This window comes from Nonomuraea sp. NPDC001699 (genome assembly GCF_053596455.1).
Genome location: NZ_JBSFGF010000029.1, coordinates 1 through 55,191 on the forward strand (window position 1 = coordinate 1; position 55,191 = coordinate 55,191).

Here is a 55,191-nt window from a genome sequence, read left to right on the forward strand (position 1 = left end):
GCGCTGCAGAACGCCGCCTCCATCGCGGCGCTCTTCCTGACCACCGAGGCCGTCATCGCGGAGAAGCCCGAGAAGACCCCTGCTGCTCCGGCCGGTATGCCCGGCGGCGGCGACATGGACTTCTGACCCTTCCGACCACCCGCGCGGCGCGGAGGCCCGGCCTCTACGCGCCCGCGGAAAGGCTTGGCATGCGCACCACCACCCATCGATCTTGAGGACGGCGACGTGACCCTCCCGACCACGATCCTCGGCCGCACCGGCCTGCGCGTGAGCCGCCTCGGCTACGGAGCCATGGAACTGCGCGGCCCCGGCGCCTGGGGCCCGCAGGTGACCGACGACGCCGCCCGTACCGTGCTGAACGAGGCCCTCGACTCCGGGGTCGACCTCATCGACACCTCACCCGACTACGGCGACGCCGAGGAGCACATCGGCCGCTGGATCGCGCATCGCCGCGACGAGTTCGTCCTGGCGAGCAAGTGCGGTTGCCCGCCTCCGGGCGGCGACCCGGCGCACGTCTACACGAGGGCGAACGTCCGCGCGGGGGTCGAGCGGAGCCTGCGCCGGATGCGCACCGACCATCTCGACATCCTGATGGTGCACCTCAGCCCGAGCGTCGCCGTGATGGAGGCCGAGGACACCGTCGCCGAGATGCGGGCGCTCCAGGACGAGGGCAAGATCCGCTTCACCGGCATGTCGGGGGAGTTGCCCCACCTTCCCGACCACATCGCGACGGGGGCGTTCGACGTGTTCCTGCTGCCGTACTCGGCACTCGACCGTTCCCATGAGCGGCTGGTCGGGGCCGCCGCGGCGACAGGGGCCGGGACGGTGGCCCGCGGCTCGGTGGCCCGCTCGCTCGCGCCGCCGCCCGCGGCCGTGCCCGAGCCGGTGCGCCGGCCGTTGGCCGAGCGTCACGCCCGGCTCGCCGCCGCCCGCCTGGACGAAGTGGCGGACGGCGCACCGGTGACCGAGATCCTGCTCCGGTTCATCCTCGGGCATCCGGACCTGCACTCGGTGATCGTCGGCTCGGCCCGCCCGGAACACCTGCGGGCCAACATCACCGCCGCCCGCAAGGGCCCCCTCCCCCCGGACGTGCACGCCGCCGTACTCGACCGCCTCGGCCCGGCGTAGGGGGCGTTCGGACGGTGACGAGCCGGCCGCCTGCCTGCCGGCTCCTCACCCGGGCATGTCCCGGCCGGGGCGGCGAGGTCAGCCGCGCTTGGCGGACGGCCAGCCGTGGCCCCAGCCGCCCTGGACCATGGTCTGGAACGCCCAGCCTTCCTCGGTGCGCACCAGCAGGTCGGCGTAGTGCATGTGGTGCTCCTGACCCTTGATCGTCATCGTCGCCTCGGTCTCCACGACGACCAGGTTGGGGCTGAGGAAGCGCGGGGTGCGCGTCGAGCGCAGGCCGAGCCCGGCGGTGCCGCCCCCCATCGACTCCTTCATCGCCTCGACGTACTCGTCCCGGGTCCATTGGCGGACGCTGGCGTGGCCGTCCGGCACGTCGGTGGCCACGTTCATGGGGAAGACCGCCAGGTCGGCCAACTTCTCGATCTCGCCCTGCTCGGCGCGTGCGTCGTAGTCGGCGAACCAGTTCTCGACGCTCTTCAGTTCCTCGGCGCTCGGCTGGTGCATGCTGCCCCTCCACTCGTAACGTACGACGTACCGTACACCATACGGGATCGTGGTGCGCACGTCACCCCATCGGCAGTTCGTCAAGGATGCCTGGGTGCCGGGCCGAATCGGATCGGCCCGGCACCTTCACACTGCTGTTCCGCCTAGCCCTGGGGCTCTTCCGCCGGGCAGCGGTTGCCCTTGACGGGTACGGTCGGCGAGATCAGGTAGTTGTCCATGGCGACCGTGGTGCACTCGGTCATGCCATAGACGCCGTGGCCCCAGCCCTCGTAGGTGAGCAGGGTGGCCTTGGAGCCGAGCTGCCGGGCCACGTTGGCCGACCACTCGTACGGCGTCTCCGGGTCGTGCCTGGTGTTGGCCACCAGCAGCTGCGTGGTGCCCCGGTACCGCAGCGGGTGCTGGGGGTTGTTGACCGGGTGGCCCTGGCAGATCGGCATGTCGCCCATCGGCATCGGGTTGTACCGCATGTCCGGGGCGACCGCGTTGGAGGCGCGCATCACCTCGGCGTACTGGTCGTAGCCCCGCAGGGACAGGTTCCAGTCCTGGCACAGGATCGCTGTGGGCAGCTCGGCGTACTGGCCGTTCACGGGCCAGTTGCCGGGAGGGCCGGGCATGTCGTCCGGCACCGGGCCGCCGTCCAGCGCGCGCAGCACCGCGGCCTCCTGCCGCCAGGAGGGCGCCTCGTTGAGCACGACGCCCAGCCACATCAGGTTGTGCGCGCTCACCGGACGGCCGTCGCCCGGCCACAGCAGCTCGCCCCGGTCCGCCTTCTCCAGCAGGCCCTTCCACAGCGCCCGGATGTCGCGACCGTTCAGGACGCACTCGCTGTCGCGTTCGCACCAGGCGATGAACTCCTGGAAGCTGTCCTGGACGGCGGCCGCCTCGGTGACCTGGAACGCCTTGACGTCCAGGCTGTGGTCCATGTTGCTGTCCAGCACCATGGCGCGGATGCGGCCGGGGAACAGCTCGGCGTACATCTGCTGGGCGAGCGTGCCGTAGGAGACGCCGTAGGAGGTCAGCTTGTCGTCGCCGAGCGCGGCACGGATGGCGTCCATGTCGCGGGCCACGTTGGCCGAGTCGAGGCGGTCGTACAGCGGGCCGGTGAGCTTGCGGCAGTCGGCGCGAAGCCTCGCGTCGTAGGCGACCCACTTGAGGTAGTCGGCCTGGCTGGTCATGACCGGGTTCGGCATCTGGTTGTACACCGAGGCCGAGCAGGTCACCGAGCCGCTGCGGGCGACGCCGCGGGGGTCGTAGCCGACGATGTCGAACCGTCGCTGGATCTCCTGGCTGAAGCCGGAGGGGCGAAGGATGTCGTTCACGCCGGAGTTGCCGGGCCCGCCGGGGTTGCTCAGCAGGGAACCGATCCGGGCGGCCGGGTCGGTGGCCTTGCGGCGGGCCAGGGCCAGGTCGACGGTGGGGCCGTCGGGCCTGGACCAGTCGATGGGCACGGCCAGCGTGCCGCACTCGACGGTTGGTTCCTCCTCGCACGGCCCCCAGGTGATGCCGCGCTTGCCGACGGCATCCGTGACGTCCTGCCCGGTCACCACCGCGCCGGCCGTCCCCGCCATCGGGACGGTTAACAGCGTCGTCACCATCATGAGGGCGGTGGCGAGCAGGGGAGTTCTTCTCAGCACATTGCTCCTATCGTCGATCGGCACGTTGATCGGCAGGGCTGCTCGCACGGCACACGATCGGGTCCTGGGCTCGCCGTACCGGACGGCCGCGCGGGGACAGGATCAGACCCCCGTCGAAGGTCCCCGGACCGTGAAGCACCCCTTCACGCCTCAGCGGCCCATGGCGGGGCCGCCGTCGCGCCTTTCCTTGATCATCAGTACGGAATCTAACAGGCGAAGGCCGCGCCGGTGGACATTACGCCAGAACTTGGACAAATGTGAGCGCCGCCATAGTGGCCGGGCTCCGGGCGAACCCCGTACGCCCTGCCTTTCCCGTCGGCCTCGACGGCCGTGGCCAGACGCGTTTTCGACGCCGTCGAGCCGCCCGCGATCACACGCCGAGGTGGACGTAGGGTGCCCAGAACAGCGGGCTGCCGAAACGGGGTGTCCCGCGCAGCCGGGTGACGGCCCGGTGCAGCGCCATCGCGGGATCGGCCGCGCCCGCGGCGAGGACGGCGTACACGTCCGCGGCCACCTCGGCGGCCGAGGCGTCGTACATCGACCAGAGGGTGCCGATCACGTTGCGGTAGCCGGCGAGCTGGAACGCCGCCGCCAGGTGGATGGCCTCGTCGGTGAGCGCGGTGTCGCCCTGAGCGGTCTCGCAGGCCGACAGGAAGGCGAGGTCGCCGCCGTCCACGCCGACGCCGGTCAGGTCGAGCACGGTCAGGTCGGCGTCGTGCAGCACGAGGCGGCTGGCGGACGGTTCGGCGTCGTCCTGGTCGCCGTGGCAGGCGAAGTGGACCCACGGGTAGGCCGGGATGGCGTCCAGGACGGCGCGGCGGGTGGCGGCCGGACCCTCGAACACGACGGCCCGCGGTCCCAGGGCGTCGCGGACGGCACGCACCTCCGCGGGGACCTGCGGCAGGTCCGCGTACCCCCCGCCGGGGCGCGCGGTCGCGGCCAGCGCGGCCACCAGCACCGGCGCGGACGGCGGCGCCGCCGGTGTGGACCTGGCCCGCAGCAGGGCCTGGAGGGTGGGCGTGTAGGAGGACACGACGTGGTCGCCCACCCAGGGCCCGCCGTCACGGTGGCGTCCGGCGGCGTGCAGCGGCAGGGCCGCCAGCGGGCCGGTCGGGCACCACCACAGCCTGGGCGGGTCGCCGCCCGGGGCCGCGAGCAGGCCGAGCTCGTGGAGCACCGGGCGGGTGACGGCCTCCCACAGCCATTCGAGGGTGGCCAGCACGGTCTGGTTCGCGGAGATGCGCGCCGCCCTGCCGCCGTGCGCCGCGCCGAGCGTGCGGCGCAACCCCTCGGCCCGCCCGGCGGCCTCCTGGTGGCTCAGCCGCGGCAGCGGCAGCACGCGCAGCCCGCCGGAGGTGAGGAGCAACGCGTCGCAGCGCCGCCGGTCCACGTTGACCATGACGACCGGCCCGCGGTCGGCCGCCGCGCTCAGGGCCGCGAAGTCGGGGGGCCGCAGGAACGACGCGAAACCGGGCAACTGCCTGATCTGATCGCACAGCTCGGCGAAACGGGCCGTGGCCTCGCGCCGCAGGTCGGCCTCGGCCCGCCGGGCGGGACGTCCGGCCGAGCCCAGCTCGTCCGGCTGGAGCGGCTCGCCGGCCGGCGGCCTGTCCAGGACGGCGCTCACCTCGTCGAACTCGGCGGCCGGCCCGGGATGGCGGGCACGCAGCTCGCTGCGGTCGCTCCTGGTTTGCAGGAGCTGGGCCCACAACACGCTGCGGCCCTGTTCGAGCAGCTGGACGGCGGACCTCGGCGAGTCGGCCACCAGCGCGGCGGCGGCCGCCTCCGTGGCGAGCCCGGTCGCCTGCCTGAGCTGGTTCTCCTGGGAGCCGCGGTCGAGGCCGCGCCAGGCCGCGAGCGGCAGCAGCTCCTGCACGCACACCCGGTACTGCTCCAGCGCCTCGGCCGGGCGGTCGTGGTGCAGGTTGTAGCCGGCGTAGATGCGGGTGTTCGCCAGGCGGGACAGGACGTCGCCCGAGGTGACGCCGGCCGAGAGCCTGAGCGCGGCCATGGCGCGGTCGCGGTCGCGACGGCGGTGGCGGCGTTCGTACCTGATGTTCACGGCCAGGCCGAGCTGGGCGGCGCGGGCGGCCAGGAGGGGGTCGTCGGGTGCGGTGGCGGCCACGGACAGCTCAAGGTGGCGGATCGCGGCGCGCAGGTCGCGCATCCGGTCCGTACGCCAGAAGCGCAGCAGGCTGCCGTGGCCCACCACGTGCTGCTGGCTGGCCCACGACGGGTCGTCCTCGGGCGTGGCGGCGAGCCCCACGCGCCCCAGGCGGACGATCTCCTCCAGGTCGCCGGGGTTGTCGTCGTCGTAGCGGCTGACGTACAGCAGCGACAGGCCCTTCGTGAGGACCGGCCGGTAGGAGTGGCCCGGCGGGAGCGCCTCCAGGGCCTCGCGGCCGGCCTCGATCGCGGCGTCGAGGTCGTCGGGCCGTCCGCGCGCGTCGGCGCGGCGGCGCAGCACGCCCGCCTTGTGGTAGAGCATCGGCGCCCGATGCCGGTGGTCGCCGGTGGGAGCGGCCAGGGCCTGCTCGATCGTCTCGACCGCCTCGTCGAGGTCCTCCAGGTCGCCGCGGTGGTCGGCGCGCTTCCACAGGCCGCCGCTGAGCGCGTGGAGCGCGGGCCCTCGCAGCGGGGAGTGCGGCGGCAGCGCGCCCAGCGCGGAGCGGGCGACGTCGACGCACCGGTCGAGGTCGCCGACGTCGCCGCTCATCGTGTAGCGCTGCGACAGCGCGACGGCGAGCTGCACCTGGCAGGCCGGCCGTTGCGGATGGCCTTCGGGGAGGTCGGCGAGCGCCGCGGTGACGGTCGTGACGGCGGCCTCGACGTCGGCCCGCCCGCCGGTGCGCTGGCCGCGCAGCCGCAGCGCCTCGGCCAGGCCGAGCACGGCGTTCACCCGCACGGCTCCGCGCACCGGCAGCCGCAGCGTCTCCTGCCCCGCCGCGATCGCCTCGTCCAGGGCGGCCGGGGACCCGGTCCACTCGGCGTGCGCCGCCAGCGCGTGCGACAGCCCGCTCAGGACGAAGGCCCGGTTCGGGTGGCCGTCCGGCAACTCCGGCAGGGCGCGCCGGAAGGCGGTGATCGCCTCGCCGACCGCGCGGGTGTCGCCGGTCAGCCGGAAGCGCTGGGACAGGGCCTGGCCGAGCGCGAAGTACGCGGTGAAGCGCTGCTCGCCGGGCAGGGCCGCGCGCCCGGCCCGGCGGGCCAGGTCGAGGGCGGCATCGACGCCGGCACCGACGCCGCCCGACTGCGCGGCGCGCTCCTGCAGGACCAGGCTGAGCTCCGACTCGAACAGGGCGCGGTGGGGGTGGTTCGCGGGCATGGTGGCGAGCGCCGCCCGGTAGGCGTCGGCGGCCGTGTCCAGGTGGGCCGGGTCGCCGTCCCGCCGGTGGAGGCGGGTGAAGGCCATGCCGCGGACGTGCTCGACGAGCCTGCGGTCGGAGTGGCCGGGCGGGATGAGCCGGCCGGCGTCGGCGACGTGCGCCAGGGCCTCGTCGAGGACGGCCGGTTCGCCGGTCACGTCGTGGAGGGCGCACCGGGTGAGGGCGAGCTGCACGTGCACGTGGCCGGTGATCGGGCCGTCGTTTCCGAGCTGGTCGGTGAGGATGTCGGTGGCGCGGTCGAGGTCGTCGCGGTCGCCGCGGACCGCGTAACGGGCGTACAGGGCTCCGGTGAGGGTGAAGCGCAGCGGGAGGAGCCGGTCCTCGTCGTGGCCGGGCGCGGCCAGGACCCGGTCGGCCTGGGCGATGGCCGCGTCCAGCTCCTCCCGGCCCGCGGCGATGGCCCGCATCACCCTGGCCTCGGTCCGGCTCACCTCGTCCCGCAGGTCCTCGCCCGTCGGCAGGTCGGCCTGGTCGCCGGTGACCGAGAAACGGGCGGTGGCCGCCGAGTGCAGCTCCTCGCGCAGCTCCTGGTCGCCCGGCCGGTCCTGGAGGAGGGCGCGGACGCGGGCGATGAGCTCGTCGACGTCCTCCAGCCGCGGCCCCCGGGCGATGCGGTTCCACAGCAGGTTGCGGAGAACCCGGTCGGCGAGCCCCTCGATCGCCGACAGGCCCGGCCGCGGGTCGCCGAGCGTCCGGAGCAGGACGCTGATCGCGTCGTCCCGGTGGCCGGGCAGCTTGGTACGGCTGAACCGGGCGTACAGCATCAGACCGTGTTGGAGCAGGACGATACGGCGGCCGGGCAGATCCTCGGGCAGCGTGCCGGCCAGGGCGGGCAGGCCGGTGAGCAGCGTGTCGAGGTCCTCGGGGCGTTCCAGCAGGGCGTACCGGTTGCCGATGACCGTCAACCGCCCGATCTCGTACCCCCAGCGCTGCGGGCCGGTCGCCGGGAGCTGCGCGAGCGCGTTGTCCATCGTCTCCACCGCCGCCTCGGCGAGCGCGGGGTCGTCGGCCTCCGTCGCCCGCCCGCTCATCGCCAGGGACAGCCTGCTCAGATCGGCCGCCCGGTCCAGGTCGGTGTCGCCGTCCGGGCGGCCCAGGGTGACGGCCCGGCGGCACAGCTCCAGCGCCTCGGCCAGGTCCCCGGGCCCTCCTCCGCCCATCAGACGGCGTCTGGCGACGGCCAGCCCCAGCTTCGACAGCGCCACGGCCGAGCCGGGTTCGAGCTCCACCGCCTGGCGGTACCAGGCGATCGCGGCGTCCACGTCAGCCGGGGCGCCGGTGACGTCCCAGGTCGCGACCAGCGCGTCGGCCGCGACGACCAGCTCCTTGAGGCGTTCCCGGGGGACCGCGGAGGGGTTCTCCAGCGCCGCCCCGCACACGGCGACGGCCCGGTCCAGGTCCTCCCGCGCGCCGGTGCGGGAGTGGCGCATGAGCAGCGCCCTGGCGTACGCCGCGCCGCCTTCACCGGCGTACAGATCGACGGCCCGGTCGAGGGCATCGCGGTCGTCCTCGCGCTCGTAGCGGGCCAGCAGCTCGGCCGCGTCGGAGTCCATGTCCTCCCAGAGCGGGCGGGGCCGTCAAGGGATACCGGGGACGCCCGTCGTCGTGGACGATGTGGGGCATGACCGAGGACGAGGCGCGGGCGTTCCTGTGCGCCGAACTTCCCTCCCTGCGCCAGGAGGCCGCCGCCGGCGGCTGGACGGCGGCCCTGGCCGATGCGCTGACCGTGCTCGACGAGGGCGGCACCGCCCTCGACGTGCTGGCCCTGCTCGATCCCGCCCCGGCGGACGACGCCGACGAGGAGGTGCGCGGTGACCTCCAGCCGTACCTGCTGTTCGGCGCCGCCGGGCCCGAGCTGCACGGCGTGTACGTCTGCCCCGACGGCTGGTGCGGCCGCCGGGCCGGCCGCGACGCCAGGAACCGGCCCCCCGTCTGCGACCTGCGCCGCCGGCCCATGCGCTTCACGGAGTCGTGACCGCCGTGCTCGACGGGCTGCTCACCGAGGTGGGCAAGAAGGCCACCGAACGCTGGCTGTCCCCGGCCTGGCCGCTCGGCCTGTGCTTCGCGGCGGCCTCCTGGTGCGCGATCACCCTCGGCCACGCCCACGCGCTGGACCTGGGCCTGCTCGTCCGCCGCACCCGCGACGGCCTGACCCGGATCGGCGTCGACCCGGTGGCGCTGGTGACCGTGGGCGTGCTCGCCGTGGCGGCCGCCGTCGCGGCCGCGGGGCTGGCCCGGCTCGCGGTCGGGGCGGTGGAGCGGTTGTGGCTGCTGGAACGGCGCGGGCGCAGGCTCACCTGGCCGGGGCGGCGGCTCGCGCTGCTGGAGGAGCGGGTGCGGGCGGAGTACCACGGACTGCGGGTGTCCCTGGTGTGGCCCCGGTTGTGGGCGCTGCTGGAGGACCACCAGCGGGTGCCCGTACGGGAGGCCCGCGCGGCACTCGACACCGCCGCGCTCACCGCCGGTTGGGGGCTGCTGTACGCGCTCCTGGGCTGCCTGTGGTGGCCGGGGGCGGTGGTGGCGGCCGGCCTGCTGACCGCCGGCCGGTCGGCGGCGCGACGCCACGCCCACGCGTACGCGACCCTGGTGGAGAGCCTGGTGGACGTCCGCCAGCGCGAACTGGCCACGGCGCTGGGCGTGGAGCTGCCGCACGGCGTGATCACGGAGGTGGAGGCCGGCCAGATCAACGCCCGGCTGAACAAGGGCGGCCCCGACCTCCCGGCCCGCCGCCGCCCGGGGCGTGCCACTACTTGATCGCGGCCAGGTCCAGGACGTACATCTCGTTCTTGATCGGGTAGGTCATCAGCCGGTCGAGGCCGCCGTCGGGGTAGGCCATGCCTCCTTGCGCGTCCGGCCGCACGCCGAGGTCGGCGGAGGTGCCGGTGTCGGCGTCGTACAGCGTCAGGACGGACTGGTTCCCCGGTGCCATCAGGTCGACCTTGAAGAAGCGCTCCAGGGGCGCGTCGTCGCCCTGCTGGAAGTTGCGCGGCAGCTCACGCTCGTGGGAGCCGTCCCGGTCGCGGACGAACCTGCGCAGGATCGTCTGCACCCGCGTCGTGTCCGGGCACCGGCGAGCACCGCACCTGATCTCCTTGCCGGAGCGGTCGCGGGGGCGTTCGACCTTGACGGTCTCGTAGCGCACGGCCACGCCCGCGCACCGCTCGACGCCGCACCTGACCTCCTCGTCGGCCTTGACGACGGCGTCGCGCCGCTCACCGGTCTCGACGTTGAGCAGGTCGCGGAAGACCGCCTTCCCCCGGTGGCGGCCCACCCACGGCCATCGCAGGACGTGGTACCCCTCGGTGCCCTCCACCCGCTGTGGCGAGCCCCCGCTCAGGGGCACCCGGTAGACCCCGCCCTTCTCGTAGGCGAAGACCACGTCCGAGCCCGTCACCGCCAGCCCGTTGATGTGCCCCTGCTTCATGACGTCTCCGAGAGGGACGTCGGTCACCGGCCGGGGCCGGCCGCCGGTGGCGGGGACCGTCCAGATCCGGGCGACCCGCGGGCCGCCCGCCTCCTTGTAGGACGCCCACCAGACGATGTCGCCGCCACCCGCGGCGACGCCGTCGGCGAAGATCGCCGATCCCTTCGTCGGGGGGATCTCGGCGATCCGCCTGGCCCGGCCGGTGCCCAGGTCGAAGGCCCACAGGAACTGACGCCTCCCGTCGCTGACGCCCGTCATGACCAGCAGCGTCCGATCGTCGAGGAGCAACTGCGGGTAGTACGCGCGCCCGTCGGGCAATCTGACCGGGATCTTGTGCACCGCCTGCGGCCACACCTTCTCGACGGGCGGCGGAATCCGGTCCGCGGGCCGGCTGGCCGTGCCGGTCGCGCCGACCGCGCCGACTGCGGGCGCCGGCTCGGCCGACGCGCCCATGGCGCTCACCGCCACGCCCACCCCGCCCGCCACCAGGACCACGGCCGCGGCCGCGTGCATGGCGGCGGATCGCGCCCTCCGTCGGCGATGGCGCGTCTTGACCGTCGCGAGCAGCCCGGCCGGCGCCTGCGGGGCACGCTGCGCCGCCCCGGACAGGACGCGGTTCAGCTTGTCTTCCAGATCGGTCATCGCATGCTCCTGTGGGACGCCGGCGCGGGGGAGAGGGCGGAACGCAGCTTGTCCAGGCCGCGGAAGGCCTGGCTGCGCACGGTTCCGGGGGAGATGCCGAGCACTTTGGCGATCTCGCTGTCGGCGAGCTGTTCGTAGTAGCGCAACACCAGCACGGCGCGCTGTCTGCGGGGCAGCCCGGCCAGCTCTTCCCAGAGGCCCTGGTCCTCGTCGGGAGGGAGGAGATCGTGGTGCCCCCGCTCCGGCGGCTCTCCGATGAGCTGCTCACGCCTGTGCCGCCGCCAGACGCTGATGTGCAGCCGCGCCATCGTGGTCCGGACGTAGCTGTGCGGGCTGTCCTTGCGTCTCACCCTCGGCCAGGCGCCGCACAGCCGTACCAGAGCCTCCTGGACCAGGTCGGCCGCGTCATGAGGGTTTCCGGTCAGGACGTACCCGTAGCGGAGCAGCGCGTCCGTCTGCTCCGCCACGAAGTCGTCGAAGCCGGGTTCGTCATCCACGTGCAGTCCCTTCGGTAGTCACATCCCAGACGGCCGAAGGGATCAAGATGTTGCATCGCCGGGCGGGAGTTTTCCTCGGGGTCCCGGAGGCGTCGACGGAGGGCGCGGGAAAGCCCCCCGGACATGCCGATGACGCACGCGCCCCCGGTCCGACCCTCAGGGCCGGGGGCGCGTGCGTCTCACGGGATCAGGCGTAGAGGAAGTAGTACAGGTACCGGTCCTCCCACTGGCATGAATAGTCGTCCCACCATTCCTGGGTGACGCCGTAGGTTCCGGTCCGCTCGCACTCCGCGTGCTCCCTGAAGACGCCGGCCAGTCTGTCGGCGTGCGCCGGGGCGGCCCCGATCGTCAGCGTCACTCCAAGGGCCATGACGGCTGAGACGAGAACAGCGCGTGCCTTTCGCATTCGTCCTCCTGCGGCTGGGGAGATCATGACGCAGGACATTATCACCCACCGCGCCGGAGGGATTGTCCCGACGGAATCGGCCGAGGGCGGCCATGAAACTTTCATCGGCGTTGCCATGGAACGACGCACAGAGTTGGGGCTGCTGTCAATTGCGGCGCCGGACGGCCGTGAAAGGCCTCGTCGGTGCGTATCGGACCGCCTGGGCGCGGCATGGATGCTCTGGGGCCGTCTCCGCGCCTTACGCCCCTAAAGTACGATTTATGCCGCTTTTTCGTTTGAAGGGAAACGAAACCAAGAAAACTTTGACCATCGTCGCGGACGTGTCATATCGTCTCCCCGCCCATATCGATGTGAGCCGCGACACTTGAGCACGACGTTGTTCTCGCAGGCACCACCGTCGGCGTGCTGATCACGGCTGCCCCGGACGAGACGCGCACGGCCACCGGGAAGCGGCGACCATCCGACCAACCGGAGTCGCACCATGCAAGCTCGCATCCGCACGGCCTGGCTCGTCGGCCTGATGATGACCGTGCTGGCCGCCGTCGGTGTGCCGGCGGCCTTCGCGCCGCCGGCTCAAGCCGCGCAGACGATCACCAACATCGCGTACGCGCCCGCACAACCGGCCGGCAGCAAGGGGCACCTTCTGGACCTCTACCTGCCGTCCGCCGGCCTCACCCCCCGGCCGCTGCTGATCTGGCACACCGGCTCGGCGTGGAGCAGCGACGACGGCAAGGCCGGCGCGGACGCCATCGCGGCGATCTACAACCCGCTGGGCTTCGCCGTGGCCGGCGTCAGCGTCCGGTCCAGCTCCCAAGGGATCTTCCCGGCCCAGGTCCACGACATCAAGGCGGCCATCCGCTGGCTGCGCGCGAACGCCGCCACGTACCAGCTCGACCCCAACCGCTTCGCGATCATGGGCGACTCCTCGGGCGGCTGGCTGACGGAGATGGCCACCCTGTCCGGCGGCGTGTCGGCGCTTGAGGGCACCGTCGGCACGACCGGCGTCTCCAGCGCGGTGCAGGTGGGGGTCGCGTTCTTCAGCCCGACCAACTTCCTGCAGATGAACTCCCAGAACCTGCCGACCGGCGGGCTCGACCACGACTCGCCCGCCTCCCCGGAGTCCCTCCTGGTCGGCTGCCCGATCCAGACCTGCCCGGCCACCGTGGCCCAGGCCAATCCGATGACGTACGTCGACAGCAACGACCCGCCGTTGATGTTCATGCACGGCCAGGCCGACTTCCTGGTGCCGCACGGGCAGAGCGTGCTGCTCTACAACAGGATCAAGGCCCAGTGCGGTGACGCCACGTTCATCTCGGTGCCCGGCGCGGACCACATGGTCCCCCAGATCATGGACCCCGCTCATTTCGGCTCGCAGACCGTCTCCACCACCAAGAACTGCACCGAGACCGTCGGCACCGGCACGCTGAACCCCACCTGGGCCAACTTCGCGACCTTCCTGCGCGGCGGGCTCAAGATGGGCACCTCCTGCGAGGTCACCTACCTCACCGAGGTCTGGAACGGCGCCTTCAACGGCACCGTGGTCGTCAAGAACACCGGCACGACCCCCATCAGCGGCTGGACCCTGAACTGGACCTGGGCGGGCAACCAGCAGATCACGTACGCCTGGAACTCCACGACGACCCAGACCGGCACGCAGGTGACCGCCCGCGACGACGGCAGCAACACCTACATCGGCCCCGGCTCCAGTCAGAGCCTCGGCTTCTCGGCGACCGTCACCGGGACGAACGCCATTCCCGCCCAGTTCAAACTCAACGACATCCCCTGCACGCGGGTGCCCTGAGACGACGCGCGCCGGGGCGGAGCCGATTGACGACGGCCCGGCGCGCCCTCTCCTGAGGGCGCGGATTCCGGAATTGCATTCGAGAATCCATGGAGTGAAGCGGAAATGCGCATTTCCTGAATGCGCCACGTTCCGTCGATCCGCGGTCACGGAAGGTCGCGGACCAAGTCATTGCTTTATCCGACGGGCCGCCCCTATCCTTACCCCGGACGGCCCGCCGGCCCATTTCAGTTGTTTTCCTATCCGGCCGTGGCCGTGTGATTCCCGGAGCCGAATTGAATCGGATAAGCCGCCTTCCCCTGCTGGAGGCCGTTGTCCGGGATTCGTCGATGAGTAAGGGGACGTGTGCGTACATCCAACATGTTTGTCAGGAGCTTAGGCGTTTATGTGCCTGACAGCGTGAGCGTCGAGCAGGCGGTTCGCGAGGGCTGGTACCCGGCCGCGGAGGCCGAGGAATTCCGGCAGATCGGCGCGGCGGTGGCCGGGGACATGCCGGCGCCGGAGATGGCGCGGCTCGCGGTCCTGGACGCGTACGACCGCTGGGGCGAGTCGTCCCCGCGCGATCTGGACCTGCTGCTCTACCCGTCGGTCTGGCACCAGGGACCGAACGGCTGGCAGCCTCAGCACTACCTGCAGATGCACCTGCTCGGCGGAGGCGTGCCGGCGCACGAGATCCGGAGCGGCTGCGTAGGGATGATCAGCTCGCTCGAACTGGCGGCGAGCTACCTCCAGGCCGACGCGGGCCGGGACACGGCCGTGGTCGTCTCCTCCGACAATCACGGCACACCGCTGGTGGACCGCTGGCGGATGACCCCCGGGGCGCTGATCGGCGACGCCGCGGCGGCGATGGTGCTCGGCAAGGACTACGGCATGGCCGAGCTCCTGTCGGTGAACGTGACGGTGATCCCGGAGGCCGACGCGGTCAACGACGGCGCCTACCCCCTGTTCCCCCCGGACGCCACCGTCGGCATCGGGCTGAGCTTCGGCGACCGGCACGAGGAGTTCCGCCAGCGGCTGCTCAAGGCGCAGGGGACCGGGATCCACCTGACGATCCAGAAGACGATGATGCAGCAGGTCGAGCAGACCCTGGAGGAGGCCGGGATCGGGCTCTCCGACATCACGAAGGTGGCCTTCCCGCACGGCCGCCGCGAGGACCTGGACGGGCAGATGTCCTGGCTGGGCATCGATGAGGACCAGACGACCTGGGACTACGGGCGGCGCGTCGGCCACTGCGGCGCGGTGGACCAGTTCATCGCCTTCGAGCACCTGCTCGCGACCGGCGGGCTCGTCGCCGGCGACCACCTGCTCATGGTCGGGTTCGGCTCCGGGACGTCGGTCGCCGCGGCCGCGTTCAGGATCCTGTCCACCTCTCCCGTCACGCGAGGAGCGCGCGCATGAGCGACATCACGCAGAGGCTGGTCGACTTCATTCAGGAGCACCTCGTCCTGGACGGCGACGACGTCAAGGTCGACGAGACGACCCCGCTCCTCGTGTCCGGTCTCCTGGACTCCCTGCGCACGGCGCGCCTGCTGAACTTCCTCCGCAAGGACCTCGGCGTCACGATCAGCGCGGCCAGGCTCGACCCCGAGAACTTCAGGGACGTCGCGACCATCGTGACGATGGTCAGAGAACTCCGATCCGCATAACCGGGACGAGGACGAAGTCATGCGGTACGCGGACACGTACATCAGCGGCGTGGGAGCCTACCTTCCCCGGACCGCCGTCAGCGTCGAGAAGGCCGTCGCCAAGGGCTGGTACCCGGCCGAAGAGGCCGAGCTGCACAACCTGGCGGGGACGGTGGTGGCCGGGGACGTGCCGGCGCCGGAGATGGCCCTGCACGCGGCGCGCAGCGCGATCAAGCGCAGCGGCCGGGCCCCCGCCGACCTGGACCTCCTGCTGTACGCCTCGACCTGGCACCAGGGACCGGACGGCTGGCCCCCGCACTCCTACCTGCAACGTCACCTCGTCGGCGGGGACGTCCTGGCCACCGAGATCCGGCAGGGCTGCAACGGCATGTTCATCGCCCTGGAGCTCGCGGCCGGCCACCTGGACGCCGCCCCCGGCCGGCAGGCGGCCCTGCTGGTCGCCGCCGACAACTACGGCACTCCGCTGATGGACCGGTGGCGGATGGGCCCCGGATACATCGGCGGGGACGCCGGCAGCGCGCTCGTGCTCTCCAAGGACGGCGGCTTCGCGCGCCTGAAGTCGGTGTGCACGACGACGGTGGCCGAGGCCGAGGAACTGCACCGGGGCAGCGAGCCCCTGTTCCCCCCGGGGGTCACGGTCGGGCGCCGGATGAGCTTCGCGGCCCGCAACGAGCAGTTCCGGCAGCAGGTCATGCCCAAGGGCGAGGCCACCGCCGCGCTGTTCAACATCCAGCGGGCGCTCATGGAGATCGTCGAGCGCGTGCTGGACGAGAGCGGGATCGAGGCCCGCGACCTCACCCGCGTGGCGTTCATGAACTACTCCGAGGAGATCGTCGAACAGCGGTGCATGGCCCTGCTCGACCTGCCCATGTCCCGCTCGACCTGGCACTACGGCCGCACCATCGGCCACTGCGGGGCCAGCGACCAGGTCCTCTCCCTCGACCACCTGCTCACGACCGGGCAGCTGGGCCCGGGCGACCACCTGCTGATGCTCGGCACCGGGCCGGGAGTGACCGTCTCCGGCGCCGTGATCAACATCATCGACACTCCCCAGTGGATCTGACATCGAAGGGAAACGAACACAGATGGTCGACACTCCGCGCGGAGCCCGGGTGGAACCAGTCGCGGTGGTCGGGATCGGATGCCGTCTTCCCGGCGACGTCCACTCGCCGGACGAGTTCTGGGACCTGCTCTGCGCCGGACGGAACACGACCCGGCCGCTGCCCGCCGAACGCTGGCGCCGCTACGAGACCCGCAGCCCCGAACACGCCGCCGCGCTGCGCGACGCCGTACGGCACGGCAGCTTCCTGAGCGACATCGAGGGCTTCGACGCGGAGTTCTTCGGCCTGTCGCCCCGCGAGGCCGAGCTGATGGACCCGCAGCAGCGCATCCTGATGGAGACCGCGTGGGAGGCCCTTGAGCATGCAGGCCTGCCGCCGCACGAGCTGGCCGGGACCGACGCCGGGGTGTTCGTCGGCGTCTGCACGGCCGACTACGGCGGCCGGCTGCTGGAGGACCTGCCCCAGATCGAGGCGTGGACCGGGATCGGCGCCGCCACCTGCGCCGTCGCCAACCGCATCTCCTACTCCCTCGACCTGCGCGGCCCCAGCATGGCGATCGACACCGCCTGCTCGGCGTCGCTGGTCGCGCTGCACCTGGCCGCGCAGAGCCTGCGGCTCGGGGAGAGTGACGTCGCCCTGGCCGGCGGCGTCAACCTGCTGGTCACCCCCGGCCAGACCCTCACGCTCGGCACCGCCGGAGCGCTGGCCCCCGACGGGCGGTCCAAGTCGTTCGACGCCTCGGCCGACGGCTACGGCCGCGGCGAGGGCTGCGGCGTGGTCGTGCTCAAGCGGCTGTCGGACGCGCAGCGCGACGGTGACCGGATCCTCGCGCTCGTCGCCGGCAGCGCCGTGAACCAGGACGGGCACACCAACGGCATCATGGCGCCGTGCGGGGAGGCCCAGGAACACGTGATGGCCCGGGCCTGCAAGCAGGCGGGTGTCGCGCCGTCCACCGTCGACTACGTCGAGGCGCACGGCACCGGTACCCGGCTGGGCGACCCGCTGGAGGCGGGCGCGCTCTCCGCGGTGTACGGCGCCGGGCGGCCGCCCGGCGACCCGTGTCTCATCGGCTCGGTCAAGTCCAACATCGGCCATCTCGAAGGCGCCGCCGGCATCGCCGGCGTCATCAAGGCGGTGCTCGCCCTCCACCGCGGCGAGATCCCGCCGAGCGTGCTGGACACCCTGAACCCGGCCGTCGCGTGGGAAACCTCGGGCCTGCGCGTGGTGACCGAACGATCGGCCTGGCCGGAGCGTGACCACCCCCGCCGGGCGGGCGTCTCCAGCTTCGGGTACGGCGGCACGGTCGCGCACATCCTGCTTGAGCAGGCCCCGCCCGCTCCCAAGGCCGAGGGTGCGCCCGCCCGGTCGGAGCGGCTGTTCCCGCTGTCGGCCGCCTCGGAGCAGGCTCTGCGGCAGTACGCGGGCAGGCTCGCCGACCACCTCGGCGACGGGCCCGACCTGGCGTCGGCCGGGCACACGCTGGCGCTCCGGCGCACCCACCTGGCCCGTCGCGCCGTCGTGATCGGGACGGACCAGGACGAACTGGCGGCCCACCTGCGCCGGCTCGCCGACGACGCGCCGGCCGAGGCGGTCCTCACCGGGGACGTGCTGCCCGACCTCGGCCCCGGGCCGGTCTGGGTCTTCTCCGGGCAGGGCTGCCAGTGGCGCGGGATGGGACGGGAACTGCTGGCCGTGCCGGAGTTCGCGTCCGTCGTGGACGAGGTGGAGCCGATCTTCGCCGCGGAGATCGGCTTCTCGCCCCGGCAGGTCCTGGCCGACGGCGACCTCGACACGATCGACCGCGTGCAGACCATGATCTTCGTGATGCAGCTGGGCCTGGCCAGGCTCTGGAACGCGTACGGGGTCGCGCCCAAGGCCGTCATCGGCCACTCCGTGGGCGAGATCGCGGCGGCGGTGACGGCCGGCGCGATGAGCGTCGCCGACGGCGCCCGCCTGATCTGCCGTCGCTCCCGGCTGCTGCGGCAGGCCGAGGGCAAGGGCGCCATGGTGATGGTCGACCTGTCCTTCGAGGAGGCGGCCGAGCGGCTGGCCGGCCGGGCCGACCTGGTGGCCGCGATCTCGTCGGCGCCCGGCTCCACCGTGCTGTCCGGCGACGTCGCCGCGGTCGAGGAGGTGGTGAACGAGTGGCCGGCCGAGGGCATCGTGGTGCGTCGGGTGGCCTCGGACGTCGCCTTCCACAGCCCGCACATGGACCCGCTGGCCGTCGAACTGGCCGCCGCCACCGCCGACCTGTCGTTCGGCGCGCCCCGCATCCCCATGTACACGACCGCGCTGGCCGACCCCCGGGCGACACCCGTCCTGGACGGCGCGTACTGGGCGGCGAACCTCAGGGAGCCCGTCCGGCTGACCGCCGCGACGACGGCCGCCGCCCAGGACGGCCACCGCGTCTTCCTGGAGATCTCCCCGCACCCCGTGGTCGCGCACTCCGTCACCGAGACGCTCTCGGAGAACGGCTTCGAGGACGTGTACGTCGGCATCTCGCTGCGCCGGAACCAGCCGGAGCAGACGGCCTTCCTCGTCGCGGTGGGCACGGCGCACTGTCACGGCGTCGAGGTGGACTGGCACCGGCTGCAACCGGACGGCGGCCTGGCCGACCTGCCGCCGTACGCCTGGCAGCACCGCCGCCACTGGCGCGAGGCCTCCGGCGACGACGACAACCGAGGGCACGACGTGCACTCCCACACCCTGCTCGGCGCCGGGACCGGCCTCGCGGGCAGCCGGACCCGCGTGTGGCGGACCAGCCTGGAGGACGCCAACCGGCCCTACCCGGGCAGCCACACCCTCAACGGCGTCGAGATCGTGCCCGCCGCCGTGCTGGTCAACACGTTCCTGCACGCGGTCGAGGACGAGGACGTCACGCTCACCGACGTGGAGATGACGCATCCGCTGATGACCGCGGAACGCCGGCAGATCCAGGTCGTGCACGAACCCCCGGCGGTACGGCTCGCGGCCCGCACGCCGGCCGACCCCGACGAGCCCGAACCGGCCTGGCTGGTGCACGTCACCGCGGACGTGGCCGCCCCCGGCCAGGTCAAGCCCGACGTACTGCCGGACGCCGGCGCGCTCGCCCCGATCGACCCCGGGTTCGTACAGCAGCGGCTGGCCGCCGTCGGCGTGCCCTCGACGGGCTTCGACTGGACGATCGGGACGCTGCTGGCCGCGCACGGCGCGCTGCGGGCCACGGTCCACACCGGCGAGACGGAGAGCTGGGCCGCCGCGCTGGACGCCGCGATGTCCGTGGCGCCCTGCGTGTTCCCCGGCGATCCGGTGCTGCGCATGGTCGTGCACATCGACGAGGTGGTGCTGACCGGCCCGCCGCCCTCGACGGTGGTCATCGACGCGGAGATGGACCCGGCCGCCGAGGACACCGTCCGGGCGCTGCTGGCCGACGTGGACGGCCGGGTGGTGGGGCACCTCAGGGGGCTGCGCTACCCGGTGATCGACGCGCCCGTCCCGGCCGAGGAGGATCTCCGGGGGGCCGGGGAGTCGTTCGCCGGCCTGGCGCCGGAGGTCCTGCGCGACCGCGTCCTGCCCGAGGTCCGCGCGGAGATCGCGGCCGTGATGCGGCTGTCCGCCGAGGACCTGGCGATCCGTCGTCCCCTGGTCGAGCAGGGGCTGGACTCGGTGATGACCGTCATGGTCCGGCGGCGTCTGGAGAAGCGCTTCGGCTGCCGTCTCCCCGCGACGCTGCTGTGGCAGCAGCCCACCATCTCCGCGATCGCGGAGCACCTGGTGACGCTTCTCGCGACCCTCGAACCGGCTCCGGCGACGGAGCCCGTACCCGAGAGCCTGCCGGTGGTCGGAGGCTGAACCGGTGGGCCGGGCGGCCCTCGGACCGCCCGGCCCACCGCGCCCCCCACTCGCCCGCCTCCGTGCGACCCGCTTGCGGCCTACTGGCCGGTCGAGTGGTCCGTGCGTCGGGCGGCGGCCTGGCGGATGAGGTCGGCGAAGGCGCGGACGGCGGGTGTGTCGCGGGCGGTCGGCCAGAGGATGCCGTACTCGATCGGCGGGGCGTCGTCGAGGGGGACGTGGACGATGCCCGGGTGGGCGAAGTAGGGGGCGGCCCACAGGCAGGTGGGTGAGACGCCCTTGCCGCTGCTGACCAGCGGCAGGATCTCGTGCCAGTAGGTGGCGACGGGCCCCCTCGGCACGGCCCGGCCGGACGGGGTCGCGGACGGGTAGTGGTGCTCGTGCCAGTAGGCCGGGACGGCGCCGCCGCCCACGGTGATCATCGGCTCGGCCGCGTAGTCCTCCAACGAGACCGAGGCACGCTCGGCGAAGGGGTGCCCGACCGGGACGATGAGCGCGCGGGGCGCGCTGAAGACGACGGGGCCGACCGTGACGTCGGGTTCGTCGATCGGGAGCTCGGTGAGCTGGAGATCGAGGGCGCCGGCGCGCAGCGGGCCGAGGGGATCGTAGAGCTGGACCTCGGTGACCTGCACCTGGGCGGCCGGGTTGCGGACGTGGAGCAGGTCGGCGGCGGCGATGAGGATCTCGGCGCACCAGGGGGCGGAGTAGCCGGCGCGGAGCGTGCCGGTCAGGCCGCGCGCGGCGACGCGGGCCTCGGCGACGGCCCGCTGGATCTGCCGGTGGCCGGGGAGCAGTCCGTCGCGCAGTTGCCGGCCGATCGGGGTGAGCGTGACGCGGCGGCTGGTGCGTTCGAACAGCGGGGCGCCGATGGTCCGCTCCACCTTCTTGATGATCTGGCTGACGCGGCCCTGGGCCAGCCCGAGCCGTTCGGCCGTACGCCCGAAGTGCAGCTCCTCGGCCAGCGTCAGGAATGCCTCGATCTCTTGCCGTTCCATCGCCTTGACCTCGATCGATTAGTTTGCATCACCGATTCTGCCGCAGATCGTCCTTGTTCCGGACAACGGAATCTTCGATTGTGGATATGCCGGAACGACGTCGACACGTCCGGCCCGATCCCCTTTCGCGTGCGCCCCTTGCGGAGCACTGCCACCGGACAGGAATCGTATGACCCTCTCCGTCACATCTCCTCCCCATCTGACCGCGCTGCGACGGCATTTCGCCGACCTGCGCGACCACCTCCATGACCGGCCACCGGGCCGCCCGGCCCGGACCCGGCAGGACACGGATCTGCTGTTCCTGCGAGCGGTGCCGCTCATCGATCCGCACGCCCGCCGGGCCCTGGAGGAGCTGAACACCCACCTGCTCCTCGAAACCGGGCTGACCAGCGCCACCGGCGTGCGTCGGACCCTCGAACGCGGCCTGGACGCCCTGTGGGAGCTGTCCTGGCCGGCGCAGCGGGCCGCCGGCGTGAACCCCGTCCGCCTGCACGCCTTCCACGGCGCCGGATTCCACCTCCCGCACCTGCAGGGCGGCACCGTCGGCCAGTGGCCGCTGAACGTCACGACCGAGGACGACGCCGCGGCGGAACTGCCCACACTGCGGGCCATCGCCTCCGCAGACCTGCACAACCTCGTCTTCCAGAGCGACCTCGGGATCATCCCCGCCCTCACCGGACCGGCCCCGGCATAACCCCGGCCGTACCCATCGACCGATCAAGGAGCAAGTCATGTTGTTGCAACGACCGGGCGCCCACACCGTGCCCGACCGCATGAGCGGGCGAGCCTGGGCGATGTTGCTCGTCCTGTGCGGCGCCATCTTCCTCGAAGGCGTGGACGTCTCGATGATGGGCGTCGCCCTGCCGTCGATCCAGGCCGAGCTGGGCATGACCACCGGCGAACTGCAGTGGGTGGTCAGCGCGTACGTGCTCGGCTACGGCGGTTTCATGCTCATGGGCGGCCGCGCCGCCGACCTGCTCGGCCGCCGTCGCATGTTCCTGTTCTGGCTGGCGGTCTTCCTCGTCTTCTCCGGGGTGGGCGGGTTCGCCACCGAGGGCTGGGCGCTGATCCTGTCCCGCCTGGTCAAGGGCATCGCCGCGGCCTTCCTCACCCCCGCCGGCCTGTCCGTCATCACCACCGGCTTCCCCGAGGGCCGGCTGCGCAACAAGGCGCTGCTCGTCTACGCGGGCACGGCCGCCGCCGGGTTCTCCCTCGGCCTGGTCGTCGGCGGCCTGCTGACCGCGATCAGCTGGCGCTGGGTGTTCTTCGCGCCGGTCCTGCTGACCGCCGCGATCCTCGCCGGGGCGTTCGTTCTGGTGCCGAAGGACGACCGTTCGGCCCGTTCCCGGTCCGGGTTCGACCTCGCGGGCGCGATCAGCGTCACCGCCTCGGTGTTGCTGCTCGTCCTCGCCGTCGAACGGGCCGCGCACACCGGATGGGTCACGACGGCGCTCCTGCTGGCCGCGAGCCTGGCGTCGCTGGCCGCGTTCGTGCTCATCGAGCGCAGGTCACGTTCTCCGCTCGTGCGGCTGGGCATCTTCCGGTCCGGTCCGCTCGTCCGCGCGAACCTGGGCGCCGTCCTGTTCTCCGGCTCGTTCTTCGCCTTCCAGTTCATCGCGGTGCTCTACCTGCAGCAGTTGCGCGGCTGGTCGCCGTTGGAGACCGGGCTGGCCCTGCTCGCCATCGGCGTGGACGCCGTCCTGGCGCCGACGCTCACTCCCTGGCTGGTCAACCGCTTCGGCAACGTCCGGGTGATCTTCGGGGGGTTGCTGCTGGCCGCGGCGGCCTACGCGCTGTTCCAGCCGATCGCCCTGGACTGGACGTACGCCGCCATGTTCCCGACCATGATCCTGCTCGGGCTGGCGTTCGCGCTGGTCTACGGGCCGCTGACGATCGCCGCCACCGACGGGATCGCCGAGGAGGAGCAGGGCCTGGCGGGCGGCCTGCTCAACACGTCCTTCCAGTTCGGCGCGGGTCTGGGGCTCGCGGTGGTCACCGCCGTCGCCACGGCCGCGACCGCCGGCCGTACCTCGCCGCAGGGGATGCTCGACGGCTTCCACACCGCGCTGTACGTGCCGATCGCCGCCGCCGCGCTGGGCGTGCTGGTCACCGCCTTCGGCCTGCGCCGCACCCGGCCGGCCGCCGACCTCGGGAGCCGTTCATGACCGTGCGGGTACGATCGTTCGCCGAGATCGAGAACGAGTTCAACGCCTCCATCGGCCGGATCGGCTACGCCACCATGGTCACCGTCGACGCCAAGGGACGGCCGAGGACCAGGGTGCTGATCCCCGTCTGGGAGAACGTCGACGGCCGGCCGCTCGGCTGGCTCGCCACGTACAGGACCCCCGTCAAGGCGGCGCACATCGCCGGGAACCCGCACACGAACTTCTCGTACTGGATGCCCGGCAACGACTCCGTCGCCGTCGACACCGTGGCCGAGTGGGTGGACGACCTGGCCGTCAAACGCCACGTGTGGGACCTCTACCGGCGGACCAGCCCGCCCGGGGCCGGCTACGACCTGGGCGACTTCTGGCGTTCGCCCGCCGATCCGAAGCTGCACGTGCTGCGCCTGGACACCTGGCGCGTCCAGGTCATCCGGGGCATGGACCTGCGCAGCCGCATCTGGCAGGCCACGGACAAAGCCTGAGAGGCCCCCGGACACCGTCAGGGACCCGGCAGCGGGATGATCTTGCGGTACTTCCCGCCGGCCGACTGCTCCGGCGGCTCCCCGGCACGCTCGATCGTGACGTGACCGGCTCTGTGCTCGGTGAGCAGGTGAACGACCCGGTCACGGGCGGCCTGCCACACCCGGTCCGCGTCGGCGCCGCCGGCGACCCGCAGGCGTACCCGCAGGACGGTGGGCGCGGTCTGGACGAGCTGGAACTGGTCCATGCCGGGCACGGCCAGCGCGGTGCTGAAGGACATGGGGGAGATGCCGACCCGCTCGCCGCCCTCGGCGGGGAAGGTGAGCAGATCGGCCGCGCGCCCCTGCACCTGGACGGCCGGCAGCGGGTTGCCGCAGGGGCAGGGGTCCGGACGCATCAGGACGCTGTCGCCGAGGTCGTAGCGCAGGATCGGCTGGACCCGGTTGGCGAGGTTGCTGATCAGGACGGTGTGCGAGAGCTGCCCGGGCGGCACCGGCCGGTGGTCGGCGTCGACCGGCTCCAGGACGACCCAGTCGCTGTTGACGTGGTACCAGCCCTCCCGGCAGCCGGACGTGAGGAAACCGCACTCGCCGCAGGCATAGGCTGCGCGGACCTGCGCGCCGAACGCGGTGGCCAGGCGTTCCCGGGCCTGCGGGCTCAGCGTCTCGCCGCCGGGGATGACGAGCGCCGGACGGATGCGCAACCGCCCGGCCTCCTGTTCCCCCGCCAGCAGCGTGAGCAGCCCCACGAACCCCGCGACGCTCGCCGGATCGAACCGGTTGAGCTCGTCGACCATGCTCTCCATCGACTGGTCGGTCGGGACGACCCGCATCAACCGGCCGAGCCACGGCCGGTCCAGGGCCGCCCGTGCCGGCCCGGCGAGGGTGGCGAAGTGGCCGCGCGGCGCCGTGACGACGGCGGTACGGCCGGCGCGGGCGAGGGTGCGCAGCACGTCGCGGGCCGACAACCCGGCGCCGGTGCGCAGCCCGGTGGCGGTGTGGACGGCCAGGCAGTGGTCGTCCTGCACGAACAGGCCGCGCTGCCCGCTGGTGCCGGTGGTCGTGGTGACCAGGTAACGGCCGAGGAACCGGTGGCCCACGAGATCGGGGTCGGCCACGAACGCCTCGACCCGCTCACGGGTCACCTCGCGGTCGGTGGCCCAGTCGTCGAAGCGGGCCATCAACGCCTGCTTGCCGGTGACCGGGAGCAACTCCGGGTCGTCGGCCCCCTCCGGCAGGTCGTGGTACAGCTCGCGGTAGTAGGGCGAGTGGGCGCGGGCGTGCCGCACCAGTTCGGCCAGCCGGGCCCGCCGCCGCCGCGCGATCGCCTCAGGGCCTTCCCGTACGGCGCGCCGCATGTCGCGGGCGAGCCGCCGGACGCTTTCCCCCATGATCGTCGCTCCTGTCTCCGGTGATGCGTCAAGGGCCAGGGGTGGGCGGCGGCACCGAGAGCAGGCCGCGCATGGCGACCTCGACGCCGTGCCTGGCGGCCGCCCACAACTCCTCCTGCGACCGGCCGAGCCGGACGCTGGCCAGGCCCGCCTGCTGAATGGCGCCCATCAGGGCCCCGGTCATCGCGGCCGCGGTGACCGGGTCGAGGCCGGGGAACGCCTTCAGCAACTCGTCCGTGACGCGCTGCTGAAGGTCGAGCAGCAGGTAGAGCCCCTTGGCCTGGAGCGCCGGTGTGGTCAGGGCCAGCCGGGTCACGCCGGCCAGCTCCTCGGCCTCCTTGACGGGGACCTTGGGCCGGCGGTGGGCGGCGTACAGCTCGACGGCCCTGGCCAGCACCTCGCCGGGGCCCTCCGCCGGGCGGCGGTCCGCGATGGCCCCGGCCAGCACGTCGAAGTCGCGTTCCAGGTCGATGAAGAGCACTTCGTCCTTGGTGCGGAAGTAGTTGAAGAACGTCTTGGGGTCGACGTCGGCCGCCGCGGCGATCTGCGTCACGGTGGTCTGCTCGTAGCCCTGCTCCTCGAACAGGGCGATGGCCGCCGACACGATGCGCTGCCGGGTCTCCCGCTTCTTCCGCTCCCGCCGCGACTCCTGCATGCGGGTAAATGTACTCTCGCTAGAAACTTCCAGCAACTGGAAGTTTTGCTGATTCAGAGCGTGCCGAGGTCGACCGCGCCCGGCCATGGCGTCGAGTCCGGCGTCATTGGGGGTGCAGCCAGTCGCCCTCCTGCCCGTCGCGGGTGTTGTACTCGGGGCGCTGCCGGCCGAGACCGACGCGCTGCCGGCCACCGTTCTGTGCGAGGCCGCCACCAACGTCGTACGCCACTCCGCGGCGCGTACCTGCCACGTGGAGGCGCACGTCCGGGACGGACGGGTGCGGCTGCGGGTCGCCAACGTCGGCCACCGCCCGCCCGGCGAGGAGGGAGCCTGCGGGTCAGTTCGCTCGGCTGACGGTGGCCGACGCGAGCTCGTCCGGGGCCGCGTCCTTGAGCGTGAACCCCGCCACCTCGGCGGCGATCCCGCGCCGCAGGTTCGCCGGCCGTCCGACGGCATCACCCGGCGTCCTCCCTTCCCGCCGAAGGACCTCCGCACCTCAACGCCGGGTTCAGCGCTGTGACAGGAACGGCAGCAGCCGGCCGACCTCGTCGTCGACCGCCTGCCGCTCCTCCGGCGAGAGGGGACGGAACGGCGTCACCCGTACCTCGCCCGCGGTCCAGGACCAGGTGCCGCGGACGAAGCCGTCGACGAGCACCGTGGGCAGCACCCTGGCCTGGCCGGGGGCGACGTGCCTGCGGTCGGCGTCGGCGACGATGCGGCCGCGGTCGGCGTGGCCCAGGAGGGCGTTGTCGTAGGCGGGCAACAGCCGCACCGGGGCAGGGGTGTCGGGGTCGGGGAGCGGCGCGTCGGGCAGGTCGAGCAGTCGCCGGCCGTCGGGGCCGGTGTGACGGCGCAGCTCCGGGCCCATCTCCGCGACGATCTGGTCCAGCCGGGTCAACCCGGACCACGCCTGGACGTCCGCCACGGTGGCCGGGCCGAAGGCGGCCAAGTAGCGGCGGATCAGGTCGCGGACGGCGGCGGGGCGGACGGCGTCGACCGGGGCGGCGCCGACCGTGACCGACGAACGGGTGCCCCAGCCGCCCCAGGACGCGGTGGCCGGATCGTGGACGAGCGGCGTGCGCAGCTCGATCTCACCGGCCAGGACCCGGCTGTCGCGGCCCGGGTGGAGCGCCGCGAGGCGCCTGGCCAGCTCCTTTCTGGGCAGCGGCCCGGTCCGCAGCAGGGCGCGCCCGTCGGCCACCAGCGTGCCGGCGTCGAGCCCGGCGTTGTTGCGCCGGAAGTGCGCCGAGCCGGCGGTCCGGTTCAGGACGGGCTGCAACACCGGCCGCAGCCGGCGGAAGTCGTCGGCCACGGTGAGGTGCATCGTGCTGCGCAGGAAGCCGGAACGCACCACCCGCCCCTCGGTGAGCAGCGTGGTGAGGTCGGCGTGGGTGAAGCGGCGGAGCCGGGTCCACAGGCCGACATAGGGCCAGTTCGGCTCCTGCGCCTGCATGGCGACCAGGTGGCCGATCACCTCCAGGGCCGGCAGGCCGGACCGCTCCAGCAGAAACTGCCGCTGGAGCAGGGCCCGGTTGAGCGCCCGGCGGGACAGGGCGGTCATGCCAGCCGTACCGAGACGTTGCCCCGGTACTCGCCGCGCAGCATGGCCAGGAACGCGCCGGGCACGCCGTCGATGCCGGTCTCGACCACGGTCCGCGGGTAGACGAAACGGCCCTGGTCGAGCGCCGTGCGGAAGTGGCGGTGCCAGGCGGCGACCTGGTCGGGCGTGTGATGGCAGGAGAACGGCAGCAGCTCGACCCCTCTGGCCAGGGCGGCGTCGCGGTCGGGCTCGGGGAAGCGGTCGGTCGCGGCGCCGAGCTGCGTGGACAACGATCCGCACAGGGCGAACCTGGCGCCCGGCGCGGCGGCCTCCAGCGCGGCGTCGTACAGCGCGCCGCCCACGGTGTCGAAGAAGACGGTGACGCCCTCCGGGGCCAGTTCCCTGAGCGCGGCGGCCGGGTCGTGGTGGTAGTCGAAGGCGGCGTCGAAACCGAGCTCGTCCACGAGGTAGTCGGCCTTGGCCTGGCTGCCCGCGCTGCCGATCACCTTCCTGGCGCCCAGGTTGCGGGCGATCTGCCCGGCCAGCGAGCCGACGCCGCCGGCCGCGCCGGAGACGAACACGACGTCGTCCTCGCCGACCTCGGCCACGTCCGCGATGCCGTGGTAGGCGGTGGGGCCCTGGCCCAGGTGGTAGCTCGGGTCGGGATAGGCGGCCGGGTCCAGCTTGACGTACGAGGCCGCCGGCCCCGCCGAGTACGTGCTCCAGCCGCTCATCGACTGGACCAGATCGCCCTCCTTCAGTGCGGGGTCGGCCGAGCTCAGCACGGTGCCGATCGCCGTCACGCCCACCCGCCGGCCGGGCTGCCAGGCCGGGATCGGCAGGTGGCAGTCGGCCCGCATGAGTTCGAGGTAGGTGGCGGCCAGCCCCAAGTAGTCGGTGCGGACGACGACGTCGCCCTCGATCTCCGTCCGGGCGACGGTGAAGTGCTCGGGGCCGGGGACGCCGGCGATCTGGGCGGTCAACTGGATCTCGTGGTTCATCATGGTGTCCACCGTAGAGAGGCTTCCGGTCAGTTTTTGACCGGAAGTGCCCGGACAATGGACCTATGGCCAACACCAGCTCCCGCACGCTCACGCTCCTGTCCTTGCTCCAGACGCACCGCCACTGGCCGGGGGCGGACCTCGCCGATCGGCTGGGGGTGTCGGAACGCACGCTGCGCCGGGACGTCGATCGCCTGCGTGAGCTGGGATATCCGGTACGCGCCTCCCGGGGCACCGACGGCGGCTACCAGCTGGAGCCCGGGGCCGTGCTGCCGCCGTTGCTGCTCGACGACGAGGAGGGGGTCGCGCTGGCGGTCGGCATGGGAGACGCGGCGCAGAGCGGGATCGCGGGGCTGGACGAGGCGGCGGTGCGCGCGTTGACCAAGGTCGTGCAGGTCCTGCCGCCTCGCCTGCGGGCCAGGGTGAACGCGCTGCGCGCGATGACCGTCTCGGCGGCGTCCGCCGGGCCGGTGATCCCGGCGGAGGTGCTGACGCTGATCGCCCAGGCGTGCCGGGACCAGGAACGGCTGGGCTTCCGCTACACCACACGCGGCGGCGCGCAGACCGAACGTGAGGTGGAACCCCATCGCCTCGTCGCGCTCGGGGGCCGCTGGTACCTGGTGGCCTACGACCTGACCAGGCACGACTGGCGCAGCTTCCGCCTCGACCGGCTGGCGGAGCCGCGCAACACCGGCGCCCCCTTCCTGCCGCGGTCGCTGCCCAGCGGGGACGCCGCCGCGTTCGTACGCACCGCGGCCCAGGTTCCGGCCGCCCGCACGGTCGTCGCGCTGGTTCACGCACCCGCCGAGCACGTACGCCGGATGGTCGGCCAATGGGGTGAGATCGAACCGGTCGGCCGGGATCGATGCCGGCTCACGATGATCTCCACCAGCCTGGACTGGCCCACGCAGGCGCTGGGCAACGTCGGCGCCGCGTTCGAGGTGCTCCAGCCGCCGGAGTTCGTCGCTCACCTGAGGGACTGGGGCACCCGGTTCCTCGACGCCGTCGAGAAGTCGCCTGCTCCCGCCGAAACCTGAGGTCACAGGGCAAGTTGAAAACAAATCGCCAGACTGGTTTTATGGATGCATGGCCGGGAGGTTCCCGGCGAACCCCCCTCTGAAGGAGCAACCATGAAGCTCACCCAGGCCGCCGCGGCGACGTTCGGTCTCGACGACGACTCCTGGAAGCGGCACGCCAACGCCTGGAGCGTGTGGACCCGGATGGCCGGCCTGGCGCCGATCCTGCTGCCGATCTACTTCCGCGACGAGCTCGGTTGGTGGGCTTTGGCCCCGGTCGCGGTGGGCGTGATCTGGATGTGGCTCAACCCGCACGCGTTCAAGCCGGTCCACGAGCCGCGCAGCTGGGCGTCGAAGGGCATCTACGGCGAGAAGATGTACGCCGCCGACCACTCCCTGGCGGCCGAGGCGCACCGGCCGGCCATCCGGTGGCTGATCGCCATGGCCGCCGTCGGCGCCGCGATCATGGTGTACGGCCTGGTCCGCGTCGAGGCATGGCCGGCCGTCTTCGGCTGGGCGCTGATCTTCGTCTCCCAGCTGTGGCAGATCGACCGCTTCGTCGCCATCTACGAAGAAGGGCTGCGGCGCGGCGCCGCCGAGTGACTCCCGCCCCTGACCGGAAGGCCGCGCCCGACCGCGTCCGCACGCGCCCGTGAAACCATATGAACGATCTGTTCGCCTGAAGGAAGGACCGTCTTCGATGCCGCCCGCGTTCACCGCCGAGGAGAAGACCCGCATCAGCGCCCTGCTGCTGGCGACCGGCCGGAAGCTGTTCACCAGCCAGGGGCTGCGCAAGACGTCCCTGGAGGAGCTGATGGCCCCCACCGGAGTGGCCAAGAGCAGCTTCTACGTGTTCTTCGACTCCAAGGAGGCACTGTATCTGGAGCTGATGCTCCAGCAGGCGGGCGAGGTCAGGCGCCGGGTCATCGACGGCGCGCTGCTGAGCACCGACGACCCCCGCGAGGGGCTGCGCCGCTTCCTGCACGCCACCATCGACGAACTGGCCGTCAACCCGCTGTGGCGCCGCCTGATGACCCATCCGGAGGAGATGCAGGCCGTGGCCCGCAAGCTGGAGCCTGAGCGGATCGCCGCCATGTCCGACAGCCCCGCCACCGCCCTGGTGGAGTACGTCGCCGCCCACCGGGCCGAGGGCGAACTGGTCGCCGTCGAACCCGCCGTCATCATCGGCGTCCTGCAGTGCGTGCTCCTGGTGCCGATGTTCGGCGAACGGCTCGGCGACCCCGCCCACCATCCCAAGATCCTCGACCTGCTCATCGACATCGTCGCCGCCGGCCTCACCCAGGCGGGCACGGCGGGTGGGTGAAGGGGCCGGGAGGCGGTCGCTTCCCGCCGGGTCTCAGACCGTCTCTCGCGTCAGGCTCTCGCACAACGCCCACACCCTGTCCTGGTTGCCCCGATCCAGGACACTGGCCGGCCACTCCACGCGGCGGCACTTCATGCTGAAGTAGGCGCCGTTCACCCCCTCCACCTCGGCGCTGGAGGCCAGGTGGATGCTGGAGCGGGCCGGCTTGCTCAGGTCACCGAAGAGCCGCGGCGCGGCCACCCGCAGCAGCGGGACGACCGGCCGGTAGAGGTAGGGGAATCCGGCAGCCGTCATCGACCGGTTCATCGGCGTGTGGCCGTGCCCCGGGTAGGCCACGTTGACCGTGACGCCGGTGCCGGCGACCCTTTCGGCGAAGCGCAGGCTCATCGCCATCAGCATCGTCTTGGTGTGGTTGTACTGGCTGAACGTCCACCCCAGATAGCGCCGTTCGGCCTGCAGGTTGTCCGGTTCGATCGGCCCGCCGGGGATGCCGCCGGTGATGTTGACGACCCGGCCGCCGAGCAGCGGCAGCAGCAGGCGGGTGAGCGTGAACGGCGCCAGCACGTGGGCGGCGAAGGTGACCTCCACGCCGTCCTCGGTCAGCGTACGGCGGGGCGGGCTCGCGCCGACGTTGTTGACCAGCACGTCCAGCCGGTCGCAGCGCTCGGCCACCTGGGCGGCGAGCGCGGCCACGTCACGGCGGCGGGTCACGTCCGCCGCGACGCCCTCGGCCTGGCCGCCGGACGCGCGCAGTTCGTCCACCGCCTGCCGGACGCGTTCGGGGTCGCGGCCCACCAGGATCACCCGGGCGCCGAGCGCGGCCAGCCCGCGCGCCGTCTCCTTGCCGATGCCCCCGGTGCTGCCGGTGATCAGCGCGGTCTTTCCTCGCATGAGACCCTCCTGTGTAGAGCGTTGCACTCAATATGGCATCGAGTGCCACATACGGCAATGGGTGTAGAGTAGTCGTCCATGGAAGGTCTGCGGGATCGCACGAGGCGCGCCGTACGCGTCGAACTGGCCACCCGGGCGCTGGAGCTGTTCGCCGAGCGCGGGTTCGACGAGACGACCGTCGACGACATCGCCCAGGCGGCCGGCATCTCGAAGCGCAGCTTCTTCCGCTACTTCCCGAGCAAGGAGGACGTCGTCTTCGGCGAGGTCGAGACGATGGCGGAGCGGGTCGCCGAGGAGATCTCGGCCCGGCCGCCGGGGGAAGGGCCCTGGGAGTGCCTGCACGCGGTGCTGCGCGACTGGGAAACGCGGATCAACAGTCAGGTCGAGGTGATGCGGCTCATCGAGTCCACCCCCGCGCTGCGCGCCAGGCTCCTGCAGAAACGCGACCACGCCCGCACCCGGATCATCCAGGCGCTGGCCGAGCGCGGGTTGTCCACGCTGGAGGCGGACCTGGCCGCGACGGCCGCCGGAGCGGTACTCGACGCGGTGGCCCGCGAATGGCTGCGCGCGGACGGCTCCGCCGACCGGCAGGCCCTGGCGGACCGGATCTTCACCCTGCTCCGGCCCGCGTTCCTGAGCTGAGACGCCAGGGGGCCTCCGGCGGCCGGCTCGACACCCGGGCCGGCGTCGTCGTCACCAGGTCACGGGAAGTTCGTACACCCCGTACACCTGGCCGTCGTGCTTGAAGGGGATCTTCTCGAAGTCGGTGGCCAGGGCGAGGGTGGGGACGCGCTTGTAGAGGGTGCCGTAGGCGACCTGCAACTCCATCCGGGCCAGGGGCTGGCCGAGGCACTGGTGGACGCCGAAGCCGAAGGCCACGTGCCGGCGGGCGTCGCGGCGCACGTCCAGCTCGTCCGGCGCGGGGAAGACCTCGGGGTCGCGGTTGCCGATGTCGTTGGCCACGATGATGCCCTCGCCCGCGCGGATGACCTGGCCGCCGACCTCGATGTCCTCCTTGGCCACCCGGCGGCGTCCGCCGTGGGTGATGTTCAGGTACCGCAGCAGCTCCTCCACCGCGCCCGCGATCAGCGCGGGGTCGTCGCCCTCGCGCAGCCGGGCGAGCTGTCCGGGGTGGCGGAGCAGCGCGAGGGTGCCGAGCGCGATCATGTTCGCGGTGGTCTCGTGGCCGGCCACGAGCAGCAGCACGCCCATCTGGGCCGCCTCCTGCCTGGTCAGCTCGCCCGCCGTGACCCGGGCGGCCACCTGCGACAGCAGGTCGTCGCCCGGGTGGTCGAGCTTGCCGCCGACGAGCCCGTCCAAATACTGCCTCAGCCGCCCGCCCGCGGCGGCCCTGTCCTCGACCGACACGTCCCGCTTGACGATGATCTTGCTGTTGTCCTGGAAGAAGCCGTGGTCGGCGTACGGGACGCCGAGCAGCTCGCAGATCACCAGCGACGGCACCGGCAGCGCGAACGCCTCCACCAGGTCGACCGGCTTCGGCCCGGCCAGCAGGTCGTCGATGAGGTCGTCGACGATGCGCTGGACGGCCGGGCGCATGGTCTCGACCCGTTTGACGGTGAACGCCCCTTGCACCATGCGGCGCAACCGGTGGTGCTCGGGGTCGTCCATGAGGATGAAGCTGATCGAGCTGTCGGGGCGTCTGGGGAACAGCGTCGGCAGCGGGTAGCCGGGCCGGGTGATGTCGGAGCTGACCTGCGGATGGCTCAGCACCGCCTTCTGCTCGGCGTACCCGGTGACCAGCCATGCGGTGCCGCCGTCGCGCAGCCGTACCCGGGTCAGCGGCGTGTCCCGCTGGAGCGCCTGCAAGGCGGGCGGCGGGTCGAACGGGCACGCCGCCGCCCTGACGCCGGGGAACTCGGGCAACGTGCCGGCGGTGTCCTGGTCCGGGAGTGCCGTCATGGCGGTGTTCCTTCCGCTCGATGGGTCCGGCCGGCCGGGCCGGTGGTGGCGGGGGCCGTCGGGGCCGGCCAGGGCGCGCGGGTGGCGTGGGCCCGCTCGGCGCTCATCGACTTTCGGCGTGACGCGCCGGCACTCTCCTCTGTCAGATCCAGACAACCAACGCGGGCCGCCTTAAGTCAAGCGCCTGATTTCTGCGCGTGGGCCGGGGGCGTCACAGTGCGGCGGCGCGTTCTCCGGCCGTGAGCACCACCGTGAGGGCGGTGTCCAGCTCGGCCGGATCGATGCCCTCGAAGGCGGCGTCCGTGATCTCGCGCGCATGCGCGTACAGGGCCGCGAAGTAGGCCGCGCCCGCCTCGGTCAGCTCTGCCGTGGCGGGGGCCTTCCCCAGCCGGTACGCGACATGCCCCGCCGCCGCGGCGCGTTCGAGCACCCGTACGGCGTCCGGCCCGGCCAGGTCGAGACGGCGGTCGAGTTCCCTCACCACCTCGTCCGCGGGCAGGGGGGCGGCCGCCTCCTTGAGCAGGGTCAGCAACATCCAGGTGGGGAAGTCCGCGTCGAAGTCCGCGAGGGCGCGACGGTGCAGCCTGCCGATCAGGCGTGCGGTCTCGCCGAGCGCGCGGCCGAGGCTGGGACGCGGTCCGGGGTTCACGGTCATGGGGATCTCCTTCGTGCCGGCGGCGCCTTCTGTTGGTGCCACCAATGATGGTGCCACCAACAATACACATATTTGATGGCCACACCAACAATCGACTAGCCTGGCGACGTGAACCGCGCCCCGCACCCGACTCCCGCCCGGCTGCGCGCCCTGCCGAGCTGGGTGATCAACCAGACGGCGATGGCCGCCAACCGGCTGACCGACCGCGCGCTGGCCGGCACGAGTTCCCGGCGCCAGTTCGCGATCCTGTCGGCCCTCGACGAGTACGGCCCGTCCAGCCAGGCCGATCTGGGCAGATGCACCGGGATCGACCGCAGCGACGTGGTGACGGGCGTCACCACGATGGTCGAGCGGGGATTCCTGCGGCAGCGTCCCGACGCGGCCGACGGCCGGCGCAACATCGTCACGCTCACCCCCGAGGGGAAGGAACATCTGGAGCGGCTCGGCGCCCTGATCGCCGACGCCCAGGACGAACTGCTGCGCGCCCTCTCCCCGGCGGAATCGAAGATGATGCTCGACCTGCTCAGGCGAGTGGTCGCCGACGATCAGGACGCGACGTGAACCGGGGCCGGCGCGTACGGGTTTCCTCGCCGGGCAAGGAGAAATGACTATGGAACAGGAGCAGGTGCGCATCGTAGGCACCACCGACGACCTCGCCGACCTCGCCGGGAGGTTCCCCACGGGGACTCCCGTCCAGATCGACGCCGAGGAGATCGAGCCGGGCCACGAGCCGGGCAGCTCGGCGGGATGGGCGGTCGTGGCCAGAGCCGAGCTGCTGCCGGTCGGCGAGCGCGGCGGCCTCGCGGCGCCGGGCGAGCCGATCGCCACCGGAGAGGCCGACGCCGACGGCAACCGCCCGTTGCTGTTCACGCCCGTGCTCGTCCTGCAGTCGCGCAAGCTCGCCACGCCCGGCCGGTTGGGGCCCACGGCCCGCGCCGCCGACCCCTGCCTGCGCCGCGACGACGCCTACGAGCGGATCGAGCGCGACGGCGACGCGACCCTGTACCTGATGGAAGTGCTGGAAGCGGTCGAGAACCTGCGGGACGAGACCGACGGCGTGGCCACCGACCGCGACCGCCTCCTGCACCCGGCGGCGCGCCGCCACCTGGCCTCGGCCGTCGAAGCCCTGAAGGCGGCGCGCGCCGCGGTGAACGAGGCCACCCGCTTCGGCAACGTGTGCGAACTCGTCCGCGGCGCGGACCATGACGACGCCTGGGCCGGGAAGATCGAGGACGGTCAGCCGTGTGACCCGGCGAACCTGCACGGCCTGCTGGTCGACCTGCCCGGCGGCCCGGCGGGGCGACCGGCCTGCCCAGTCCATGCCGAACTGGCGCGGCGACACGTGCCCGAGGCCACGGTACGGCCCAACCCGCACGCGTAGGCGGACGTCCGGCCGGGGCCCGTCAGCGGTCGTCGAGGAAGGTCAGCACGGCCAGGACGCGGCGGTGGCCGCCGTCGGAGACGGCCAGGCCGAGCTTGGCGAAGATGCTGCCGATGTGCTTGTGCACCGCGTTGTCGGTGATCGTCAGCCGTTCGCCGATCTCGGTGTTGCTCAGGCCCTGGGCCATCCACGACAACACCTCGCGTTCCCGGCCCGTGAGGCTGTCCAGGCCGTCGCCGCGCCCGACCATGAGCTGGGCGATGACCTCGGGGTCCATGACCGTGCCGCCCGCGGCGACCCGGCGGACGTCCTCGACGAACTGGCCCACCCGGCTGACCCGGTCCTTCAGCAGGTAGCCGACGCCGCCGGAGCCGTGCGCCAGCAGCTCGCGGGCATAGACGCGCTCGACGTACTGGGACAGGACCAGGATGGGCAGAGTGGGGTCGGCGCGCCGGAGGGCGACGGCGGCCCTGATGCCCTCGTCGCGGAACGACGGCGGCAGCCGCACGTCGGCGATCACCAGGTCGGGGCGGTGCTCGGTGACGGCGTCCAGCAGGCCGTCGGCGTCCGGCACGACCGCGGCCACCTCGATGTCCTTGCTGGTCAGGAGCAGTTCCAGCCCGGTGGAGAGCAGGACGTTGTCCTCGGCGATCACGACGCGCACGGCAACTCCACGACGAGACGGGTGGGCCCTCCGGAGGGGCTGTCGATGCTCACCGTACCGTCGAGCGCGGCGGCCCTCCTGCGGATGCCGGTGACGCCGGTGCCGCGGCTCTCGTCCACGCCGCCCCTGCCGTCGTCGCTGATCTCGATGCGCAGCACGCGTCCCGACGCCAGCCGTACGGCGACGCGGGCGGCGCCGCTGTGCTTGGTGGCGTTCGTGACCGCCTCGGCGACGATGAAGTAGGCCGCCGTCTCGACCGCGGCGGGCACGGCGCCGAGGCCGCTCACGTCCGTCTCGACGGGCAGGCCGGCCTGCGCCGTCACGGCGGACACCGCGCCGGCCAGCCCCCTGTCGGCCAGGATCGGCGGATACATCGTGCGGATCACCTGGCGCAACTCGGTCATCGCCTCCTCGGTTCCCTCATGCGCGTCCTTCAGCAGCCGGCCGACGGGCCCGCCGTCGTCGTCGAGCGCCTCGCGGGCCATCGCCAGCCGCATCGCGATGGCGACCAGCCGCGCCTGCGTGCCGTCGTGCAGGTCGCGCTCGATGCGGCGCAGCTCGGCGGCGTGCGCGTCGAGGACGTTCGACCTGCTCTCGGTCAGCTCCCCGACGCGCTCGGCCAGCCGGTCGGCCTCCGACGGGGCGAGCGCGGCCAGGCAGGCGCGGGCGTGCAGACGGGCCAGCCTCGGCAGCGCCCACCAGGCCAGCGGCGCGGCCAGGACGACCTGTGCGACGCCCATGCCGATCGCCCGCTCCCACCCGGTCACCGGGAAGGCCAGCAGCAGCCGCAGCGGCTCGTCGGCCGGGAACAGCCACCACAGCGGGGCCTCCAGGACGGGGTTCACCAGCAGCCCGGCCACCCCGAGCGCGACCAGCGCGACGGGCAGGCCCACGGCGACGTGCAGCGCCGTCCAGCGCAGGTCGCGCCGGGACCGCGTGCCCAGGAGGAGCTGCCGCCACCGGTCACGCACCCCGGCCGCGGCGGGCGGCGCCGGGCGCGGCGGGACGTCGACCTCCAGCACCGCGCCGGCCTGCACGCGCTGCCATTCGGTCCACCTGTGCAGCACCGCCATCATGCGCGGCACCAGGACGAGCCCCACCCCGCCCACCGGGACGAGCAGGACGCCCGCGACGAGCACCGCCAGCGCGACCATGGCCGCCAGGGCCGACGCGAACACGATCAGGTGATACCGAACAAACCGCCACAGATTCTTCACATCAATTCATGATCTTCCGGGCGGGTAGCTCCATGGCCAGGGACACAATCGTCATCGCCCCCAGAATAGAGGCCGGTACCAGCCACAACGGCCCCGCCGGCAGCGGACGGGCCAGGAAGCCCACGCTCAGCAGCACCAGCGGCACGGCGGCCAGCACCAGCCCCGACGCCGACGCCCCGGCCCCCACGAGCAGCGCCTCCCAGCGCACCACGCGCCTGAGCTGACGCGGGGTCAGGCCGATCGCGCGCAGACCGGCGAACTCCTCGCGGCGCGCGGTCGTCGTCGCCACCAGCCGGTTGGCGACCGCCACCAGCACGTAGGCCAGCAGCACGGCGAGCACGGCGACGTTCACCAGCGTCTGCGCCGAGGCCATGGCGGCCTGCGGTCCCGCGGCGCGGCTGTCGAAGCGCAGCTCGGGGCGGCGCGCGAGGTCGCCGAAGTCGGCGGGACGGGCCAGCACGGCGCTGTCCAGGCCGGTCGTCGTGTGCGCGGTGGCCAGGTCGCGGGAGACCACGATCGGGCCGAACCCGAGGGCCCGACGGTAGGTGGCGGCCACCCGCGCCCGCACCCGCGCGCCGTCGCCCATGATCACGTCCATGGTCTGGCCGACCCGGCCCAGGTGCTCGTCCACCGCGACGGTCTCGCCCTTGAGCCCGGACAGCCGGCCGTCCGCGAGGTCGAGGTCGACCAGGCCCTCGGCGTCCGGGCCGAGCGCCATGGCCGGTCTGGCCATCAGGGCGGGGCTGTCACCGGCCAGGAGCGGCCCGGTCACCACGGTCGTCATCGCCATGCCCGCCGCCTTCGTCCGCGACCGCACGTCGGCCAGCAGGTCGCGCGGGACGCCGCCGAGGCCGGGAGCGCTGATCGTGACGAGCCCGCGCAGGCCCAGGGCGGCCTCGTCGGACTGCGCCCTGGCCATCGTGGTCTGGGTGAGCACCACGCTGAGGCCGAGCGTGACGACCATGCCGAGGGCGGCCACGGCTCCGGCGGTGCGCAGCGCGTACCCGTGGCAGTTGTGCACCGCCAGCCAGAGCGGGCCGGGCAGCCGCGTCATGAGCCGCGAGCCGGACACCGCCCGCGCCGCCCCCTGTACCAGCCGCGGCCCGGCCAGGGCCAGGCCGATCACCGCCACGATCGCGGCGGTGCTCGGGCCGATCACGGCCGCCTCGCTCCGCACGACCAGCGGCATCGCGGACAGCACCAGGGCGGCGAGCATGAGCAGCAACCCCGCGCGCGTCCGCGCCGGCGACGGCGTGCGCGGCTCGGGCAGCCCGGAGACGACCGGCATGCGCGAGACCCGCAGCGAGCCCGCCCAGGCCGCCACCCGCGTGACGCCGAGCAGCAGCAGGGTCGCCGCCACGGCCGGCAGCGGCCCGTGGACCAGCGGCTGGTCCGCGCGCACCAGCCCGATCCCGGCCAGCAGCTCGCCGAAACGGGCGGCCAGGAAGTAGCCGAGCGCGGCCCCGGGCGGCACGGCCGGCAGCGCCGCCGCCACCGCCTGGACGGCCACCAGCCGGCGCACCTGGCGCGGGGTGGCGCCGGCCGCGCGCAGCAGGGCGAGGTCGCGGCGCTGCCGGTTGACCGAGAGCGCCAGGCCGCCACCCACCACGAACCCGACCACCAGCAGGCTGATGCCGCCGATCGAGGAGGGCAGGACCAGCAGCAGCCCGCGGCCCGCCGCCGCGCCCGGCGACTCCGCGTCGGCCCGGTCGCGGCCCGTGGCGTACTCGTAGCCGTCGCCCAGCCGGGTCTTCAGCCGGGCGGCCAGCGTCTCGGGGGAGACGCCGGGCGTCGCCCGGACCGCGACGAGGTCCACCGTCCCCGGCCTGCCGGCCGTCCGGGCGGCCAGCGTGGCGGCGACGTCGTCGGGGAAGTACACGCCCGGGGTGTCCACCACGGCCGTCACCCGGTAGGTGGCGGGCGTGCCGGCCGCCGTCACCCGCAGCCGGTCCCCGACCCGGCCGCCGCTCACGGCGATCTCGTCGGCGGCGCGCGGCGCGCGACCCGCCGTGACCCGGCCGCTCAGCGCGAGCGACGACCATCCGTGCCCGGCGGTCGCGGGATCGGCGGTACGCCCGGCGTCACCGGCCGGGTGTTCCGTTGTCCCGACGACGGCGGCGGGGAAGCCGACGTCGCCGGCCACGGCCGCCACCCCCGGCACCCCGGCGGCCGAGGCGACCAGCGAGCGGGGGAGCCGGGCGCGTTCGGGCAGCGCGATGTCCGGCTCCTCCTTGAGGGGGATCGACTGCCGCGCCGAGACCACCACGTCCGCGCCCGACAGCCGCAGGGGCGGCTGAGCGCGGAAGGCCGAGTCCACCAGCACGCCGGTCGCCGTCACCAGCGCCATCCCGCCCAGCACCGCCGCGAACACCACGACCAGGCCGCCCGCCTTGGCGAGCGCCAGCGCGAGCCTGATCACGCGACCCGCTCCGCGCTCAGCCGGGCCAGCCGGACGGCCAGGTCCTCGGCGCTCGGGGCGGGCAGGACGTCGAGGACCCGCCCGTCGGCCATGACCACGGTGTCGTGCGCGCGGGCCGCGGCGGCCGGGTCGTGGGTGACCATGACGACGGTCTGGCCCAGGTCGTCGACCAGCTCGCGCAGGAGGTCCAGCACGTGGGCGGCGCTGCGCAGGTCCAGCGCCCCGGTCGGCTCGTCGGCGAACACCACGTCCGGGCGCGCGGCCAGGGCCCGGACGATCGCCGCGCGCTGCTGCTGCCCGCCCGACAACTCCGTGGGCCGGTGCCGCAGCCGGTCGCGCAGGCCCATCCGGTCGATCAGCTCGCCGAGCCAGGCCCGGTCCGGGCGCACGCCGGCCATCCGCAGCGGCAACGTGATGTTGTCCTCGACGGTGACGGTCGGCAGCAGGTTGTAGGACTGGAACACGTAACCGAGGTGCTTCCTGCGCCACTCCGTGCGGCGGGTCTCCGACATGCGGGTGACCTCGACGCCGCAGATGGTGATCTCGCCGGAGGTCGGCGGCTCCAGGGCGGCGGCGGCCTGCAACAAGGTGCTCTTGCCCGAGCCGGACGGCCCCATCACGGCCACGAACCGGCCGCGCGGGAAGGCCAGCGAGACGTCGTCGAGGGCGACCACGTCCCCGTAGGTCTTGCTGACCCGCTCCAGCATGACGACCGCGCCCATGCCCGTGCCCGCGCTCATGATCGGCGCCCGGCGAGGTGCAGGACGATGAGCCCGGCGATGGCGCCCACGCCCACCACACCCGCCATCAGCCCGACGGGGTTCAGATCGCCCCGCGTGACGATGTTGGCCACCACGTTCACCGAGGCTCCGCACACCGCCAGCACCCACAGCAGGGCACGCGACACCGGTCGCCGCGTCCGGGTCCGAGGGCGGTGCGCCGAACGGTCATATGTGTCAATTCTGTACGGATCGCTCATGAAGACGACGCTACGGACATCGGCCGCCGCGATGAATCCCGCCAGCAACCGAAAGGACGGTACAGACTGCTGTAGTACGTCAGGCACAAGACCATGCATCGCGGAGGAAGACACTGTGAAGCGGATCGGCGTCATCGGGGTGGGCGAGATCGGCCGGGCCATCGTGACGGGCCTGTGCGAGGGCCCCGGCGAGCGTCCCGAGGTGTTCCTCTCGCCACGGGGAGCGCGCGCGGCGGCGGAGCTGTCGGAGCGCTACGAGGACGTGCACGTGTGCGCCTCCAACCAGGAGGTCGTGGACCGCTCCGAGCTGGTCGTCATCGCCGTGCGCCCCCCTGACCGGCACGAGGCGCTGGCCGGCCTGCGCGTGGACGACGACACGATCGTGGTCAACGTGATGGCCGGCGTGTCCGTCGAGGAGCTGCGCAAGATCCTGGACACCGGCGCCCCCCTGGTGCGCGCCATCCCCCTGCCCGCCGTCCGCGAACGCGACTCCGTCACGGTGACCTGGCCGGCGCACCCGGCGACCGACGCCCTCTTCGGACGGCTGGGCGGCGTGCTCGCGGCCGAGGACGAGGCGGCCTTCAACGTCTTCTCCGCGCTGACGGCCACGCTCACCACCCACCTGTCCTACCTGGCCACGCTCAGCACGTGGGCCACCGGGCACGGCGTCCCGCCCGAGGTCGCCGAGGGCTACGTCCGCGGGCTCTTCCAGGAGCTCGGGCGGGCGCTGGGCGACGAGAGCCGTTCCCTGGCCCGGCTCGCGGCCGACCACGAGACCCCGAACGGCAGCAACGAACGCGTCCGCACCACCTGGTTCACCCCGGCCAGGTCCGAGGCCCTCGCCGAGACGCTCGACGACCTGCTCGACCGCCTCACCTGACCGCGGGCGCCCCGGCGCCAGGGACGCGTGGCGGCCTGGTCGTCCAGGAGCGGTCCGGGCTCAGCCGGGCCGGTGGGCGACGGTCAGCAGGTGTCCGCTGACGCCCAGCAGCGAGGGCTCCGACTCCATCGAGCGCTGGGCGTCCAGGAGCAGGGCCCGGCGTCCGGGGTCGTCGAGCCAGTCGTTCACGTCGCCGTGCAGCCAGAACGTGCCCTCCAGGCCGTACCGGGCGGCCTCGGGCAGAGCGGCGTCGGCGAACTCGGCGGGAACCTCGTCCGGGTGGTGGAAGTAGGCCGGGAAGCCGCGCCGGGGGGAGAGCATCACGCCGTGCGCCGCGGCGGCGTGGGCCGCCTCCCGCTGCCGTTCCTCCAGGTAGGTGCCCAGGTTCACGGTGTCGAGCACGGCCGCGTACCGGTTGATGGTGGCCGCGGCCACCACGCCGCCGGGCCGAACGGCACGCCGGGCCTCGCTCAGCGCCCGCACCCGGTCGGCCCGCTCGGACAGGTGGTAGAGCGGGCCCAGCAGGAGGACGGCGTCCACGCCGCCGTCGGGAACCGGCAGCCGCCGCGCGTCGCCCGTCGCGGCGCGTAGCCCCGGCACCAGCGCCGCCCGCTCCACGTGCAGCGGCACGGGGTCCAGCAGCTCCACCTCGTATCCGTCGGCCAGCAGCCATTCGGCGTGCACGCCGGTGCCGCCGCCCACGTCGAGGACCCGGGCCGGGGGCGGCGGCAGCGTGCGGCGCAGCACGTCCTGGGTGCGCCAGAACTCCAGGCGGCCGCGCCCCTGGCGCAGCCGGTCGTGCTCCAGGCCCTGTGCGTAGTAGGCCAGCACCTCTCGTGTCACGGTCATCGTCGATCGTGACCGTACGGCCGCGCGGGCGGCAACGGATTATCACTCCACCGCGAAGGACTGCGCACTTCTTTATCCGGGCGTGTAAATTTATTCATATGGATAACTCTCAGGTCTGGCGGCTCGTCCGGATCCTCTTCGCCGTCGTGCTCGTCCTCTCGATCGCCACGCTGGGCGTGGCCGCCGTCGTCGGCGGCAACTGGGTGGTGTGGCTGCGCGCCGCCGCCGTCGCCGCGGCCTCCGCCTGGCTCGTCTCCCTGGCCGGGCAGGCCGCCCAGGGCAGGCGGGCCGCCTACGTGCGCATCCGCTTCGTCTCCTTCGCCGCGCCGATCGGCGTCGTCGTCATCCTCCTCGCGCCGGACAGCGGCTACCCGGTGTGGATGAAGGCCGAGCAGGCCGTGGTCGGCGTCCTGGTCGCCGCCGTCGCGGTCGTCGTCAACCGCCGTGCCGTGCGCGCCGCGTTCCCGAAGCGTGGCAAGCTGGGCTGACATGGAGAGCTCCGGAACCCGTCAGGCGGCCACCGAGGCCCGCAAGGCCCAGATCGCCTCCGCCGCGATCGCCGTGCTGGCCGAACGGGGTTACGCGGAGACCACGTTCGAGGCCATCTGCGGTCATGCCGGGCTGAGCAGCAAACGGCTGATCTCCTACCATTTCTCCACCAAGGAGCAGCTCTTCGAGGCCGTCGTCCGGCAGGTCGTCACCGACGCGGCCGCCTTCATGCGGCCGGCGATCGAGGCCGCGTCCGGAGCCCGTGCCCGGCTTGAGGCGTTCATCAGGGCGAACATCGCCTTCATCGCCGCCCACCCCGCCCACGTGCGCGCGGTCCAGCAGATCGCGTTCGGTCGCGCGCCCGTGGGGGGCGGCGAGCAGGACGCCGCCGTCGCCAGGCTGGCCGCCCTGTTCGAGGACGGCCAGCGCACCGGCGCGTTCCGGGCGTTCGACAGCGTGCTGATGGCCACGTCCCTGCGCGCCTGCATCGACGCCGTGGCCGACCGCGTCGCCGGCGGCCTCGACCCCGGCCACTGCGCGGACGAGCTCGTCGACCTCTTCGACCGCGCCACCGCCGGAACACCCCGCCCGTCCTGACCGGCCGTCGGGCATGATGGCCGGCATGCCGGATCTCATCGACCCCACGGCCGGGCTGCGGACGTCCTTCCTGGAGGCGGTGGCCGAGTTCCGCGCCGACCGGGACTTCCCGGTCCCGTGGTTCGTCCAGGACGTCGATCCCGAGGCCCTGACCGACCCGGCGGCCTTCGCCGCGTACGCCGACCGGCTGCTCGGCGAACGCACCGAGGCGGGCACGCGCGCGGGTTTCGTGCCGATGACCACGCTGTGGTGGGCCGACGGCGACCGCTTCCTCGGCAGGCTGGCCGTCCGCCACCGGCTCACCCCTGAGCTGGAGAGGCTCGGCGGCCACATCGGCTACGACGTGCGCCCCGGCGCCCGGCGGCTGGGGCACGCGACGGCGATGTTCGCCGCGGCGCTGCCGATCGCGCGACGGCTGGGCATCGCCCACGCCCTGGTCATGTGCGACCGGACGAACACCGCCTCCCGGCGGGTCATCGAGGCCAACGGCGGCCGGCTCCTCGACCTCACCGAGCGCAAACGCCGCTACCGGGTGCCCACCGGCCCCGAATAGCCGCTCACCCGCGCCGCAGCAGCAGCTCGATGCCGTCGAGCAGGCGGTGGATGCCGAACTCGAAGATGTTCTCCGGCTCCGACGCCTCGAACGCCTCGTCCCCGAACTCCGACACCATCGGCAGCCGCTCCGCCCCGATGCTGCGCGCGAACGCCTCCTTGCGGGCCCGCGCCCACTCCCGCCGCGAGTGCCGGCTGGTACGTGCGGCCTGCGCCTCGTGGGCGAGCGGCACGGCGGCGCTCTGCACGTACGTGCCGATCAGGATGGCGACCTGGACGAGCGTGGCGAAGTCGAGCCCGTGGCCGTCGAGCGCGCGCATGCGCCAGTCGGTGTAGGCCATCAGCGCGGGCGCGACCGGCGGCCGGGTGGTGACCGCGACCAGGTGCGACATCCACGGGTGCCGCCGGTAGAGCTCCCACTCCAGCCGCGCGGACAGCTCCAGCCTGGCCCGCCAGCCGTCCGGCCCCGGCTCGGGCAGCGGGCGGGCGGCGAAGACGGCGTCCACCATGAGGTCGTTGAGCTCCTCCCGGCTCGGGACGTACCGGTAGAGGGACATCACGCCGACGCCCAGGTCCGTCGCGATCCGGCGCATCGACACTGCGGCGACCCCCTCCCGGTCGGCGAGCGCGACGGCGGCCCGTACGACCCGGTCCTGGTCGAGCGCCGCCTCGGCGGCCCGTCCGGCCGGGGCCGCGGGCTCCTCGGCGGGTGGGGGCTCGGCGAGCCGCGCCCGGTAGGCCCTCGTGCGGCAGGCGCGCGAGCAGTAGCGCCGGGGCCGCCCCCGCTCCGCCGTCCGGAGCTCCCGCCCGCACACCTCGCACGCCGCCACGTAGCGCCCCTTTTCGTCACCACCGAATTCTGTGACGAAATTATACTTCATCCCTTTAAAGTCGCATTAATCGGCAATTGATGTACGGTGTATTTATGACTCGTGCACCGTACGCCAATTCTGTGACGAAAATGGCTCTTGAACTCCACCATGTGACGAAACGCCACGGCGGCGGCGCCACCGCCGTGACCGCGCTCGACGACGTGTCCCTGGCGATCCCGCACGGCACCTTCACCGCCGTGATGGGCCCGTCGGGCTCGGGCAAGAGCACCCTGCTGCACTGCGCGGCGGGTCTGGACCGGCCCGACTCCGGATCGGTCGTCCTCGACGGCCATCGCCTGGACGGCCTCGACGAGGCGGCGCTGACCCGGTTGCGGCGCGAGCGGATGGGGTTCGTCTTCCAGTCCTTCAACCTGGTGCCCACACTGACGGTGGCGCAGAACGTGACGCTGCCCATGGAGTTCGCCGGCCGCCGCGCCGACGGGCGGCGGGTACGGGCGCTGCTCACCCGGCTCGGCCTGGGGGAGCGGACGGGACACCGGCCCGGCGAGCTGTCCGGCGGCCAGCAGCAGCGGGTGGCCATCGCCCGCGCGATGCTCGGCGAACCGGCCGTCGTGTTCGCCGACGAGCCGACCGGCGCGCTCGACACGCAGGCCGCCCGCGAGGTGCTGGGCCTCCTGCGCCAGGCCGCCGCCCAGGAGGGACGGACGATCGTGATGGTGACCCACGACCCGGTGGCCGCCTCGTACGCCGACGTCGTGGTGTTCTTCGCCGACGGCCGCGTCGTGGACCACCTGACACGCCCCGACGCCGCCACGGTCGCGGCCCGTATGGCCCGCCTGTCGGCGCCCGTCCACGCGGGAGGCGTGCGATGAGGTGGCGGCTGGCTTTCGGCACGATCGGCGCCCACCGGGCGTCCTACCTGGCCTCGGCCGCCGTCCTGGCGGCCGGCACCGCGCTGCTCACGGCGTTCGCGAGCCTGCTGGAGACCGGCCTGGCCACGGGCCGTGACCAGGGCTTCCTCGTCATGCTGCCGGCCATCCTGGGCGGCTGGACCCTGGCGATCGTGGCCTTCGGCGTCGTGTCCACCGTGTCGCTGACCATCGGGCACCGCGAGCGCGAGCTGGCCCTGCTGCGCTCGATCGCGGCCACCCCACGCCAGATCCGGCAGAACGTCGTGCTGGAGACGCTCCTCGTGGCCGTCCCCGCGATCGCCGCCGGGCTGCCGCCGGGCGCCGGGCTCGGGGCGGTCGTGCTGGCCCGGCTGACGGACGGCGGCCTCGTCGAGGCGGGCATCGGGCTGGCGGCGGGCTGGCCGAGCGTCGCGACCGGCGCGGGCACGTCCCTGGCCGCCGCCCTGGCCGCCGCGATGATCTCCAGCCGGCGTGCCGCGTCCATCCCGCCGGTGCGGGCGCTCGCCGCCGCCGCGCCCGGCCGCGCGCTCGGCCGGGGCCGCGTCGTCGCCGGCGCGCTGCTGCTGACACTGGGGCTGAGCCTGTCGGTGACGACCCTGTTCATGGACGACGGCCCCCTGCTGTCCAGCACCGCGGGCCCGGCGGGCGTCGCCGTCGCGGTCGGCCTGGCCCTGCTCAGCCCGGTCGCCGTACGGCCGGTCGGCCGGCTGGCCGAGGCCAGGCTGGGCGCGTCCGGGCGGCTGGCCGTCCGCAACCTGCACGCCCGCGCCCAGCACACCGGCAGCGTGGCCGGGCCGCTGATCCTCCTGGTCGGCATCGCCGGCGGCACGCTGTCCATGCAGAGCACCGAGGACGGCCTCCACCGGGGCGCCGCCGACGTCAGCGCGCGGCTCGCCCCGGTGAACTACCTGGTCGTCGCCATGATCATCACGTTCACGGCGATCGTCGTGGTCAACACGCTGATCGCCGCCACCCGCCGCCGGAGCCGCGAGTTCGGGCTGCTGCGGCTGTCGGCCGCCACCCGAGGGCAGGTGATGGCGACGGTCGTGGCCGAGGGCGTGGTGACCGCGCTCCTGGCCGTCGTGCTCGGCACGGTCGCCGCCGCGGCGACCACCGTGCCGTACAACCTGGTCAGGACCGGCTCGCCGATGGCGGCCGGGCCCGGCTGGACGTACGCGGCCGTCGCCGGGGGCGCGCTGCTGCTCGTGCTGGCGGCCTCGATCCCCACGGCCGCGGGGGCGCTGCGGGTCGGGCCGGTCGAGGCGATGTCCGCCCCCTGACCGGCGGGGGGCAGCCCGCCGTCCAGGCGCGGAGCCTGTCGGGGTTGCGTACGGCCCAGAAGTGGCTGATCCGGTCGTTCGCCACCTCGAAGGCCATCACCGCCACGGTCACACCGTCCTGCTGGGCCACCAGGCCGGGCCGGCCGTTGACCGTGCGCTCCAGGATCGCCAGGCCGGCCGCCGCCGTCACCGCCGTCCTGGTCGGCCGGAAGGTGATGCTGGAGCTCGACGTCACCGCGGCCCGCACGCCGCGGGGCAGAATCCGACCTCGGGGTAGCGCGAGGACGGCTCGTCCAGGAGGGGCTGCCGCTTCGACTTCAGGTGCAGGTCGAGGAAGGCGGCCACGTACGTGCGGGTGAGCTCGGCCGCGCGCGCCGCGGGCAGGACGCCGGAGGCGGGCCTGATCCCGAGGGCGCCGGCCGTCAGCGGCCCGTCGGTGAAGGACTGATGTTCCGCCCCCGACAACACGAGCCAGCGCTTCCACCCGGTCAGCAGCTTCCAGTCCCGCTCCCACGAGGTGTCGCGACCGCCGGGGACGTGCTGCGGCGACCCCAGGAACAGGAACGGCCGGGAGAACCCGTTCTTGGGGATGCGGGCGTAGGTGGTGCCGTCCATGTCGACGCCGGCGCGCACGCGGGAGTCCCGCACCATGGTAGCCATGGCGCTCGCCCCGCCGATCGACTGGCCGACCATCGCGATCTTGGATCGGTCGATCAGGTCGGACCCACGCCATTTCGCCGGAAGCTGGTCGAGCACGAAGGAGACGTCGGCCGCCCGTCCCGCGACCACCCCCGTGCCGAAGCCCGGGTCGGTGTCGCTGTCGCAGGCCAGGCATTCGGCGACCCGCCCGCCGGGGAGGGTCGTGGCGTAGCTCTCGTAGGTGTGGTCGATCCCGGCCACCACGTACCCGCGGCTGGCCAGGTCCTCGGCCAGGGACGTGAGCGTGTTCATCGGATTGGTGAAGCCGGGGGACAACACCACCAGCGGCAGGTTCCGGCCCGCGGGTTCGGCGTCGGCGACGGCGTTGGTGCGCGTCCCGCTGAGCGTGCCGTCCGGCACGCCCCCGACCCCCAGGCGCCGCAGGCCGAGCTCCGCCTCCTGCGGTGTCATGTACGCCGCCCGCCGCCCGTCTCGCCGCTCGGCCGGATACCACAGGGTGACCTTGAGTTCCCTGGCGTCGACGTCGAGGTTCCAGGGGTCGGGGCGGGAGGCGTCCTTCAGGTAGAGGGCGGTGGTGCCGACCGGATGGTCGCCGGTGGGGGCGGGCAGCGTGGCGGGCCCGGCCGGCGCGGCCGACGGCGCGGCGGACCGGGGCGGCATGGGCGCGGAACAGGCGGACGCGGCCAGGACGACCAGTCCCGCGGCGACCGCCGGGAGCCGTCTCATCGAGAGGTCCATTCACTCCTCCAGCAAGGTGAGGGCCTTGGCCAGCGCGGGGTCGCGCCCGGCGGCCGCGTCCCGCGGGGTCGGCGGCACGTGGTGGTCGGGCGGCACGCCGATCCGGTCGATCACCTCGCGATCGGGCCCGAGGTGGTGCCTGACGGGAAAGCTCAGGGTGGTGTTGTCGGCGAGCAGGAACGGCCGCGCCGGGCCGGAGATGACGCCGGCGGTCCTGGTGCCGACCAGCCGGCCGAGGCGCAGGTCCTTGACCGCGGAGCTGAAGTGCTCGCACGCCGAGGCGCAGCCGCGGTCGATGAGCACCACCAGCGGCAGGCCGATCAGTTCGACGGTGTCGTCGGTGCGCGAGGTCTCGCACCTGCCGTCCACGGTGCACTGGTAGGCGGTGACCTTGCCGTGGCCGAACCCGCTGACCAGCCGGGTCGCCTCCACAGGACTGCCGCCGCCGTTGCCGCGCAGGTCCAGCACGACGCCGGACAGGGGACGGCCGGTGCGCATTCTGGCGATCGCCTTCAGTGCCCGGTCCGCGGAGTCGGGGGCGAACCCGCGCAGCCGTACGTAGGCGACGTCGTCGTCCAGCAGCTTCGAGGTCACCACTCGCAAGGTGGCCCAGTCCCGCTGGTAGAGGCCGGGCTTGAGCGTCACGTTCCAGCGGCGGCCGGTGCTCTGCCGCAGGAGCCGCAACCGGACCGGGCGCGCCTCCGGGTACGCCGGGTGGAGGGCGGCGATCGCGGGGGTGGCCTTCCCGTCGATGAACGGCGCCGATCCGTTGACCGACTCGATGACGTCGCCCGGCCGCAGCCCGGCCGCCCGCGCCGCGCCCCCCTCCACGGCGGTGACGAACACCGGCGGGACGGCGACGCCGGGGTCGCCGTCCACCTGCGGGCCGTTGACGTTCGCCAGGAAGCCCAGGCCGTAGCCGTCGCCGTCGTAGTGGTCGGGGGGCTGCTTGATGTCGTGCGCCCAGCGGGCGTGGTCGTCGCCGAGGGCGGCCACGATGGCCTCAAGGGTGACGACGGCCAGTTTGTCGCGAAGGTCGGGGACCTGATCGGTGATCCTGCGGTAGGCGGTCTCGAAGGCGGCCCAGTCGGTCCTGCGGTCGCCGGTCAGCGCCGGCATGGTGGCCTCGGGCAGGTCGCGTCCGTTGCGGTTGAGCTCCCGGATCAGGGCGGCGAATCCGGCGCTCAGCAGCGCGCGGGCGTCCAGCGTGGCACCGCTGTAGTAGGTGCCGAGGATGCAGAAGTAGGCCTGTTCGATGACGTCGATCGTGGTGGCCGTCTCCGGGCCGGGAGCTCCCTGGGGCGGCGCGCAGACCATGCCGGCTGCCGTGCTCGCCTGGCCACGCGGCGGCGTCGGGGCCGTGCAGGCCGCCGCCAGGAGGAGGACGAGCCCGGCGGACGCGATCCTGGTGACGGTCATGACAGGCGCCTGCGGATCCACCAGAAGCAGAACCACGACAGGCCGAGGGCGAGCAGGGCGTAGATCCCGGTCTCGATCCACTGGAAGGGCCAGAAGCGCTCAAGGGGCTGGTAGGTGGCCCGCTGCCGATAGCCGAGCCGGTTGAGCTCGACCATGCAGCCGCCCCCGGCCCCCGCCGACGGCGCGCAGGGCCCCGACGTGGTGGACACCCGGGCGGTGCCGTAGCCGCCGTCGCCGCCCTCGCCGCCGAGCACGCGCCCGGACGGATCGAGCAGGTCGGTGGACAGCACCCAGGCTCCCGCGTCACCGGGAACCGCCGACCTCAGACGGATCTCCACATATCCGCCTCGGTCCCGGTTGATGCCGATGCCGTCCACGTTCGCCTTGCCGAGTTCGAAGGTCGCGGTGATCGGGGGCATCAGGTGCGGCCGGACCAGCAGCGGCATGGCGAACTGGAAGGCGGCGAAGACGGCCAGCGTCAGCGCCATGGCGGGCAGCGTGCGGCGTACCAGCATGCCCACGGTCACGCCGAGGACGAAGGTGAAGGCCGCGTACCCCAGCGGGGCGATGCCGCGCGCGCCGAACACCAGAGGAGCCATCAGGGCCAGGCTCTCGGAGGCTGACCTGTCCAGAGGGGTGGACCACCAGGTCACCATGAGACCGCACAGACCGGCGACAGCCACGGCGGTCAGGCCCATGAGCCCGAGCTTGACCGCCAGCCAGCGGCTGCGGGTGATGCTCTGGTTCCACACCATCAGGTGCGTGCCCGCCTCCAGCTCGCGGGTGATCAACGGTGCTCCCCAGAAGACCCCGGCGAGGGCGGGCAGGAGCAGCACGACGAGGGTCAGGCCCATGAACGAGGTCTCGTGCCCGCCGAAGAAACGGTTGTAGAAGCGGTCGCAGGTGTCGTCCTGGACGCAGGCCGCGATCCCGGCGGAGTAGTCGGAGGCCAAACCGGGGCCGGTCAGGGCCAGGACGACGGCGAGGACGACGAGCAGGGCGGCCGTCGCCGCGGCCGAGCCGCGGAACTGGCGCCAGGTCAGCCAGATCATCGGCGCACCTCCAGGGCGACTCGCCGGTCCGCGCTGTGCTTGTCCAGGTAGGCCAGGACGAGGTCCTCCAGGCCCAGTGGGGTGACCGTCCAGGCGGGGTCGTGGATGGGGGCCTCGGTGCGGATCACGTACGTGCTCTGGCGGTCGGTGTGGCGCGCGCAGACCACGTGCTGGTCGGCGGGCAGCCGGTCGGGATCGCGGCGCGGGCCGGTGAGCCGGTGATGGGTGGCCAGCAGGTGCTCGACCTCCCCGGACACCTGGACGCGGGAGTCGACGAGCACGATCAGGAAGTCGCACACGCGTTCCAGGTCGGAGACCAGGTGGGAGGAGAGCACCACGCTGAACTCGTGCTCGACCGTGGCCTCCATCAGTCCCTGGAGGAACTCGCGGCGGGCCAGCGGGTCGAGCGAGGCGACCGGCTCGTCCAGGATCAGCAGCTCGGGCCGCTTGGCCAGGCCCAGGGTGAGGGCGAGCTGGGCGCGCTGGCCGCCCGACAGCCTGCCCGCCCGATGGGCGGGATCGAGACCGAGCCGCGCGATCCGGTCCCGCGCCATGGCGGCGTCCCAGCGGGGGTTGAGCCGCGCGCCCAGCCGCAGATGATCGGCGACGCTCAGCCCGGCGTAGACGGGGGTGTCCTGGGCGACGAACCCGACCTTGGCCAGCTGGGCCGGGCCGCCCGCGGGACGGCCGTCCAGCACGGTGATGCCGCCCGCCGACGGCTCAAGCTGGCCGCTGGCCAGCTTCAGCAGCGTCGTCTTGCCGGCTCCGTTGGGGCCCACCAGCCCCACGACGTATCCCGCCGGGACGTCGACGGTGCACTCGCGCAGCGCCCAGCGCCTGCCGTACTTCCGGCCCAGTCCCTGGGCCTTCAAGACACTGTTCACGCTATGTCCTCCTGAGCGGCGGTCCGAAAGGTGGTCATGAAGAGGGCCTCGATGCTCTCGTCGTCGAGGCCGGCGCGGCGGGCCTTGGCGAGCCAGCGCCGCAGTTCCAGCCGGAGCGGGCCGTGCGCGGCCAGCGAGGCGTTGGTGAGCGTCGCCGTCACGAACGTCCCCACCCCCGGCCGGGCGGCGACCAGGCCCTCGTGCTCCAGTTCGCGGTAGGCCTTCAGGACGGTGTTGGCGTTGATCGCCAGATGGGCCACGACCTCCTTGACGGTCGGCATCTGGTCGCCCTCGCGCAGCACGCCGAGCCGTAGCGCGTGCCGTACCTGCTGGACCAGCTGCAGGTACGGCGAGACGCCCGACCTGCTGTCCAGGTGGAACTCGATCACCGGCTTCTCCATTTATCTAGCCTGCTAGCACTTTAGAGTCCCAGATGTTAAGGATCATAAGGAGCGCTGTACAGGAGGCGAGGAAGGCGCTGATCCAGACGCCGGGCCCGCGTCTGAACGGCCAGTGCCCCCTGGACGTGATCCGGTGGGCGAGCGCGGCCGCGGCCGCCACGACGATCCACGGGAGAAGGGCCGCCGCCGTCCGGCGGGGGAGGGGTGGATCGGCGGACATCAGGCCGAGTAGCAGCATGTAGCCGACGAAGGCCACACGGGCCAGGAGGCGGCAGAAGGTCGTCACCGTACTCGGCCACGACAGCACCGATGGGAATACCTCCAGGTGCCGCCCGCGGCCAACGCTCCGCTCTTCCACGAGCCGAACTTCGACGACAACGTCCGCGGTTGACGAGCCCGTTCCCGCCGGGATGGCGGCGGCGATGACGAGGACGGCCGGCCATCGTGCGATGGCGTGTACCGGGACAACGGCACCGCCCGACTCCCGGCGTGTCCCCCACGCGGCCCGCCGCCACTCAACCTGCAGCCCGGCACTCACTCGGTGACGAACGCCGTATGCCTGCGCACCCGCCTGCTACGAGCGGCCCGCGATGCTGGAGCTCGCCGGGGACGTGACCGGCCGGCGCGCCGAGGAGCTCCGCGAGATCGAGCCCACCCGCACGAGGTTCCCGGCCTTCGTGTTCTTCGTCCTGGAAGCGGACTGACGGCCCGCAGGAGGCCGGTGGCACCGGGTCGACCAGTCCGAACGCAACCCCAAGCCCGGCCGGCCCCGGCCCTCGTACGCCGCCGCCACGCCCGAGGTCAGGGGCGTTCTCCGCGCTGCACCGCCCGCAGGTCGAGCCAGCCGATCAGCTTGACGTCCTCGCCGTCCAGGACCTCCCGGACGTCGGGGTCGGTGAACAGGGCCAGCTCCCAGCCGCGCTTGGCCGCGCCCGGCATGATCGCGCGCAGCTCGTCGGTGTCCTCGAAGGGGTGGATGTAGATCTCCGTCACGCCCGGCCGCAACGAGCGCAGCAGGCCGATCATGTCCTTCTTGAGCGACTCGTAGTCCTCGCCGTCGGCCTGCTGGAAGGGCAGCGACCACAGGCGGTCGAGGATGACCACCCCGGCCTCGTCGGCCATCGCGGCCAGGGCCTGCGCCACGGGCTCCAGCTCCTCCGGCGCGCCGGTGCCCTCCAGCGAGCGGGGCAGGCGGAAGGGCAGGCCGAACTCGGCGCACACCGGCAGGACGACGTCCAGGAAGTGGCGGCCGGTGGCCAGGCCGTACAGGCTGCCCATGTGGTTGTCGGCGTGCGAGGGGTCCAGGCCGAGCGCGACGGCCTTGCGGATCTGGTTGACGATCTCGACGCGGACCTCGTCGGGGTCGGCGGACCGCTCGAAGGAGGCGCAGTCGCGGAAGAAGTAGCCGGTCTCGTCCACCAGCGTGGGGACGGGCCGGTCGCGGGTGACCGGGCCCCAGCGGTAGCCCTCCCACTCGCTGGTCAGCGTCAGGTGCACCCCGACGTCGAAGCCCGCGGCCTCGGCGACGGCCTGCGGCGCCCACGGGCAGGGCGTCATCACCGTGGCCGAGCTGATCGCCCCGGCCCGCAGCAGGGAGGTGATGCCGAGGTTGGCCGACCGGCTCATGCCGTAGTCGTCGGCGTTGACGATGAGCAGCCGGTCGTCGGGGGCGTGGCCGAGCCGGGAGGCGAGCGTCATCAGGGAACCCTTCGTAGGTGGAGGCTCGTGCGGCTCGGCGACCGCGGCCAGGTCGACGTCGTTCTCCGGCAGCACCGGCATGGGCAGGACGGCCTCCAGCGCCTCGGCCGGCCCGCGCACCGAAGGTAGGCCGGAAATCTTCCAACCGATCGTCCAGCACGGGACGACCTCCGTCAATTCTCGGTCCGGGTGGCGTACTTGCCGGGCGGGCGCGTACGCGAGACGGTGGCCAGGTGCCTGACATCCCCGGTCCCCCTCCCGCGCCGGACGGCGGGCTGAGCGCCGTCGCGGCCGCCGGCGGCCTGCACACCTACCAGCTCCGGCTGCACGAGCGGTACGGCCCGCTGGTGCGCTTCCAGCTCCCCGGCGCGCCGGCGGCGATCTCGGTGGCCGACCCCGTGCTGCTGGAGGCCACGGCCGCGATCGACGAGCGCCCCGACGAGCTCTTCGAGTTCCTGGCCCCCCTGTGCGAGGCCGGCAACCTGCAGACGCTGCCCGCCGACGAGCACGGCCCCTTCCGCCGGGTCCTGCTCTCGGTCCTCGCCGGCCGCCGGTCGCACGAGGCGCACTTCGCCAGCTTCGTCACCCTGGCCACCGAGCTGGCCGACCGCTGGGAACGCCGCGCCGCCGACGGCCCGGTGGCGCTCCAGCAGGACCTGAGCGAGCTGTCCCTGCGCATGATCGCCCAGTACGCCCTGGGCGGCGGCCTCGTCGACCCGGCCCGGGTGGTGAGCGCGTTCGAGACCGTGCTGACCGTGCACCTGGGCCGCCTGTACGAGCGCGACGACGACCGGGCGCGCGGCGAGCGGGCGCTGGCGTACCTGCGCGAGGTCGTGGACGGGGTCCTGGCCCGCGGCGGCAGCGAACTGGTGACCGCCCTGGCGAAGGCGGACATGTCGCCCGCCCGGATCAGGGACACCGTGCTCATGATCATGCTCGCGGCCCACCACACCACCGGCGTGGCCGTCTCCTGGACCCTGCACCTGCTCGCGCGCAACCCCGGCCCGGCCGCGCTGGTGGCCGCCGAGCTGGACGACGTGCTGGGCGAGCGCGCCGCCCCCGACTATGCCGACCTGCGACGGCTGCCGTACCTGGAGATGGCGCTCAAGGAGTCGATGCGCCTCTACCCGCCCGGCCCGTACGGCGCCCGCGAGACCACCGAGGACCTCACCCTGGGCGGCCACCACGTCCCGGCGGGCACCACGATCTTCTACCCCTTCTGGGCCGTCCACCTCGATCCGCGCCACTGGCCGGACCCGCACGCGTTCAGACCCGACAGGTTCACCCCCGAGGCGC

The 55,191-nt window shown here is 73.1% G+C and carries 53 protein-coding genes (1 of these 53 only partly in view); 25 read left to right on the top strand and 28 right to left on the bottom strand.

Annotated features, from left to right (window positions below; genetic code table 11):
- Window positions 1-225: 225 nt before the first annotated feature.
- The gene (locus ACWCSU_RS45595; protein WP_449942615.1) at window positions 226-1,128 is read left to right on the top strand and encodes an aldo/keto reductase; all 903 of its coding nucleotides are present in this window, start codon (window positions 226-228) and stop codon (window positions 1,126-1,128) included.
- 78 nt (window positions 1,129-1,206) lie between these two features.
- Here the strand turns inward: ACWCSU_RS45595 and ACWCSU_RS45600 are convergent, their stop codons facing one another.
- The 3 genes from ACWCSU_RS45600 to ACWCSU_RS45610 all read right to left on the bottom strand — a co-directional run bounded on the left by ACWCSU_RS45600 (window position 1,207) and on the right by ACWCSU_RS45610 (window position 8,205).
- Entirely contained in the window at window positions 1,207-1,632 is a 426-nt protein-coding gene (locus ACWCSU_RS45600) for a nuclear transport factor 2 family protein (RefSeq protein WP_449942616.1), read from the bottom strand.
- Window positions 1,633-1,775: 143 nt separating this feature from the next.
- Window positions 1,776-3,266: an alpha/beta fold hydrolase gene (locus ACWCSU_RS45605; RefSeq protein ID WP_449942617.1), complete on the bottom strand. Its 1,491-nt coding sequence runs from the start codon at window positions 3,264-3,266 to the stop codon at window positions 1,776-1,778.
- Window positions 3,267-3,636: 370 nt separating this feature from the next.
- A complete protein-coding gene (locus ACWCSU_RS45610; protein WP_449942618.1) occupies window positions 3,637-8,205 on the bottom strand; it encodes a CHAT domain-containing protein in 4,569 nt (1,522 codons plus the stop codon).
- 68 nt (window positions 8,206-8,273) lie between these two features.
- Between ACWCSU_RS45610 and ACWCSU_RS45615 the strand changes: the two genes are divergently transcribed.
- Complete coding sequence (locus ACWCSU_RS45615; protein ID WP_357697167.1) at window positions 8,274-8,627, top strand: hypothetical protein; 354 nt, start codon at window positions 8,274-8,276, stop codon at window positions 8,625-8,627.
- A complete protein-coding gene (locus ACWCSU_RS45620; RefSeq protein WP_357697168.1) occupies window positions 8,624-9,406 on the top strand; it encodes a hypothetical protein in 783 nt (260 codons plus the stop codon). The genes ACWCSU_RS45615 and ACWCSU_RS45620 overlap by 4 nt, the downstream gene beginning before the upstream one ends.
- On the opposite strand, the gene ACWCSU_RS45625 is transcribed toward ACWCSU_RS45620, so the two are convergent.
- From ACWCSU_RS45625 to ACWCSU_RS45635, 3 genes are all read right to left on the bottom strand, one after another.
- Window positions 9,399-10,718: a TolB family protein gene (locus ACWCSU_RS45625; RefSeq protein WP_449942619.1), complete on the bottom strand. Its 1,320-nt coding sequence runs from the start codon at window positions 10,716-10,718 to the stop codon at window positions 9,399-9,401. The genes ACWCSU_RS45620 and ACWCSU_RS45625 overlap by 8 nt on opposite strands.
- Window positions 10,715-11,215: a SigE family RNA polymerase sigma factor gene (locus ACWCSU_RS45630; RefSeq protein WP_357697172.1), complete on the bottom strand. Its 501-nt coding sequence runs from the start codon at window positions 11,213-11,215 to the stop codon at window positions 10,715-10,717. Before ACWCSU_RS45630 ends, ACWCSU_RS45625 begins: the two co-directional genes overlap by 4 nt.
- Before the next feature lie 187 nt (window positions 11,216-11,402).
- Window positions 11,403-11,621 (bottom strand): hypothetical protein, encoded by a 219-nt coding sequence (locus tag ACWCSU_RS45635; protein ID WP_357697174.1) that lies wholly within the window; start codon window positions 11,619-11,621, stop codon window positions 11,403-11,405.
- Between the two features lie 481 nt (window positions 11,622-12,102).
- On the opposite strand from ACWCSU_RS45635, the gene ACWCSU_RS45640 reads away from it, so the two are divergent.
- From ACWCSU_RS45640 to ACWCSU_RS45660, 5 genes are all read left to right on the top strand, one after another.
- On the top strand, window positions 12,103-13,422 hold the full coding sequence (locus ACWCSU_RS45640; RefSeq protein WP_357697176.1) for a cellulose binding domain-containing protein: 1,320 nt from the start codon (window positions 12,103-12,105) through the stop codon (window positions 13,420-13,422).
- A 387-nt stretch (window positions 13,423-13,809) separates the two neighbouring features.
- The gene (locus tag ACWCSU_RS45645; RefSeq protein WP_449942620.1) at window positions 13,810-14,820 is read left to right on the top strand and encodes a ketoacyl-ACP synthase III family protein; all 1,011 of its coding nucleotides are present in this window, start codon (window positions 13,810-13,812) and stop codon (window positions 14,818-14,820) included.
- Window positions 14,817-15,068, top strand: coding sequence for an acyl carrier protein (locus ACWCSU_RS45650; RefSeq protein WP_357697180.1), 252 nt, complete (start codon window positions 14,817-14,819; stop codon window positions 15,066-15,068). The genes ACWCSU_RS45645 and ACWCSU_RS45650 overlap by 4 nt, the downstream gene beginning before the upstream one ends.
- A 19-nt stretch (window positions 15,069-15,087) precedes the next feature.
- On the top strand, window positions 15,088-16,131 hold the full coding sequence (locus ACWCSU_RS45655) for a ketoacyl-ACP synthase III family protein (protein WP_357697182.1): 1,044 nt from the start codon (window positions 15,088-15,090) through the stop codon (window positions 16,129-16,131).
- 49 nt (window positions 16,132-16,180) lie between these two features.
- Window positions 16,181-19,960, top strand: a complete 3,780-nt coding sequence (locus ACWCSU_RS45660) for a type I polyketide synthase (RefSeq protein WP_449942621.1) — start codon at window positions 16,181-16,183, stop codon at window positions 19,958-19,960.
- An 80-nt stretch (window positions 19,961-20,040) separates the two neighbouring features.
- Here the strand turns inward: ACWCSU_RS45660 and ACWCSU_RS45665 are convergent, their stop codons facing one another.
- The gene (locus tag ACWCSU_RS45665; protein ID WP_364087529.1) at window positions 20,041-20,955 is read right to left on the bottom strand and encodes a LysR family transcriptional regulator; all 915 of its coding nucleotides are present in this window, start codon (window positions 20,953-20,955) and stop codon (window positions 20,041-20,043) included.
- Window positions 20,956-21,124: 169 nt separating this feature from the next.
- Between ACWCSU_RS45665 and ACWCSU_RS45670 the strand changes: the two genes are divergently transcribed.
- From ACWCSU_RS45670 to ACWCSU_RS45680, 3 genes are read left to right on the top strand one after another with little or no spacing between them, the layout of a single operon-like run.
- On the top strand, window positions 21,125-21,649 hold the full coding sequence (locus tag ACWCSU_RS45670; RefSeq protein ID WP_449942622.1) for a hypothetical protein: 525 nt from the start codon (window positions 21,125-21,127) through the stop codon (window positions 21,647-21,649).
- A gap of 37 nt (window positions 21,650-21,686) precedes the next feature.
- Window positions 21,687-23,120, top strand: a complete 1,434-nt coding sequence (locus ACWCSU_RS45675; RefSeq protein ID WP_449942623.1) for an MFS transporter — start codon at window positions 21,687-21,689, stop codon at window positions 23,118-23,120.
- Complete coding sequence (locus tag ACWCSU_RS45680) at window positions 23,117-23,602, top strand: pyridoxamine 5'-phosphate oxidase family protein (protein WP_449942624.1); 486 nt, start codon at window positions 23,117-23,119, stop codon at window positions 23,600-23,602. Before ACWCSU_RS45675 ends, ACWCSU_RS45680 begins: the two co-directional genes overlap by 4 nt.
- A 17-nt stretch (window positions 23,603-23,619) precedes the next feature.
- Here ACWCSU_RS45680 and ACWCSU_RS45685 read toward each other — a convergent pair whose 3' ends face one another.
- Both ACWCSU_RS45685 and ACWCSU_RS45690 read right to left on the bottom strand, forming a co-directional pair.
- Window positions 23,620-24,990 (bottom strand): hypothetical protein, encoded by a 1,371-nt coding sequence (locus ACWCSU_RS45685; RefSeq protein WP_449942625.1) that lies wholly within the window; start codon window positions 24,988-24,990, stop codon window positions 23,620-23,622.
- A gap of 28 nt (window positions 24,991-25,018) precedes the next feature.
- Entirely contained in the window at window positions 25,019-25,645 is a 627-nt protein-coding gene (locus ACWCSU_RS45690; protein WP_449942626.1) for a TetR/AcrR family transcriptional regulator, read from the bottom strand.
- Window positions 25,646-25,757: 112 nt separating this feature from the next.
- Between ACWCSU_RS45690 and ACWCSU_RS45695 the strand changes: the two genes are divergently transcribed.
- Window positions 25,758-26,165, top strand: a complete 408-nt coding sequence (locus ACWCSU_RS45695) for a hypothetical protein (RefSeq protein ID WP_449942627.1) — start codon at window positions 25,758-25,760, stop codon at window positions 26,163-26,165.
- Here ACWCSU_RS45695 and ACWCSU_RS45700 read toward each other — a convergent pair.
- Complete coding sequence (locus ACWCSU_RS45700) at window positions 26,154-27,206, bottom strand: winged helix DNA-binding domain-containing protein (protein ID WP_449942628.1); 1,053 nt, start codon at window positions 27,204-27,206, stop codon at window positions 26,154-26,156. The genes ACWCSU_RS45695 and ACWCSU_RS45700 overlap by 12 nt on opposite strands.
- Window positions 27,203-28,189 carry an NADP-dependent oxidoreductase gene (locus ACWCSU_RS45705; protein ID WP_357697202.1) on the bottom strand — a complete coding sequence of 329 codons (987 nt, stop codon included), beginning with the start codon at window positions 28,187-28,189 and terminating at the stop codon, window positions 27,203-27,205. Before ACWCSU_RS45705 ends, ACWCSU_RS45700 begins: the two co-directional genes overlap by 4 nt.
- Window positions 28,190-28,251: 62 nt before the next feature.
- Between ACWCSU_RS45705 and ACWCSU_RS45710 the strand changes: the two genes are divergently transcribed.
- The 3 genes from ACWCSU_RS45710 to ACWCSU_RS45720 all read left to right on the top strand — a co-directional run bounded on the left by ACWCSU_RS45710 (window position 28,252) and on the right by ACWCSU_RS45720 (window position 30,526).
- Window positions 28,252-29,223, top strand: coding sequence for a helix-turn-helix transcriptional regulator (locus ACWCSU_RS45710; protein ID WP_449942629.1), 972 nt, complete (start codon window positions 28,252-28,254; stop codon window positions 29,221-29,223).
- Between the two features lie 93 nt (window positions 29,224-29,316).
- Window positions 29,317-29,805, top strand: a complete 489-nt coding sequence (locus tag ACWCSU_RS45715; protein WP_357697206.1) for a DUF6653 family protein — start codon at window positions 29,317-29,319, stop codon at window positions 29,803-29,805.
- 97 nt (window positions 29,806-29,902) lie between these two features.
- Window positions 29,903-30,526: a TetR/AcrR family transcriptional regulator gene (locus tag ACWCSU_RS45720; protein WP_357697209.1), complete on the top strand. Its 624-nt coding sequence runs from the start codon at window positions 29,903-29,905 to the stop codon at window positions 30,524-30,526.
- Window positions 30,527-30,559: 33 nt separating this feature from the next.
- Here ACWCSU_RS45720 and ACWCSU_RS45725 read toward each other — a convergent pair whose 3' ends face one another.
- The gene (locus ACWCSU_RS45725) at window positions 30,560-31,417 is read right to left on the bottom strand and encodes an SDR family NAD(P)-dependent oxidoreductase (protein WP_449942630.1); all 858 of its coding nucleotides are present in this window, start codon (window positions 31,415-31,417) and stop codon (window positions 30,560-30,562) included.
- 78 nt (window positions 31,418-31,495) lie between these two features.
- Here ACWCSU_RS45725 and ACWCSU_RS45730 point away from each other — a divergent pair, with 78 nt between their 5' ends.
- Window positions 31,496-32,059 (top strand): TetR family transcriptional regulator, encoded by a 564-nt coding sequence (locus ACWCSU_RS45730; RefSeq protein ID WP_449942631.1) that lies wholly within the window; start codon window positions 31,496-31,498, stop codon window positions 32,057-32,059.
- Between the two features lie 51 nt (window positions 32,060-32,110).
- Here ACWCSU_RS45730 and ACWCSU_RS45735 read toward each other — a convergent pair whose 3' ends face one another.
- Window positions 32,111-33,337: a cytochrome P450 gene (locus ACWCSU_RS45735; RefSeq protein WP_449942632.1), complete on the bottom strand. Its 1,227-nt coding sequence runs from the start codon at window positions 33,335-33,337 to the stop codon at window positions 32,111-32,113.
- Between the two features lie 211 nt (window positions 33,338-33,548).
- A complete protein-coding gene (locus ACWCSU_RS45740) occupies window positions 33,549-33,992 on the bottom strand; it encodes a hypothetical protein (RefSeq protein WP_449942633.1) in 444 nt (147 codons plus the stop codon).
- 108 nt (window positions 33,993-34,100) lie between these two features.
- Between ACWCSU_RS45740 and ACWCSU_RS45745 the strand changes: the two genes are divergently transcribed.
- Together ACWCSU_RS45745 and ACWCSU_RS45750 are read left to right on the top strand one after the other, a co-directional pair.
- Window positions 34,101-34,553 (top strand): MarR family winged helix-turn-helix transcriptional regulator, encoded by a 453-nt coding sequence (locus ACWCSU_RS45745; RefSeq protein WP_449942634.1) that lies wholly within the window; start codon window positions 34,101-34,103, stop codon window positions 34,551-34,553.
- A gap of 49 nt (window positions 34,554-34,602) precedes the next feature.
- Window positions 34,603-35,373 (top strand): hypothetical protein, encoded by a 771-nt coding sequence (locus ACWCSU_RS45750; protein WP_449942635.1) that lies wholly within the window; start codon window positions 34,603-34,605, stop codon window positions 35,371-35,373.
- A 22-nt stretch (window positions 35,374-35,395) separates the two neighbouring features.
- Here the strand turns inward: ACWCSU_RS45750 and ACWCSU_RS45755 are convergent, their stop codons facing one another.
- Genes ACWCSU_RS45755 through ACWCSU_RS45775 form a run of 5 tightly spaced genes read right to left on the bottom strand, consistent with a single transcriptional unit; the run spans window position 35,396 to window position 40,580 of the window.
- The gene (locus ACWCSU_RS45755; protein WP_364087486.1) at window positions 35,396-36,037 is read right to left on the bottom strand and encodes a response regulator transcription factor; all 642 of its coding nucleotides are present in this window, start codon (window positions 36,035-36,037) and stop codon (window positions 35,396-35,398) included.
- Window positions 36,025-37,215 carry a sensor histidine kinase gene (locus ACWCSU_RS45760; protein ID WP_364087484.1) on the bottom strand — a complete coding sequence of 397 codons (1,191 nt, stop codon included), beginning with the start codon at window positions 37,213-37,215 and terminating at the stop codon, window positions 36,025-36,027. The genes ACWCSU_RS45755 and ACWCSU_RS45760 overlap by 13 nt, the downstream gene beginning before the upstream one ends.
- Window positions 37,216-37,255: 40 nt before the next feature.
- Window positions 37,256-39,673 (bottom strand): FtsX-like permease family protein, encoded by a 2,418-nt coding sequence (locus ACWCSU_RS45765; protein WP_449942636.1) that lies wholly within the window; start codon window positions 39,671-39,673, stop codon window positions 37,256-37,258.
- On the bottom strand, window positions 39,670-40,413 hold the full coding sequence (locus tag ACWCSU_RS45770) for an ABC transporter ATP-binding protein (protein WP_449942637.1): 744 nt from the start codon (window positions 40,411-40,413) through the stop codon (window positions 39,670-39,672). Before ACWCSU_RS45770 ends, ACWCSU_RS45765 begins: the two co-directional genes overlap by 4 nt.
- Window positions 40,410-40,580, bottom strand: a complete 171-nt coding sequence (locus ACWCSU_RS45775; RefSeq protein WP_357707812.1) for a hypothetical protein — start codon at window positions 40,578-40,580, stop codon at window positions 40,410-40,412. The genes ACWCSU_RS45770 and ACWCSU_RS45775 overlap by 4 nt, the downstream gene beginning before the upstream one ends.
- A 187-nt stretch (window positions 40,581-40,767) precedes the next feature.
- On the opposite strand from ACWCSU_RS45775, the gene ACWCSU_RS45780 reads away from it, so the two are divergent.
- Window positions 40,768-41,532 carry an NAD(P)-binding domain-containing protein gene (locus ACWCSU_RS45780; RefSeq protein ID WP_449942638.1) on the top strand — a complete coding sequence of 255 codons (765 nt, stop codon included), beginning with the start codon at window positions 40,768-40,770 and terminating at the stop codon, window positions 41,530-41,532.
- Between the two features lie 60 nt (window positions 41,533-41,592).
- Here the strand turns inward: ACWCSU_RS45780 and ACWCSU_RS45785 are convergent, their stop codons facing one another.
- Entirely contained in the window at window positions 41,593-42,381 is a 789-nt protein-coding gene (locus ACWCSU_RS45785) for a class I SAM-dependent methyltransferase (RefSeq protein ID WP_357707815.1), read from the bottom strand.
- A 98-nt stretch (window positions 42,382-42,479) separates the two neighbouring features.
- Between ACWCSU_RS45785 and ACWCSU_RS45790 the strand changes: the two genes are divergently transcribed.
- Genes ACWCSU_RS45790 through ACWCSU_RS45800 form a run of 3 tightly spaced genes read left to right on the top strand, consistent with a single transcriptional unit; the run spans window position 42,480 to window position 44,020 of the window.
- Complete coding sequence (locus ACWCSU_RS45790; protein ID WP_357707816.1) at window positions 42,480-42,869, top strand: hypothetical protein; 390 nt, start codon at window positions 42,480-42,482, stop codon at window positions 42,867-42,869.
- Window position 42,870: 1 nt separating this feature from the next.
- Window positions 42,871-43,467 carry a TetR/AcrR family transcriptional regulator gene (locus tag ACWCSU_RS45795; RefSeq protein ID WP_449942639.1) on the top strand — a complete coding sequence of 199 codons (597 nt, stop codon included), beginning with the start codon at window positions 42,871-42,873 and terminating at the stop codon, window positions 43,465-43,467.
- A gap of 25 nt (window positions 43,468-43,492) precedes the next feature.
- On the top strand, window positions 43,493-44,020 hold the full coding sequence (locus ACWCSU_RS45800; RefSeq protein WP_449942640.1) for a GNAT family N-acetyltransferase: 528 nt from the start codon (window positions 43,493-43,495) through the stop codon (window positions 44,018-44,020).
- A gap of 4 nt (window positions 44,021-44,024) precedes the next feature.
- Here the strand turns inward: ACWCSU_RS45800 and ACWCSU_RS45805 are convergent, their stop codons facing one another.
- Entirely contained in the window at window positions 44,025-44,849 is an 825-nt protein-coding gene (locus ACWCSU_RS45805; protein ID WP_449942641.1) for a TetR/AcrR family transcriptional regulator, read from the bottom strand.
- A 95-nt stretch (window positions 44,850-44,944) separates the two neighbouring features.
- Between ACWCSU_RS45805 and ACWCSU_RS45810 the strand changes: the two genes are divergently transcribed.
- Window positions 44,945-45,724 carry an ABC transporter ATP-binding protein gene (locus tag ACWCSU_RS45810; RefSeq protein ID WP_449942642.1) on the top strand — a complete coding sequence of 260 codons (780 nt, stop codon included), beginning with the start codon at window positions 44,945-44,947 and terminating at the stop codon, window positions 45,722-45,724.
- Entirely contained in the window at window positions 45,721-47,043 is a 1,323-nt protein-coding gene (locus ACWCSU_RS45815) for an FtsX-like permease family protein (protein ID WP_449942643.1), read from the top strand. Before ACWCSU_RS45810 ends, ACWCSU_RS45815 begins: the two co-directional genes overlap by 4 nt.
- A gap of 231 nt (window positions 47,044-47,274) precedes the next feature.
- On the opposite strand, the gene ACWCSU_RS45820 is transcribed toward ACWCSU_RS45815, so the two are convergent.
- From ACWCSU_RS45820 to ACWCSU_RS45850, 7 genes are all read right to left on the bottom strand, one after another.
- Window positions 47,275-48,429 carry an alpha/beta hydrolase family protein gene (locus ACWCSU_RS45820; protein ID WP_449942644.1) on the bottom strand — a complete coding sequence of 385 codons (1,155 nt, stop codon included), beginning with the start codon at window positions 48,427-48,429 and terminating at the stop codon, window positions 47,275-47,277.
- 12 nt (window positions 48,430-48,441) lie between these two features.
- Entirely contained in the window at window positions 48,442-49,860 is a 1,419-nt protein-coding gene (locus tag ACWCSU_RS45825) for a S41 family peptidase (protein WP_449942645.1), read from the bottom strand.
- Window positions 49,857-50,912: an ABC transporter permease gene (locus tag ACWCSU_RS45830; protein ID WP_449942646.1), complete on the bottom strand. Its 1,056-nt coding sequence runs from the start codon at window positions 50,910-50,912 to the stop codon at window positions 49,857-49,859. Before ACWCSU_RS45830 ends, ACWCSU_RS45825 begins: the two co-directional genes overlap by 4 nt.
- Entirely contained in the window at window positions 50,909-51,796 is an 888-nt protein-coding gene (locus ACWCSU_RS45835; protein WP_357707831.1) for an ABC transporter ATP-binding protein, read from the bottom strand. The genes ACWCSU_RS45830 and ACWCSU_RS45835 overlap by 4 nt, the downstream gene beginning before the upstream one ends.
- Window positions 51,793-52,197 (bottom strand): GntR family transcriptional regulator, encoded by a 405-nt coding sequence (locus tag ACWCSU_RS45840; protein WP_357707833.1) that lies wholly within the window; start codon window positions 52,195-52,197, stop codon window positions 51,793-51,795. The genes ACWCSU_RS45835 and ACWCSU_RS45840 overlap by 4 nt, the downstream gene beginning before the upstream one ends.
- Before the next feature lie 4 nt (window positions 52,198-52,201).
- A complete protein-coding gene (locus ACWCSU_RS45845) occupies window positions 52,202-52,735 on the bottom strand; it encodes a hypothetical protein (RefSeq protein ID WP_449942647.1) in 534 nt (177 codons plus the stop codon).
- A 263-nt stretch (window positions 52,736-52,998) separates the two neighbouring features.
- A complete protein-coding gene (locus ACWCSU_RS45850; RefSeq protein WP_449942648.1) occupies window positions 52,999-54,015 on the bottom strand; it encodes a polysaccharide deacetylase family protein in 1,017 nt (338 codons plus the stop codon).
- 113 nt (window positions 54,016-54,128) lie between these two features.
- Here ACWCSU_RS45850 and ACWCSU_RS45855 point away from each other — a divergent pair, with 113 nt between their 5' ends.
- Window positions 54,129-55,191 carry the 5' portion of a cytochrome P450 gene (locus tag ACWCSU_RS45855; RefSeq protein WP_449942649.1) on the top strand. It continues 224 nt past the right edge of the window, so only the first 1,063 of its 1,287 coding nucleotides appear in the window; it begins with the start codon at window positions 54,129-54,131; the stop codon falls past the right edge of the window.

Bases quoted from the DNA above. Each gene is read 5' to 3' on its own strand.
- ACWCSU_RS45600 (WP_449942616.1), bottom strand. From the start codon at position 1,632: ATGCACCAGCCGAGCGCCGAGGAACTGAAGAGCGTCGAGAACTGGTTC.
- ACWCSU_RS45610 (WP_449942618.1), bottom strand. From the start codon at position 8,205: ATGGACTCCGACGCGGCCGAGCTGCTGGCCCGCTACGAGCGCGAGGAC.
- ACWCSU_RS45615 (WP_357697167.1), top strand. From the start codon at position 8,274: ATGACCGAGGACGAGGCGCGGGCGTTCCTGTGCGCCGAACTTCCCTCC.
- ACWCSU_RS45625 (WP_449942619.1), bottom strand. From the start codon at position 10,718: ATGACCGATCTGGAAGACAAGCTGAACCGCGTCCTGTCCGGGGCGGCG.
- ACWCSU_RS45635 (WP_357697174.1), bottom strand. From the start codon at position 11,621: ATGCGAAAGGCACGCGCTGTTCTCGTCTCAGCCGTCATGGCCCTTGGA.
- ACWCSU_RS45640 (WP_357697176.1), top strand. From the start codon at position 12,103: ATGCAAGCTCGCATCCGCACGGCCTGGCTCGTCGGCCTGATGATGACC.
- ACWCSU_RS45650 (WP_357697180.1), top strand. From the start codon at position 14,817: ATGAGCGACATCACGCAGAGGCTGGTCGACTTCATTCAGGAGCACCTC.
- ACWCSU_RS45655 (WP_357697182.1), top strand. From the start codon at position 15,088: ATGCGGTACGCGGACACGTACATCAGCGGCGTGGGAGCCTACCTTCCC.
- ACWCSU_RS45665 (WP_364087529.1), bottom strand. From the start codon at position 20,955: ATGGAACGGCAAGAGATCGAGGCATTCCTGACGCTGGCCGAGGAGCTG.
- ACWCSU_RS45670 (WP_449942622.1), top strand. From the start codon at position 21,125: ATGACCCTCTCCGTCACATCTCCTCCCCATCTGACCGCGCTGCGACGG.
- ACWCSU_RS45675 (WP_449942623.1), top strand. From the start codon at position 21,687: ATGTTGTTGCAACGACCGGGCGCCCACACCGTGCCCGACCGCATGAGC.
- ACWCSU_RS45680 (WP_449942624.1), top strand. From the start codon at position 23,117: ATGACCGTGCGGGTACGATCGTTCGCCGAGATCGAGAACGAGTTCAAC.
- ACWCSU_RS45685 (WP_449942625.1), bottom strand. From the start codon at position 24,990: ATGGGGGAAAGCGTCCGGCGGCTCGCCCGCGACATGCGGCGCGCCGTA.
- ACWCSU_RS45690 (WP_449942626.1), bottom strand. From the start codon at position 25,645: ATGCAGGAGTCGCGGCGGGAGCGGAAGAAGCGGGAGACCCGGCAGCGC.
- ACWCSU_RS45700 (WP_449942628.1), bottom strand. From the start codon at position 27,206: ATGACCGCCCTGTCCCGCCGGGCGCTCAACCGGGCCCTGCTCCAGCGG.
- ACWCSU_RS45705 (WP_357697202.1), bottom strand. From the start codon at position 28,189: ATGATGAACCACGAGATCCAGTTGACCGCCCAGATCGCCGGCGTCCCC.
- ACWCSU_RS45710 (WP_449942629.1), top strand. From the start codon at position 28,252: ATGGCCAACACCAGCTCCCGCACGCTCACGCTCCTGTCCTTGCTCCAG.
- ACWCSU_RS45715 (WP_357697206.1), top strand. From the start codon at position 29,317: ATGAAGCTCACCCAGGCCGCCGCGGCGACGTTCGGTCTCGACGACGAC.
- ACWCSU_RS45720 (WP_357697209.1), top strand. From the start codon at position 29,903: ATGCCGCCCGCGTTCACCGCCGAGGAGAAGACCCGCATCAGCGCCCTG.
- ACWCSU_RS45725 (WP_449942630.1), bottom strand. From the start codon at position 31,417: ATGCGAGGAAAGACCGCGCTGATCACCGGCAGCACCGGGGGCATCGGC.
- ACWCSU_RS45730 (WP_449942631.1), top strand. From the start codon at position 31,496: ATGGAAGGTCTGCGGGATCGCACGAGGCGCGCCGTACGCGTCGAACTG.
- ACWCSU_RS45735 (WP_449942632.1), bottom strand. From the start codon at position 33,337: ATGACGGCACTCCCGGACCAGGACACCGCCGGCACGTTGCCCGAGTTC.
- ACWCSU_RS45740 (WP_449942633.1), bottom strand. From the start codon at position 33,992: ATGACCGTGAACCCCGGACCGCGTCCCAGCCTCGGCCGCGCGCTCGGC.
- ACWCSU_RS45750 (WP_449942635.1), top strand. From the start codon at position 34,603: ATGGAACAGGAGCAGGTGCGCATCGTAGGCACCACCGACGACCTCGCC.
- ACWCSU_RS45770 (WP_449942637.1), bottom strand. From the start codon at position 40,413: ATGAGCGCGGGCACGGGCATGGGCGCGGTCGTCATGCTGGAGCGGGTC.
- ACWCSU_RS45785 (WP_357707815.1), bottom strand. From the start codon at position 42,381: ATGACCGTGACACGAGAGGTGCTGGCCTACTACGCACAGGGCCTGGAG.
- ACWCSU_RS45790 (WP_357707816.1), top strand. From the start codon at position 42,480: ATGGATAACTCTCAGGTCTGGCGGCTCGTCCGGATCCTCTTCGCCGTC.
- ACWCSU_RS45795 (WP_449942639.1), top strand. From the start codon at position 42,871: ATGGAGAGCTCCGGAACCCGTCAGGCGGCCACCGAGGCCCGCAAGGCC.
- ACWCSU_RS45800 (WP_449942640.1), top strand. From the start codon at position 43,493: ATGCCGGATCTCATCGACCCCACGGCCGGGCTGCGGACGTCCTTCCTG.
- ACWCSU_RS45810 (WP_449942642.1), top strand. From the start codon at position 44,945: ATGACTCGTGCACCGTACGCCAATTCTGTGACGAAAATGGCTCTTGAA.
- ACWCSU_RS45815 (WP_449942643.1), top strand. From the start codon at position 45,721: ATGAGGTGGCGGCTGGCTTTCGGCACGATCGGCGCCCACCGGGCGTCC.
- ACWCSU_RS45820 (WP_449942644.1), bottom strand. From the start codon at position 48,429: ATGAGACGGCTCCCGGCGGTCGCCGCGGGACTGGTCGTCCTGGCCGCG.
- ACWCSU_RS45825 (WP_449942645.1), bottom strand. From the start codon at position 49,860: ATGACCGTCACCAGGATCGCGTCCGCCGGGCTCGTCCTCCTCCTGGCG.
- ACWCSU_RS45830 (WP_449942646.1), bottom strand. From the start codon at position 50,912: ATGATCTGGCTGACCTGGCGCCAGTTCCGCGGCTCGGCCGCGGCGACG.
- ACWCSU_RS45840 (WP_357707833.1), bottom strand. From the start codon at position 52,197: ATGGAGAAGCCGGTGATCGAGTTCCACCTGGACAGCAGGTCGGGCGTC.